Source organism: Streptomyces viridochromogenes DSM 40736, from assembly GCF_000158955.1.
Lineage (GTDB): Bacteria > Actinomycetota > Actinomycetes > Streptomycetales > Streptomycetaceae > Streptomyces > Streptomyces venetus.
Genome location: NZ_GG657757.1, coordinates 5,314,908 through 5,369,900, shown reverse-complemented (window position 1 = coordinate 5,369,900; position 54,993 = coordinate 5,314,908). Strand labels below are relative to the sequence as shown.

Here is a 54,993-nt window from a genome sequence, read left to right as displayed (position 1 = left end):
GCGCTCGCCGAGGCGTCCGAGAGCCGCAACAAGCGACGGCGGCTGCTGCTGGTCGGCGGCGGCGCGCTCGCCACCGTCGCGATCGGCGCCGCGGTCGCGGTGGCCGTGGTCTCGGCGGGCGGCGACAACCAGGCGAACCAGCCGACCTCCCAGGTGCCCTCGGCCGACATCCCGAGCGAGTCCGCCTCGGCCCCCTCGTTCGCCCCGACCAGTGCCCCTCCCCCGCTGGACCCGAAGGACTTCATCGCCAGCGCGAAGAAGGACACGGCCCCGCTCAGCCCGGACACCCTCTTCCCCGGCACCCAGCTCACCATGGGCGACACGGTGTACAAGAAGGGCCCGACCGCTGACACGAGGAACTGCGCCTCGGCGTCGGGAGGCACCCTCCCCAAGATCCTCACCTCGAACGACTGCACCCGTCTGATACGCGTCACCTACTCCAGGGACGGCATCGCGGTGACGGTCGGCGTGGCGGTCTTCGACACCCAGGCGCAGGCCGCCAAGGCCAAGGGCCAGACCACCAAGAAGAGCTTCGTGAAGTCGCTCTCCGGCGGCGGGGTGAAGGGCTTCTGCGAATCCGGGTTCTGCCGCACGACCAGCAACTCCTATGGTCGCTACGCCTACTTCACCAACGCCGGCTTCACCAACGGCAAGGACGTGACGACGAAGGACACCGACGTGTTCGCCACGGGTGACAACCTTCAGCTGTTCACGTTCCGACAGATCCACCGGCGCGGCGAGGCCCAGGCGTCGGCCGCCGCCGACGAGTAGGCGCCGGCAGCACCCGCTAGCAGCACCCCGCCGACGGCAGCGACCGCTTGTTCCGCGCCTCCTTGTTGCGCGCGGCGAGCAGCTCGTCGGCCGGGTAGCCGACCTCCTCCAGCGTCAGCCCGTGCGGCCGTACGACGTGCACGGCCGAGTCCCGTACGCCGGCCGCCAGCACCTTCCCGGGCCAGTCCGGCGGCCGGTGCCCGTCACCCACGAACAGCAGCGCCCCGATCAGGGAGCGCACCATGTTGTGGCAGAAGGCGTCGGCCCGCACGGTCGCCGTGATGATCCCGTCCTCGCCCTTGACGAGGCTGAGCTCCTGCAGCGTACGGATCGTGGTCGCGCCCTCCCGCTTCTTGCAGTAGGCGGCGAAGTCGTGCTCGCCGAGCAGCCGCCGGGCGGCCTCGTTCATGGCGTCGACGTCGAGCGGCCAGTCGTGCCACAGCACGTGGTTGCGCAGCAGCGGGTCGACGCCCCCGGGGTTGTCGGTGACGCGATAGGCGTACCGCCGCCAGACGGCCGAGAACCGCGCGTTGAAGCCGCTGGGCGCCTCCCTGAGGGCCCAGACGCGGACGTCCCGGGGCAGCCGCCCGGCGAGCCGCTTGAGCAGCTTCTGGTGGTGCTCGGCCCAGACCTCCCTCGGCAGGTCGACATGCGCGACCTGCCCCCGCGCGTGCACGCCGGCGTCGGTGCGCCCGGCCACGGTCAGCTCGTACGTCTCCTTCGACCGCGTCACGGTCCGCAGGGCGTCCTCGATCTCCCCCTGCACGGTCCGCCGTCCCCCGGCCTGCTTGGCCCACCCGGAGAACTCGCTCCCGTCGTACGACAGATCGAGCCGGACCCGGACGTGGCCAGGTGCTGCTTCATCACTCACGTACAGATCCTCTCAGAACACAAAAGGCGGGCCCGCTCCAGAAAGGAACGGGCCCGCCAACGCCCTTCAGGGGCGCGGGGAACTGCGCGAACAACCACGACGAAGCCGCAGCCGCCGACGATCAGCCCCCGGCAGACGCTTACGCGTCCTTGGACTCCTCGGCGTCCTCGGCCTTGGTCGTGTCGACCTGAGCCTCGGCGGCCTCGGTGTCCTTGGCGGCACGCTTGGTCGCGGCCTCGGCCTCGCCGGTCGCCTCCTGCGCCACCGTCAGCGCCTCGACCAGCTCGATGACGGCCATGGGCGCGTTGTCGCCACGGCGGTTACCGATCTTGGTGATGCGGGTGTAGCCACCCGGACGGTTCTCGTAGCGCGGGCCGATCTCGGTGAAGAGCGTGTGGACGATGCTCTTGTCCGTGATGACCTGGAGCACCTGACGGCGGTTGTGAAGGTCGCCCTTCTTCGCCTTGGTGACCAGACGCTCGGCGTAGGGACGCAGGCGGCGAGCCTTCGCCTCGGTGGTGGTGATGCGGCCGTGCTCGAAGAGCGACTTCGCGAGGTTCGCGAGCATCAGCTTCTCGTGCGCGGCGCTGCCGCCCAGACGGGCACCCTTGGTGGGCTTCGGCATGGTGTTTCTCCTAGGTGTCTGCCCCGGCCGTATCAGGTACCGAGGTCAGTATCTGAGCAGACGGTTGTCTGTCAGAGATCCGGGCGTCCTTTCAGACGCCCGGAAGGATCCGCGCCCCGTAAGGGGCGCGGGGAACTGCGCGATCAGCCACATCGATCCCGCAGCCAGGAACCGGAAGTCGGTCCCGAGCTATCAGTACTGCTCGGTCTCGACGAACCCGGCGTCCGCGTCGTCGTCCGCCCCGAAGGCGTCCGCGGCGGCGGTCGGGTCGAATCCGGGCGGGCTGTCCTTCAGGGCCAGGCCCATGCCGGCCAGCTTCGCCTTGACCTCGTCGATCGACTTCGCACCGAAGTTGCGGATGTCGAGCAGGTCCGCCTCGGAGCGGGCGACGAGCTCACCCACGGAGTGGATGCCCTCGCGCTTGAGGCAGTTGTACGACCGAACGGTGAGCTCCAGCTCCTCGATCGGCAGCGCCAGATCGGCGGCGAGCGCGGCGTCCGTCGGGGACGGACCCATGTCGATGCCCTCGGCGTCGATGTTCAGCTCGCGGGCGAGACCGAACAGCTCGACCAGGGTCTTACCGGCGGAGGCCATGGCGTCACGCGGACGCATCGCCTGCTTGGTCTCGACGTCGACGATCAGCTTGTCGAAGTCGGTCCGCTGCTCGACACGCGTGGCCTCGACCTTGTACGTGACCTTGAGCACCGGCGAGTAGATCGAGTCGACCGGGATCCGGCCGATCTCCTGGCCGACCTGCTTGTTCTGCACGGCGGAGACGTAGCCACGGCCACGCTCGACCGTCAGCTCCATCTCGAGCTTGCCCTTGCCGTTGAGCGTGGCGAGGACGAGGTCGGGGTTGTGCACCTCGACACCGGCCGGGGGCGCGATGTCGGCGGCGGTGACCAGACCCGGGCCCTGCTTGCGCAGGTACATCACGACCGGCTCGTCGTGCTCCGAGGAGACGACCAGCTGCTTGATGTTGAGGATCAGGTCGGTGACGTCCTCCTTGACGCCCGGCACGGTGGTGAACTCGTGCAGGACACCGTCGATGCGGATGGACGTGACCGCCGCACCCGGGATCGAGGAGAGGAGGGTCCGGCGCAGGGAGTTGCCGAGGGTGTAACCGAAGCCCGGCTCCAGCGGCTCGATCACGAACCGGGAGCGGAACTCGTCGACGACCTCTTCGGTCAACGAGGGACGCTGAGCGATCAGCATGTGTGGATCAGATCCTTCAGTCGGGGGCGCCCGCTATTTGACGCCCGACTTGAACCGTCCCCGACAGAAAGGGACGGGTACTGCAAGGGTACGGGCGATACGACCCGAAGGAGTCGTACCGCCCGACTTTTACATGTGGGGGGCAACCCCCACACCCCCGGCCGGAAGGACCGGAGGCACAGCGAGCCCCGAAAGCGCTGGCGTCAGACGCGGCGGCGCTTCGGCGGACGGCAGCCGTTGTGCGGGGTCGGGGTGACGTCCTGGATGGAGCCGACCTCGAGGCCCGTGGCCTGCAGGGAGCGGATCGCGGTCTCACGACCGGAGCCCGGGCCCTTGACGAACACGTCGACCTTGCGCATGCCGTGCTCCTGGGCGCGGCGGGCAGCCGACTCGGCGGCCATCTGCGCGGCGAACGGCGTGGACTTCCGGGAGCCCTTGAAGCCGACGTGGCCGGCGGAGGCCCAGGAGATCACGTTGCCGGACGGGTCCGTGATCGAGACGATCGTGTTGTTGAACGTGCTCTTGATGTGCGCGTGGCCGTGAGCGACGTTCTTCTTTTCCTTGCGGCGCACCTTCTTGGCAGCGCCCTGACGACCCTTGGGGGGCATCTATAACTCCTACGGGAGGTGGTCGGTCCTGCAGCGAAGACCGCTGACGAGCGTCCGCTGAGGACTACTTCTTGCCCGGCTTCTTCTTACCGGCGATGGCGCGACGCGGGCCCTTGCGGGTGCGGGCGTTGGTGCTGGTGCGCTGACCGCGGACGGGCAGACCGCGGCGGTGACGCAGACCCTGGTAGGTACCGATCTCGACCTTGCGGCGGATGTCGGCCTGGATCTCGCGACGGAGGTCACCCTCGGTCTTGATGTTGTTGTCGACGAACTCGCGGATCGCGACCAGCTGCTCCTCGGAGAGGTCACGAACACGGGTGTTCGGGTCCACGCCGGTGGCGGCCAGCGTCTGCTGGGACAGAGTCCGGCCGATGCCGAACACGTAGGTGAGGGCGATCTCCACGCGCTTGTCGCGCGGGATGTCAACACCGGAAACGCGTGCCATTCAATGGCTCCAGTTACTTGTCGGAGGTCTTCCGCAGAACCGGCCCCCAGCCGCCGTACGAGGTACGAACTGGGTCCCCGGCCTCCGAACCGGGGGTGTCAAGCCGTGCCGGCTTGGGTCCTGCGTATGAACATATTCAGCTCGCGTCGCTCGAATCTCTGCGAGAGGTGCAGAGGGATCGGTCGTGCGTCAGCCCTGGCGCTGCTTGTGGCGCGGGTTGTCGCAGATGACCATGACCCGACCGTGACGGCGGATCACCCTGCACTTGTCGCAGATCTTCTTGACGCTCGGCTTGACCTTCATTAGGTGAGGTTCTCCGGGTCAGTGCCACCACCCCGCCGGAAGCGGGATGCGGGCAAGATCTACTTGTAGCGGTAGACGATCCGGCCACGCGTGAGGTCGTACGGAGACAGCTCCACCACGACCCGGTCGTCAGGGAGGATGCGGATGTAGTGCATACGCATCTTGCCGCTGATGTGTGCCAGGACCTGGTGGCCGTTCTGGAGCTCGACCTTGAACATGGCGTTCGGCAGAGACTCGACGACAGTGCCCTCGATCTCGATGGCACCTTGCTTCTTGGCCACGCTTCGCCCTTCGAATCGACTACCTTGATCGACCCTCTGTGAGCGCATGGAGACATGCGGGTACACAAGAGCCGACGAGTCAGTCTACGTCAGGCCCCTCAGAAACACGAATCGAGGAAGCCTGCCCCGGCAGAGACAGCTTTAAGCGCCCCCGAAGGGGCGCGGGGCTGTGTCGACATGCGGCTCCGCCGCGTGGGCGCGAACAACCCCCACGCCGCCGCAGCCGCCGATGATCAGAACCGTGCACCCAGGCGGGCGCTCAGCCCAGCGGGTCAGGAGCCGCGACGACACCCAGCTCGGCGAGCTTCGCCTTCCCCCCGTCGGGAGCCGTCAGCACGAGCGGCCCCTCCTCCGTCAGCGCGACGGAGTGCTCCCAGTGGGACGACCACGTGCCGTCCGTCGTGATGACGGTCCAGTCGTCCTGGAGGACCTCCGTCTTGGGCGTCCCCAGGGACACCATCGGCTCGATCGCGAGGCAGAACCCCGGCACCAGCTTCGGACCCTTGCCGCGCCGCCGGTCGACGTAGTTCAGCAGGTGCGGGTCCATGTGCATCTCGGTGCCGATGCCGTGGCCGCCGTAGTCCTCGATGATCCCGTACTTGCCGCCGCCCGGCTTGGGCTGGCGGCGGATGTACGTCTCGATGGCCCGGGAGACGTCGACCAGCCGGTTGCCCTGCTTCATGGCCGCGATGCCGGCCCACATCGACTCCTCGGTCACCCGGGAGAGCTCGACCAGCTCCGGGGCGTGGCCGGAGCCCACGAAGGCCGTGAAGGCGGCGTCGCCGTGCCAGCCGTCGATGATCGCGCCGCAGTCGATGGAGATGATGTCCCCGTCCTTGAGGACCACCTCGTCGGACGGGATGCCGTGGACGACGACCTCGTTCACGGACGTGCAGATCGTCGCCGGGAAGCCGCCGTACCCGAGGAAGTTCGGCTTGGCGTCGTGCTCGGCCAGCACCTTGCGGGCGACCTGGTCCAGATCCTTCGTCGTGGCCCCGGGTACGGCGGCCTCGCGGGTCGCCGCGTGAATGGCGGCGACGACCAGTCCCGCCTCACGCATCTTGGCGATCTGCTCGGGGGTCTTGATCTGCACCATGGGGGCTACGGCCTTTCTGGACCTTCAGCGGACACGAACGCCTTCAACGATACGGGGCCCGCGCGACCGGCCCCGCCCACACAGCAGCCGCGGCCCCCGAGCGGGGAACCGCGGCCGTAGCTGAGCACGAACGACTACTTGCCGTCCTCGCCACGCTTGAGCGCCTCCATGGCGCGCGTCGTGACGTCCTCCACCTTGCCGAGCGCCGAGATCGTGACCACCAGGCCCTGCGCCTTGTAGTAGTCGATGATCGGCTCGGTCTGGGTGTGGTAGACCTCCAGCCGCGTCCGGACCGTCTCCTCGGAGTCGTCGTCCCGCTGGTACAGCTCACCGCCGCAGACGTCGCAGACGCCTTCCTTCGCGGGCTGCTTGTACGTCACGTGGAAGACGTGCGCGGAGTCGTTGCGGCAGATGCGCCGGCCGGCGATGCGCTTGACGACCTCGTCCTCCGGGACCTCCAGGTCCAGCACCGCGTCGAGCTGCATGTTCTCGGTCTCGAGCAGCTCGTCGAGCGCCTCGGCCTGGGAGACGTTACGGGGGAAGCCGTCCAGCAGGAAACCGTTCTCGGCGTCCGGCTGCTCCATGCGGTCCTTCGCCATCGCGATGGTGACCTCGTCGGGCACGAGATTGCCCGCGTCCATGTAGGACTTCGCCAGTTTGCCGAGTTCCGTCTGCTGGCTGATGTTGGCCCGGAACAGGTCGCCCGTGGAGATGTGCGGGATCGACAGGTTCTTGGCCAGGAACGCGGCCTGCGTTCCCTTACCGGCACCCGGCGGCCCGACGAGGACGATACGCATCAGCGGAGGAACCCTTCGTAATTGCGCTGCTGGAGCTGGCTCTCGATCTGCTTCACCGTCTCGAGACCCACACCCACGATGATCAGGATGCTGGTCCCGCCGAACGGGAAGTTCTGGTTTGCCCCGAAACCAACCAACGCCATCGTCGGTACGAGAGCGATCAGACCCAAGTACAGCGAACCCGGCCAGGTGATCCGGTTGAGTACGTAGCTCAGGTACTCAGCGGTCGGTCGGCCAGCCCGGATGCCCGGGATGAAGCCACCATACTTCTTCATGTTGTCGGCGACTTCCTCGGGGTTGAAGGAGATCGCCACATAGAAGAACGCGAAGAAAACGATCAGCAGGAAGTACGAAGCGATGTAATACGGGTGGTCGCCCTTGACGAAGTGTTGCTCGATCCAGGTCTTCCAGCCCGAGTTGCCCCCGGCGAACTGTGCGACCAGGGCCGGGATGTAGAGCAGCGACGAGGCGAAGATGACGGGGATCACACCCGCCTGGTTCACCTTCAGCGGGATGTACGTGGACGTACCGCCGTAGGAGCGGCGGCCGATCATCCGCTTGGCGTACTGCACCGGGATGCGGCGCTGGGCCTGCTCGACGAAGACGACCAGGCCGACCATGACGAGGCCGACCAGGATGACGGTGCCGAACTCGATCCAGCCGCCGGCCAGCGAGCCCTGCTCCTTGATCGCCCACAGGGCGGACGGGAAGGTGGCGGCGATCGAGATGAACATCAGGATCGACATGCCGTTGCCGATGCCGCGGTCGGTGATGAGCTCGCCGAGCCACATCACGGCCGCCGTACCGGCGGTCATCGTGATGACCATGGTGATGGTGACGAAGATCGACTGGTCAGGAACGATCTGGCTGGCCACCGGGCAGCCCTGGAACAGGGCGCCGCTGCGGGCGGTGGCGACGAGGCCGGTGCCCTGGAGGATGGCGAGGGCGATCGTCAGGTAACGGGTGTACTGCGTGATCTTCGCCGTACCGGCCTGGCCCTCCTTCTTCAGGGCTTCCAGGCGCGGGATCACCACGGTCAGCAGCTGCAGAATGATGCTCGCCGTGATGTACGGCATGATGCCCAGCGCGAAGATCGTGATCTGCAGCAGGGCGCCGCCGCTGAACATGTTGACCAGACCGAACAGGCCCGTGTTGGCCTGGGCCGCGTCGATGCAGGTCTGGACGTTCCGGTAGTCGACGCCGGGGATCGGGATGTGTGTACCGACCCGGTAGACCACGATGATGCCGAGCGTGAAGAGCAGCTTCTTGCGCAGGTCGGGCGTCTTGAACGCCCGGGCGAACGCGGTGAGCACGGTGCCTCCTGCGACCCCCGCGCTACTGCGTCAAGGGTGACGGTCTTGAGGTTCGACGAATAGGTAACGGTCAACTGCCGCTCAGAGTGCCCGATGTGCAGCACCCTGTGAAAAGAGGGCAGTCCAAGCCACCTTACCGGCGAGACTGCCGCCCTAGGAACGACCAACCGGGGATACCCCAAATGTGGGGTATCCCCGGTCGGGATCGCTCAGGTCATCGAGACGCCTGTGGTGTTCAGACGAGCTCGGTGACGGAACCGCCGGCGGCGGTGATCTTCTCCTTGGCGGAGCCGGAGACGGCGTCGACCGTCACCTGCAGCGCCACGGAGACCTCGCCCTGGCCGAGGACCTTGACGAGCGCGTTCTTGCGAACGGCACCCTTGGCCACCAGACCCTCGACGGTGACCTCGCCACCCTCGGGGTAGAGCGCGGCCAGCTTGTCGAGGTTCACGACCTGGTACTCGGTCTTGAACGGGTTCTTGAAGCCCTTCAGCTTCGGGAGGCGCATGTGGAGGGGCATCTGGCCACCCTCGAAGCGCTCCGGAACCTGGTAACGGGCCTTGGTGCCCTTCGTACCACGACCGGCCGTCTTACCCTTCGACGCCTCACCACGACCGACACGGGTCTTGGCGGTCTTGGCGCCCGGGGCGGGACGGAGGTTGTGGATCTTGAGCGGGTTCTGCTCCGCCATGATCAGTCGACCTCCTCGACCGTCACGAGGTGGCGGACGGTGTGCACCATGCCGCGGAACTCGGGGCGGTCCTCCTTGACGACCTGCGTGTTGATGCCCTTGAGACCAAGGGAGCGCAGGGTGTCACGGTGGTTCTGCTTGCTGCCGATGTAGGACTTGACCTGCGTAATCTTGAGCTGCGCCATGATTACGCACCCGCCCCGGCACGCGCACGGAGAAGAGCCGCGGGGGCGACGTCCTCGAGGGGCAGACCACGGCGAGCCGCGATCTCCTCGGGACGCTGCAGACCCTTCAGGGCCGCCACGGTCGCGTGCACGATGTTGATCGCGTTGTCGGAGCCGAGCGACTTCGACAGCACGTCGTGGATACCGGCGCACTCGAGCACGGCACGCACCGGACCACCGGCGATAACACCGGTACCGGGCGACGCGGGCTTCAGGAGCACGACGCCGGCAGCCTTCTCACCCTGGATGGGGTGCGGGATGGTGCCCTGGATGCGGGGGACCTTGAAGAAGTGCTTCTTGGCCTCCTCAACACCCTTGGCGATGGCGGCCGGCACCTCCTTGGCCTTGCCGTATCCGACACCCACGGTGCCGTCACCGTCGCCCACCACGACCAGCGCGGTGAAGCTGAAGCGACGACCACCCTTCACAACCTTGGCGACGCGGTTGATCGCGACGACGCGCTCAACGTACGCGGTCTTCTCGGCGGCAGCTGCGCCGCCGTCACGGCCCTTCCGGTCCCGCCGCTCGCCGCCACCGGCACCGCCACCGCGGCGCTGGGGTCCAGCCATTGGAATTACCTCTCTCTGTCTCCGCTAGCTACGGAACCAGGACTCAGAACTTGAGTCCGGCCTCGCGGGCGGCGTCCGCCAGAGCGGCGATGCGCCCGGCGTACTGGTTACCACCACGGTCGAACACGACGGCCTCGACACCGGCGGCCTTGGCACGCTCGGCGACCAGGGCGCCGACCTGCTTGGCCTGCGCCGACTTGTCGCCCTCGCCACCGCGGATCGAGCTGTCCAGGGTGGACGCCGACGCAAGGGTGTGACCCTTGATGTCGTCGATCACCTGGGCCACGATGTGGCGGTTCGAGCGGGTGACGACCAGGCGCGGACGCTCCGCCGTTCCGTTGATGTGCTTACGGATCCGGATGTGGCGGCGCTTGATCGCGGCGCGCTTGTAGGCATCGCCCTTAAGGATCTTCTGCCCGTATGCCATGGCTTACTTACCCGCCTTTCCGACCTTGCGTCGGATGACTTCGCCCTCGTACTTGACGCCCTTGGCCTTGTACGGGTCGGGCTTGCGCAGCTTGCGGATGTTGGCCGCAACCTCGCCGACCTTCTGCTTGTCGATGCCCTCGACCGAGAAACGGGTCGGGGACTCCACCTTGAAGGTGATGCCCTCGGGGGCCTCGACCAGGATCGGGTGGCTGTAGCCCAGGGAGAACTCCAGGTTGGAGCCCTTGGCCACGACACGGTAACCGACACCGCTGATTTCGAGCTTCTTGACGTATCCCTGGGTCACACCGGTGATCATGTTCGCCACCAGCGTGCGGGACAGGCCGTGCAGGGCCTTGCTCTGCCGCTCGTCGTTGGGCCGGAGCACCTGAAGGGTGCCGTCCTCGGCCTTGGCGATGTCGATCGGCGCGATGACGGTGTGGGTCAGTTCGCCCTTGGGGCCCTTGACCGCGACCGTACGGCCGTCGATGGTGACGTCCACGCCGGCGGGAACCGGGATGGGGAGCTTGCCGATACGCGACATTGCTGTCTCTCCTCCGTTCCCGAACTACCAGACGTAGGCGAGGACTTCCCCACCCACGCCCTTCTTCTGCGCCTGCTTGTCGGTCAGGAGACCGTGGGACGTGGAGATGATGGCCACGCCCAGGCCGCCCAGAACCTTCGGCAGGTTGGTGGACTTCGCGTACACCCGGAGACCGGGCTTGGAGATCCGCTTGATGCCCGCGATGGAGCGCTCACGGTTGGGGCCGAACTTCAGCTCCAGGACGAGGTTCTTGCCGACCTCGGCGTCCTCGACCTTCCAGCCCGTGATGAAGCCCTCCTGCTGGAGGATCTCCGCGATGTGCGACTTGATCTTCGAGTGCGGCATCGCCACGGAGTCGTGGTACGCCGAGTTCGCGTTCCGCAGACGCGTCAGCATGTCTGCGATCGGATCAGTCATGGTCATGAATTGGCCTTCGGCCTCTCTCGCCGGGGTTTCCTGGTGCGCCATCCCTCTCCCCGATCCGAGACGGGACGGGTGCGGCGCGGTGGACCTACGGCGTAGTAAGTCGTAAGGGCGGCGGCAGACGCCCAACCCCACAAGCCTAAAGCATGTGAGCTGGACGTCCGGCCGCCCCAGATGCTTACCGAGAGCCCTGCTAATCCCTTATTTGGGGGATTACCAGGAGCTCTTGGTCACGCCCGGCAGCTCGCCACGGTGAGCCATCTCACGAAGGCACACGCGGCAGAGGCCGAACTTGCGGTACACGGAGTGCGGGCGGCCGCAGCGCTGGCAGCGCGTGTAGCCACGCACACCGAACTTGGGCTTGCGAGCAGCCTTGGCAATCAGAGCCTTCTTCGCCATCTCGCTCACGCCTCCTTGAACGGGAAGCCGAGGTGACGAAGGAGCGCGCGGCCCTCAGCGTCGTTGGTCGCCGTGGTCACCACGGTGATGTCCATACCCCGGGTACGGTCGATCTTGTCCTGGTCGATCTCGTGGAACATGACCTGCTCCGTGAGACCGAAGGTGTAGTTGCCACGGCCGTCGAACTGCTTGGGGGACAGGCCGCGGAAGTCGCGGATGCGCGGCAGCGCGAGCGACAGGGTGCGGTCCAGGAACTCCCACATGCGGTCGCCACGGAGCGTGACGTGGGCACCGATCGGCTGGCCCTCACGCAGCTTGAACTGCGCGATGGACTTGCGGGCCTTGGTGACGGCCGGCTTCTGACCGGTGATCGTGGTGAGGTCCTTGATGGCACCCTCGATCAGCTTGGAGTCGCGGGCGGCGTCGCCCACACCCATGTTGACCACGATCTTGACGAGACCGGGGATCTGCATGACGTTCTCGTACTTGAACTCGTCACGCAGCTTGCCCGTGATCTCCTCACGGTACTTCTGCTTCAAACGCGGGCTGGTGGTGGTCGTCATCAGATGTCCTCACCCGTCCGCTTGGCAACGCGGATCTTGTTGCCTTCGTCGTCGAAGCGGTAACCGACGCGGGTCACGACCTTGTTGCCGTCCTTCTCCACGACCAGCTGGACGTTGGAGACGTGGATCGGCGCCTCGGTGGTGACGATGCCGCCGGCCTGCGAACCGCGAGCCGTCGGACCGGCCTTGGTGTGCTTCTTGACCCGGTTGACACCCTCGACCAGGACGCGGTCCTCGCGGGGGAAGGCCGCGATGACCTTGCCCTGCTTGCCCTTGTCCTTACCGGTGATGACCTGAACCAGGTCGCCCTTCTTGATCTTCATGCTCACAGCACCTCCGGCGCGAGGGAGATGATCTTCATGAACTTCTTCTCGCGCAGCTCCCGGCCGACCGGGCCGAAGATACGGGTGCCACGAGGGTCGCCGTCGTTCTTCAGAATGACGGCGGCGTTCTCGTCGAAGCGGATGTACGAGCCGTCCGGACGGCGGCGCTCCTTGACGGTGCGAACGATGACCGCCTTGATGACGTCACCCTTCTTCACGTTGCCGCCGGGGATCGCGTCCTTGACGGTGGCGACGATGACGTCACCGATACCCGCGTAGCGGCGACCGGAGCCACCGAGCACACGGATGCAGAGGATCTCCTTCGCACCCGTGTTGTCGGCGACACGCAGTCGCGACTCCTGCTGGATCACGTCTATCTCCTGGTTGTCTGCCGGTTCCCGGGGCGGAGTCACACTTACACACGTGACCCCGCCCCGAGCCTGGCGGAACTATTCCTAGGGGGTCCCCCTAGGAGGGATTACTTGGCCTTCTCGAGGATCTCGACGACGCGCCAGCGCTTCGTCGCGGACAGCGGCCGGGTCTCCATGAGGAGGACACGGTCGCCGACACCCGCGGCGTTCTGCTCGTCGTGCGCCTTGAGCTTGTTGGTACGGCGGATGACCTTGCCGTACAGCGCGTGCTTGACGCGGTCCTCGACGGCGACGACGACGGTCTTGTCCATCTTGTCGCTGACGACGAGACCCTCGCGGGTCTTGCGGAAGCCGCGGGCCTCTGCAGTCTGCTCAGTCACGTTGCTCTCACTCATCAGGCGCTCTCCACCGTCTCGATGCCCAGCTCGCGCTCACGCATCAGGGTGTAGATCCGCGCGATGTCCTTACGGACGGCCTTGAGCCGGCCGTGGTTCTCGAGCTGGCCCGTCGCCGCCTGGAAGCGGAGGTTGAACAGCTCTTCCTTGGCCTCGCGGAGCTTCGCGAGAAGCTCCTCGTTGCCCAGCTCGCGCAGCTCGGACGCCTTGGTACCGGCCGACATCACGCTTCACCTGCCTCGCGCTTGACGATCTTGCACTTCATCGGCAGCTTGTGAGCCGCACGGGTCAGGGCCTCGCGCGCGATCTTCTCGTTGGGGTACGACAGCTCGAACATCACGCGTCCGGGCTTGACGTTGGCGATCCACCACTCCGGAGAACCCTTACCGGAACCCATGCGGGTCTCGGCGGGCTTCTTCGTGAGGGGACGGTCCGGGTAGATGTTGATCCAGACCTTGCCGCCACGCTTGATGTGACGCGTCATGGCGATACGAGCTGCCTCGATCTGCCGGTTCGTCACGTAAGCCGGGGTCAGGGCCTGAATGCCGTACTCGCCGAACGCAACCTGCGTGCCGCCCTTGGACATGCCGTTGCGCTTGGGGTGGTGCTGCTTGCGGTGCTTGACCCTACGGGGGATCAGCATGTCGGTCAGGCCTCCGTTCCGGTGCTCTCAGCCGGAGCGGCGGACGCGGGAGCCTCGGCCTTGGGGGCCTCGGATCCAGCGGCCTGCTGCGGCTTGCGACCGCGCCGCTCGCCACCGCGGCCACCACGGGCCGGGCGGTCGGCACCGCCGCGGGCCGGGCGGTTACCCGCACGGGCAGCGGCGTTCTCGGCGCGGACCTCGGCGATGTTCTTGACGTCGCCCTTGTAGATCCAGACCTTCACACCGATGCGGCCGAAGGTCGTCTTGGCCTCGAAGAAGCCGTAGTCCACGTTCGCGCGGAGCGTGTGCAGGGGCACACGGCCCTCGCGGTAGAACTCCGAGCGGGACATCTCGGCGCCACCGAGGCGGCCACCGCACTGGATCTTGATGCCCTTGGCGCCGGCCTTCATCGTGCCCTGCATGCTCTTGCGCATGGCGCGACGGAAGGAGACGCGGGAGGAGAGCTGCTCGGCGACGGCCTGGGCAACCAGCTGAGCGTCGGTCTCGGGGCTCTTGACCTCGAGGATGTTCAGCTGGACCTGCTTGCCCGTGAGCTTCTCGAGGTCACCGCGGATGCGGTCGGCCTCGGCGCCACGGCGGCCGATGACGATGCCCGGACGAGCGGTGTGGATGTCCACACGCACGCGGTCACGGGTGCGCTCGATCTCGACCTTGGAGATGCCGGCGCGCTCCATGCCGGACGTCATCATCCGACGGATGGCGACGTCTTCCTTGACGTAGTCCTTGTACAGCTTGTCGGCGTACCAACGCGACTTGAAGTCGGTCGTGACACCGAGCCGGAACCCGTGCGGGTTTACCTTCTGGCCCATTACCGGGTTCCTTCCTTGCTGCTGACGACCACGGTGATGTGGCTGGTCCGCTTGCGGATCCGGTAGGCACGGCCCTGGGCGCGCGGACGGAACCGCTTCAGGGTCGGGCCCTCGTCGACGTAGGCCTCGGAGATGTAGAGGCTGTCGACATCGGTGTGGTCGTAGTTGTGCGCGGCGTTGGCGATGGCGCTGTCCAGCACCTTGCCGACCGGCTGGCTCGCGGCCTGCGGGGCGAAACGCAGGACCGCCTGAGCCTCCGTGGCGTTCAGGCCACGGATGAGGTCCACCACGCGGCGGGCCTTCATGGGCGTGACGCGGATGTACCGCGCCTGGGCCCTGGCTTCCATGGTTGTCCTTCCAGTGTCTGTCATGGTCATTCCACCCCGCGCTTAGCGGCGCTTCGACTTCCGGTCGTCCTTGACGTGACCCCGGAAGGTGCGCGTCGGCGAGAACTCGCCGAGCTTGTGGCCGACCATCGACTCGGTGACAAACACCGGAATGTGGGTCTTGCCGTTGTGCACCGCGAGCGTGTGGCCGAGCATGGCCGGCACGATCATGGAGCGACGGGACCAGGTCTTGATGACGTTCTTGGTGCCGGCTTCGTTCTGGGCGTCCACCTTCTTGATCAGGTGGTCGTCGACGAAGGGCCCCTTCTTCAAGCTACGAGGCATCTCAACCCGTCCTTAGCGCTTCTTGTTCGTCTTGCGGCGGCGGACGATGTACTTGTTCGACGCCTTCTTGGGCGAACGAGTACGGCCTTCCTTCTTGCCCCAGGGGGACACCGGGTGACGACCACCCGAGGTACGGCCTTCGCCACCACCGTGCGGGTGGTCCACCGGGTTCATGACCACACCACGCACGGTCGGGCGAACGCCCAGCCAGCGCTTACGGCCCGCCTTACCCCAGTTGATGTTGCTCTGCTCGGCGTTGCCCACCTCGCCGACCGTGGCGCGGCAGCGCTGGTCGACCAGGCGGATCTCACCGGACGGCATGCGGAGGTGGGCCATCGAGCCCTCCTTCGCGAGCAGCTGCACCGAGGCGCCGGCGGAGCGGGCGAACTTCGCGCCGCCGCCCGGACGCAGCTCGATGGCGTGCAGCGTGGTACCGACCGGGATGTTGCGCAGGGCAAGGTTGTTGCCCGGCTTGATGTCGGCCCCGGGACCGTTCTCGACGCGGTCGCCCTGCGACAGGCCGCGCGGCGCGAGGATGTAGCGCTTCTCGCCGTCGGCGTAGTGCAGCAGCGCGATGCGCGCGGTGCGGTTGGGGTCGTACTCGATGTGCGCGACCTTCGCCGGCACGCCGTCCTTGTCGTGACGACGGAAGTCGATCACGCGGAAGGCGCGCTTGTGGCCACCGCCCTGGTGGCGGACGGTCACACGACCGGAGTTGTTACGGCCACCCTTGCTGTGCAGGGGGCGGACCAACGACTTCTCCGGCGTGGACCGCGTGACCTCGACGAAGTCGGCGACGCTGGAGCCGCGACGGCCCGGCGTAGTCGGCTTGTACTTGCGGATTCCCATTTCTCAGTCCTCGTCCGATATCGGACGATCCGGACCGCCCTTAGGCGGTCGGACCGCCGAAGATGTCGATACGGTCGCCCTCGGCAAGGGTCACGATCGCGCGCTTGGTGCCGGCACGCTGACCGAAACCGGTCTTGGTGCGCTTGCGCTTGCCCTGGCGGTTGATCGTGTTGACCCCGGTGACCTTGACCGAGAAGACCGCCTGGACGGCCTGCTTGATCTGGGTCTTGTTGGCGCTCGGGTCCACGACGAACGTGTACTTGCCCTCGTCGAGGAGCGCGTAGCTCTTCTCCGAGACGACCGGCTTGAGCAGCACGTCACGGGGGTCCGTGAAGGACTTGCTCAGCGGGGTCTCGACGGTGTTCTTGCCCTCGGCGGCGTGGCGGCGCGCCTTGGCGACGCGCGCGGCCTTGGCCTTCTTCGCCGCCTTGGAGGCGATTGCGGGGTGACGGATAGCCATCAGGCCTCGCTCCCTTCGGTGTCATTGGCCTTCGGGCCGGACACGAAGGACTCGAAGGCGGCCTGGGTGAAGACCACGTCGTCCGAGACGAGAACGTCGTACGTGTTCAGCTGGCCCGGCTCCAGGATGTGGACCTGGGGCAGGTTACGGGCGGACAGCCACGCGGCCTCGTCGGCGCGGTCGACGACCAGGAGCAGGTTCTTGCGCTCCGAGATCTTGCCGAACAGCGTCTTGGCGGACTTCGTCGACGGGTTCTCACCCTCGACGACGCCGGAGACGACGTGGATGCGGTTGTGGCGGGCCCGGTCGGTGAGGGCGTGGCGCAGGGCCGCGGCCTTCATCTTCTTCGGGGTCCGCTGCGAGTAGTCACGCGGCACGGGACCGTGCACGACGCCACCACCGGCGAACTGCGGCGCGCGGGTCGAACCCTGACGGGCGCGACCGGTGCCCTTCTGGCGGTAAGGCTTCTTGCCACCGCCGCGGACCTCGCCACGGGTCTTGGTCTTGTGCGTGCCCTGACGGGCCGCGGCCAGCTGTGCGACGACGACCTGGTGGATCAGCGGAATGCTGACCTTCTCAACGTCGAAGATCTCCGCGGGGAGCTCGACGGAACCGGCCTTGTCGCCCGCCGGCGAAAGGATGTCAACAGTGCTCATTACCTCAGGCCCCCTTGGCCGCGGTGCGGACCAGGACGAGGCCGCCGTTCGGACCGGGAACCGCGCCCTTGATGAGCAGCAGACCCTTCTCCGCGTCAACGGCGTGGACGGTCAGGTTCTGGGTGGTGACCCGCTCGTTGCCCATGCGACCCGCCATGCGGAGGCCCTTGAACACACGGCCCGGGGTGGCGCAGCCACCGATGGAACCGGGAGAGCGGTGCTTGCGCTGGGTGCCGTGTCCGGCGCCGAGGCCACGGAAGTTGTGGCGCTTCATGACACCGGCGAAGCCCTTGCCCTTGCTCTTGCCGGTCACGTCGACCTTCACGCCGGCCTCGAACACCTCAGCGGTGATCTCCTGGCCCAGCGTGTACTCGGAGGCGTCCGCGGTGCGGATCTCGACGAGGTGACGACGGGGGGTGACGTCGGCCTTGGAGAAGTGGCCCTTGAGGGGCTTGTTCACCTTGCGCGGGTCGATCTCGCCGAAAGCGATCTGGACGGACTCGTAGCCGTCGACGTCGTTCGTACGGACCTGGGTGACGACGTTGGGCCCGGCCTTGACGACGGTGACCGGAACAACACGGTTGTTCGCGTCCCACACCTGCGTCATACCGAGCTTCTCGCCCAGGATGCCCTTGATCTGCTTAGCCATCTCTCAGATCACCGGCCTCAGAGCTTGATCTCGATGTCGACACCGGCCGGGAGGTCGAGTCGCATCAGAGAGTCAACGGTCTTGGGGGTCGGGTCGAGGATGTCGATCAGGCGCTTGTGCGTGCGCATCTCGAAGTGCTCGCGCGAGTCCTTGTACTTGTGCGGCGACTTGATGACGCAGTACACGTTCTTCTCAGTGGGCAGCGGCACCGGGCCCGCGACCGACGCACCAGTGCGGGTCACCGTCTCGACGATCTTCTTCGCCGAGGAGTCGATGACCTCGTGGTCGTAGGCCTTGAGCCGGATGCGGATCTTCTGTCCCGCCATGGCTACTCAGTAGTCCTGTCTCTCTTACGCTCTGGAACCCGGCGGATTCCTTCTGCTGCTTCCTGTTCCTCCGACCCACGCGGTCGGGCGTGTCGCACTCTCGCTGACACGGATGTCCCTTGTCCGAACATCCCTGCGGGATTGCACACGGCCCTGCCGGAACCGCGAGCCGGGGGCGAAAGCCCACCGGGTGCCTGGCCGGTGCCGCGCTGACACTTCCCGGAAGATTCCCGTACGTCCGCCCCAGTGCTGCCGTGTGGCAGTTAGGGCGACGAGTACTGTGGGACTCGCTTCCGGTCCCCCCGGCGGGAGGCGCGCAGCATCAACACTCGACCGAGCAACTCGGACAGTCTGCCATATGGGGCGGGGGCTACGCCAATCGAGCCGGAGAGAATACCCCGGGGGTGACGTAGGTCAAACCGGGACGCCTCTTGGTGTGACGTCCCCGCGCGGTGACCTCGCCTCACGGGCGGGTGCCGATGCCGGGGCGCGGGTCGGTTCCCGGGTCCGCCTCGGGTCGTACGCCGTTCAGTTCCCACTGCCACAGCAGGTCGCACACCCGTTGCACGGCCCCGGTGAGGTGCCGGCGGTATGTGCTGAACGGCAGGCCCAGCCGGTGCGCCGCCGCCTGCTGCGTGGGCGCGCCCTTGACGTAGGTGGTCACGAGTGCGCGGTGCCGCTTCGTACCGCCGCGCTCTCTCGGGAGCGCGGCGATCGCCCGGTCCAGGACCGCTGCCAGGTCCGTGTCCGGGCCGGCGGCGATCCGGCACTGGGAGAGCGGGTTGACGGCGAGCAGGTCTGGTGTGCGCAACGCGCGCAGGGCGTCGCGTACGGCCGCGTCGAAGTCGGCGCGGTGCAGCGTCGAGGGTGCGGCCGGACGCTCGTGGCGTATGGCGAAGTCAGGCCGTGGTTCACCCGAGAGCCTGTCCTGCAGGCTCGCCTCCAGGAGGGGGACGGGCGGGTGGAGCCGCAGGTCGAGGCCGCGCAGGGTGGGAACGGGTCCGGCGGTCGCCGGCTGACGGTCGACGGCCGGAAGGTACCTCTCGGCCGGGGACCAGCCCTGCTCACCGTCGCGGGCGGCCGTGAACACCCAGGTCAGCCGCTCGGTGCGGACGAGTTCGCCGCACAGGCGCCACCACATCGCCCGCCACGAGTCTCCCTCCCGGGCACCGGGCGCCGCGACGAGGAAGCGGACGACGGCGATCAGGTCGCCGGGGAGCGAGGGCGCCGTACCGCGGGCGTGTTCGAGGGCGGCGGCCACCACCGCGTCCCGGTCCGTGTGCGGGTCGGTGGGGTCCGGCGTGCCGGCGGGCAGGTGCGGGACCGCCAGGAAGGCGACGATCCCGTCCTCGTCCCCGCCCGCCGCCCGGTACACCCGGAACGCCTCCGGCTGCCGGTCGAGCCAGTGGGCGACCAGCGCGGCGGAGTCCTCGCCCTCGGCCTGCCGGGCCAGCGCGAGCACCTGCGCCCGGTCGCCCGGCGCGTAGGGCGCCTCGCGGACGCCGCTGCCCGCGGCGCGGTAGCAGCAGCGGCGATCGGGCGGCGCGTGCAGGAACATCAGGTCGCGCACGGCCCTGGGCACCTCGGCGTCGGCGACGGAGCGCATCCGGTCGAGCAGCCGGTGGTGGAGTCGTTCGTGGAGTTCGCGCGCCCCTTCCGGGTCCCGCCAGCGCAGGTCCGCCCGCAGCGCGCCGCAGACCGCGTCGTGCGGGTAGACGCCGTCGTCGGCTCCTTCGACGAAGGGCTGGGCGCGCAGCCAGTCGAACAGTTCGGGCGCGCGTTCACCGAGGACTTCCCGCAGCAGGGCCTCCGTGGTGACGCGCAGGTGGGCGCAGACCTCCAGGGCGCGGCGGTGGTCGGGGTCCGGCAGCCGGCCCAGAAGGTGCGGGAGCAGGGAGCCGAGGACGTCCTGGCCGGGCCGCCACTCGGGGGGAGGCACCGCCGACTGCGCGCTCGAACTTCGCGCGGCCGCGCCGAGCGACTCGGCGGCGAGCGACAGAGCGAGCGGATTGCCCCCGACGACGGGCAGCAGCACGCGCTGCGCGGACCGCGGTAGGCCTCTCAGCTGGAGGTAGCGGGCCGACTCCACCAGGCCGAACTCGCGCAGCGCGACGCTCCTGAGGACGTCCGTCCAGCCCGGGTCCGCCGTCCACCGGGGGTTCGGCGCGTCCCGTCCGGCGACGACCACGGCCGTGCCGAGCGGGATCCGCGGCAGGAAGTCCTCCATAAGCCAGTTCTCCAGCCCCGGGAACCGCTCGAAGGCGTCGACGAGCAGGAGTCCGCCCTCCTCCCGCAGCACCGGCTGGGCGGCCGACGCGAAGGTCTCCTCGGTCGGTTCCACGCTTCTGCCGTCGACGGTGACGACCAACCGGCCCTCGGCCCGTGCCCGGTGGGCGAAGCGGTCGATGAGAACGGATTTGCCGATGCCGCCGGGGCCGTGGAACCACAGGACCGGGTGTGCGTCGGGCGCACCGGTCAATGTCTTCTCGAACAGAGCCAGTTCCGCCGCACGGCCGACGAAGGCGCGCTCCCGCGCCGCGACGATCCGGCGTTCCAGAACGGCGTGTGCGCGCATGGGTGCCCGCATACGTGAATACCCCCTGAGAGCGCCGGGTGGTCTAGCCCGGTGCCCTCCTCAGGGAAACGCTTGGGCGGGCCGGCGTCAACGCCGACCCGTGTAAGCGGATTTCGAATGTCCGATCAGCAGAACTTCCCCGTCCGGAAACTGGTCATCCGGTCGTTCACGGAGGAGCTCACGTTGTAGGAGGACCCGCCGGGCGGGACGCTGACCAGGCAGGAGCCGCCGTAGTTCGAGTCGTTGTAGAGCGTGATCCAGGTGTCGGTGCGGTTCCAGTACGAGGTCGTACGGTCGTTCATGTACGCACCGATGTTGGCCACGGAACCCGGGGCGGAGAAGAACCGTCCCTGGTAGCCCGTGTGCTCCCACACGCAGAAGTGCTTGTCCGGGCACTGCTCGGGCAGCGCCTGCGCCGTGCCCGTCGCCACGACGGACATCCCGGCCGCCGCTGCCAGGGCGAGCACACCCGTGAGCACCCTGCCGCGCCGCTTCCCCGTCGCCGTCATCTTCGTCCCCCCGCTCAGCACGTGCCCACCCGGAATGAGGTCATCTTGTCGTTGAACTGGGTCGGGATGGCCGCCGAGGACCCGCCCGGCGGGATGGTGATCATGCACCCGCGGTAGTTCGAGTCGAAGTACAGCGTGATGTAGTTGCCGGTGCGGTTCCAGTACGACGTCAGCTTGTCGTTGAAGTACGAGCCGACGTTGGGGTTCGACTCCCCGGCATTGGCGATGATGAGCCGGCCGGTGTAGCTGGAGTTCTCCCAGGCGCAGAACTTGTTCGCCGGACAGTCCCCGGGCGCCGCGGCGGCACCAGGGGCTGTGGCGGTCCACACTCCCGCTACGGCGGTCAGGGCGGCCGCTGTCGTCGAGAGGCGTCTGGCTAAGGGCCTGAGCATCTGTCCCGTCCTTCCTTCGGGCCCGGTTCTTCCGCCGGGCTCACAGGACAGATGCTCGTTCAGGCGATTGCTCGGTTACCAGCTCACCCGGTGCTCAGCAGTGCTCATTCCTGACCGCGTAGGAGAGGGACGTGGTCCAGGCCCTCGGGGCCAGGGCGAGGCGGGGGCCGTCGGTGTGTTTGGAGTCGCGGACGTGGATCGTGCGGGGGGGCAGGCGGGAAGGCCTGCGCCCGGATGGTGCCATACCGCAGCTCAAGAATGCGGAGCTGCTTCGGGTCGGGCGTCGGGCGTCCGTTGAACGCGCCGTCGGAACGCCCCACCGCCGTGCCATCAGGGAACTTCAGCAGCTCGACCCTGCCGTCCAGCCCTGGGTGGGCCTCGGTGTTCGTCGGCATCACCTGAAGTGTGACCAGCAACCACGCACATCGAACCGCGGGGGCGACTTGCGAGACTGCACGAACGCCAGCGCGTACTGATGGGGCGCTCGGGGACGGTGAACCTGTACCCCCGCTGATCGTGTTTCGGCAGCGAGCAGCAACCGGGCATCACGGAGCGGCGGGCTGCATTCTGCCGGTGAGTCTCCGCAATGCCTCGTCTGGCGTGGGGGCCAGCAGCCAGACGCTGTCCATGCCGGCGTAGACCGAGCCGTCCTCCGCCAAGGCCAGGTGCTGGTTCCCGCGGTCGCGCATGCCGATGGGGTACAGATCGACGCCCGCCTGCTCGGCCAGATCGTCGATGATCTCCGCATCCCAGAGCGCCAGCAGCGGGTCCAGCGAGAACTCCATCCACGGCATCGAGTCCCACGGCTCGCGGTAGGGCACGCCCACGGCGCCGAACTCAGCCAGGAAGCGCCGTGCCGCGTCGTGGATCTCGAACCCGCCGGTTTGCAGAAGGATGGTCTCCCAGGTCTCCGTGGGGACCGACCGGCCCGGGAACCAGCCGCCCGCTCGCAGCACCCGGTCTGTCTCCTCGGACCAGCGCGGCCCCGCGTCCGGGCCGGTCGTCACCGTGTGCAGTCGCCTCCAGAAGGGGTGCTCGCCCGCTGGTGCGTCAGGCGTCCAGAGGGCAGACCGGGAACTCTGAGCCTCGATCAGGTGGGCCAGCGCCTGGCCAGTGGTCGGGGCAAGCAGTTCCACACGGTCTCTCACGAGGTGAAGGGCTCCGTCCTCGGTGATGCCGAGGAAACTGGCGCCCTCGTCCGCCGTGCCCACGGGGTAGAGGAGTGCTCCCGCTTCCCGACCGGCCCTCGCGAACCGCTCGTACTGCCATTGGGCCCGGAGGGGATCGAACCGGATGGCGGACGCCGTGGTGATCGAATCGGCGGGCCAGCCGTACGTCACCAGCCCTCCGAATTCGGAGAGGAACCGGCGGGCGGCGTCGTGGGCCGCGAAGGACCCACGCTCACGCAGGATCGACTCCCAGGTGTTTGTCGGCACCGAACGGCCTGGGCGCCAGCCTGCGCGGCGCAGCACTTCTTCGGTCTGCGGGGGCCAGCCCCGTGTCTGATCAACGCTCACTCACATCACTGCCAGCTCGAACGCCCGGACACAGCCGACTCCGGCAGCGGCCGTACCGAGCATTCCGCGAGGTGACGGCCACGAGCATTTGGCGGTGCACGTGGGCTCCTTGGGGGAGTTCGGCGAGCTGCTCTACTGGTGAGCGACACCCGCACGGCAGGCTGGCTGGCCGGGGACAAGCAATACGCCTTCGGCGATGGCGCCGACGCCAGTCGGCCGGCCAGGGCATCGTCCAACTGGCTCTCAAGCTCACTGCTGTCCGCAATCTCTACAGCTTGATCTGCCCTGCCAGCCGCCATTCGAGGTACTTGGCCAGAGTCGGTGCCACCCAAATGCGGCTGTCGTCCTCGTGGTTCCAGACGAACACGTCGGGCCGGTCGATCCTGGACAAGAGCCCGAACAAGTCTCCGTTCCCCTCATCCGCGAAGAAGAGCAGCGCGTCGAACGGCATGTAGAGGGAGGCGAGTTCAGCGTCCTCACGAAGGCCCTGGTTCTCAGAGGCGATGCGCTCGGCAGACCAGATGAGCCCGTCTCCGTACTCGCCCTCGATGCCGTCACTCTCGCGGAGGAGAGCTACGAGGTCCGCAGGCAGTGGATGGCCGAGAGTCGTGGCGCAGTGGACCAGCGACGACTCCGGCGCGGCAGGCTTGAAGACAGCTGTGCCGGGCAGGGCCGCGACGGCTTCGGTCCACACAGTCGATTCCACCTTCGTGAGCTTGGCCTGGACAGAGCCGGCCTGCAGCCCTGCCGGCGCAGGCGAGGGGGCTGTGACCTGACCGACGTGACTGATCAACAGTGAACAGTACGGCCCCGGACCGAGCCGGCCGCTCACCGCCCGGGCGATTCGGGCCGTGCGATGGGCAGCGTTGCCTGGTGCGCGAACGTTGACGGCGGCCATCACACCGCCTCGCGGATCAGCTCCGGCCCTCATGGCGTTCGACAAAGCTTCGGCCTCACCGCACTTTCCGTGCTGCCCGCCCACTCTCACGTCTTCGGGCACAGCTCCGGGGTCAACTCCCCGTTGATGCGGGCCGCGTGCCCACCGCCGCTGTGAAGGCGAACCCGCGCTGACCGGGGTCCTGCAGCCGCATCGCCCTCACGATCCGCGGAGGCCCATCCGCCAGCCTGCAGTGGAATGTCAGTCCGATCGCTGCCGTCCCAAGACCCACCTCACCACGCCCGAAGGGGCGTCCCATTCGTCGGGGTCATCGAGACCCAGCAGACTCTGCCCGTTCTCCCAGTCCCACTTCCGGGACATCGATCAGTCCGTGAACCGGAACGTGGACGTGATCGCGTCGAAGATGTCGAAGAAGGAGTCGGCCAGGTCGAGGACCTGGCTGCTGCCGGCGACCAGGGCCACCTTGCCCTCTTGGCCCGGGACCGGGATGTACGTCTGCATCAGGACGGCTCGGATGGTGCGGTTGAGGGCGTCGCCGGGGACCTCGATGTCCTCGATGCCGTGGGTGCGAGCGGCCGGGCCGACGCCGGGGATGTCGACCGTCGTGACCTTGCGCCAGGAGTCGCCCTCACGCTTCGCTTCCTTCACGGCGAGCTGGCTCGCGATGACGGAAGGGTCGTTCGACAGGGGCTCGCCGCGCTCGTTGCGGCCGCCGACCAGGGAGACGGTCACCGAGCCGGTGACCGGCGTATCGCCGCCGAAGTTCTCCGCCATGCAGCCGCAGTACAGCGCGCCCGACTTCCAGGCGTCAGCGGCGGCCTTCTGGAGGAAGTCGACGTAGGTGCCGCGATACTGCTCCAACTCCGGTCGCTGCCGCACACGTTCGTTCACCATCCGGCGGATGGAGTCGTCGCGCGATTCCGGCCGTACGTCGAACTCCCACCAGGTCTCCGGCACCTTGATCCGGAAGCCGCCCCGCTCGACGGTCAGTGTCTCCATGTAGCGGGCCATGAGGCCGGCCTCCCCGTTCACATCATCAGTCGATCGCCTGTCTGCTCATCGTCCCATTGCGCGAGGGCGGTATACGGCAAGATCAGCGCGTGAGACGGATGAGATCAACGGGGCAGCGGGTGGCTCTCGACTTGGTAGCCGTGGAGATCGAGCAGCGCAGGGGGCGGTGGGTCATGGACCGAGTCGATGTCTCGCCCGTGCAGTGGACGGACGATCTCGAGCACCTGGGGGTGCGGTTCTCCGCTGACCGCTGGGCCGTCGAAGTGACCCTGGAGGTGCACCACAGCGGCTGGGCACACCTCCATTTCCACTCGCAGGCCCAAGTGGTGCGGGAAACCCGACGGGTCGGCTCCGTCGAGGCGTTCGTCGCGTTGCTCGACGACGCCGTCACCCGCGCCCCGCGCATCAGTCTGCAACCCGCCCAGCTTCTCGCCACCACCTGCACGACCGGCTGGCTGGACTGGCTCCACGGGGAACTGTGGCTGCTCGGCGACCGTCTCGTCCGCATCCGCCGCAGCGTGGCGGCCACGATGGCGGCCGGGTTCAACGGGCCCGAACTGGCAGGGCGCGACACCTACCGGACCCTCGCCCACGACCCCGAAGCCATCCGCTCCGCCCACCGCACCAACAAGGTGCTCCCCCTCGCCGAGATCGCACACGCCCGGCTCCACGGCGGCCTGACCACCTCCGGCATGACACTGACGATGGCCGACGGGACCCGTCACAAACTCCTGTGGATGTCCACAGAGCCCGCCCGCCGCGTCCTGAAGGACCGGCTTCCCCCGCTCCTGGGCTCTCGCCTCACCTACTGAGGGTCCGCCACGATCGAATCGCCCACGGTCCGTCCGGAACGGGGCAGCGGGCGGAGTGGAGCGGATGGGCCGCGGGGTGGCCGTCCAGGGCTTGGGGCCGTGGCCGGGGCGCTCCAGTTTCGGGACTCCGGGGACGGATCCGAGCCAGGTGGTGGGTGAGAGGGTCCGCCTGGCGCCGGGTGCCGGCACCTCAACTCGCCGGCCGAGACGCCGAGTCCGGTCGCGGAGTGCTCATGGTCCACGCACTCGCCGACCGCTGGGGCGTCACCCCGGGGCTCGGGCCCCGCAAGACCGTCTGGGCCGAACTCGATCTCCGGCCGGAGGGCCGAACAGTGTCGGTCCAGCCCCGTACCCTGCGCCCATGACCCGCACCACCCCACCCCGCCCCTCGACGTCACCGCCCTCCACCCCGAGCTCGCCCCGCTCGCCCGCACCGCCGTACGGCTGCATCCCCGGGCCGGTGCGCCGGCCGCGACTGACAGTTCGATCGGCGGGCCCCTGCTGTGGCCGGCCGGTGAACCATGGCCCGGCTGCCCCGAGCACACCGGCCCTTGGCATCGCGGGCTCGACCCGGTCGGCGTCCGGCTGCGGCGGCGGATCCTCGCGGAGGCCTGGGCTCGGCCACGCGCGGAGGGAGAGGAACTGCTGACCGACGAGGAGCGGGTGCTCGTGGACCGGGCGACCGAGAAGACCCGCATACCGCAGGACGGGCCCGTCCCGCTGGTGCCCGTTGCTCAGCTGTACGCCTCCGACGTTCCGGGCCTGCCCTGCCCCGACGGTGCCGATCTGCTGCAGGTGCTGTGGTGTCCCTTCGATCACGACCCGGACTACCTGCCCCGCACCGAGCTGCGCTGGCGTACCGCGGCCGATGTGGTGACCCCACTCGCCACCGCCCCGCAACCGTCCGTCATCGGCAACGCCGGCTACCTGCCCGAGCCCTGCGTCCTGCATCCCGAGCCGGTCACCGAGTACCCGGCACCGCACGAACTGCCCGAGGAGCTCGCCGAGCGGATCAGCGCGTGGGAGGAGCGGCGCGAGGAGGAAGCCGAGGAGGGAGAGGCCGAGGAGGGAGAGGCCGAGGTCTGCTATCAGTACGATCTCGCGGTCGCCCCGGGCAGCAAGGTCGGCGGTCACGCCCCCTGGAGCTTCTCCGATCCGTTCCCCATGTCCTGCCCTCAGTGCGGTGCGGGGGTCCGCCCCCTGCTCACCCTCGACGGCACGGAGTGGGACGGCGGGAGCGAAAGCTGGCGGCCGATCGAGGAAGCGGGCTACGACGGCTACCACTTCCTCGGCCCGGCTCGCGACACACAGCTGGAGATCGGCCGGAGCTACAGCATGCAGCTCTATGTCTGCCGGGCGTCATCCGGCCACCCGCACGTCCAGAACATGCAGTGACCGCGGACCAGTACTCCTACGCCCCCACGGCGAACGGGTTGCCCTGCCCGGGAAGCTCCCTGCCCGGTGGCACGTACCGCAGCCGGCCCTCCGGGTCGGTCGCCGGGGTGAACCCGGCGGCCTCCAGGAGCGCCGCGTACTTGGCCCTGTAGCGCCGGTTGACGGTGAGTCCCACGGGGACGAAGGCCATCTGTGCGGCCCAGGCGGCGGCGGTGAGAAGCACGGCGGTCGCACCCGTGCCGAGTCCGAAGCCGACCACGATGGCCAGCGGAACGGCGCCGGCGGCTGCCAGCAGGATCCGCTGCCTGTCGGTGTACTTGGCGGTGATGTCGAAGGTGATGCGGGCCTTGAGGAGCTCGACCGCTTCGGGGTCGAGGGGCGGCAGAGTGCCCCCGTCGATCGCGTTCGGGTACGCCGCCCGGTTCCGCTCGGCGCGTGTGCCGGCCTCAGCAGTCGGGTCGGGGACGATCAGCAGCACGTACCCGTTGCCGTCCGGCCCGCCGCCCTGGCGGACGTCGGCGTACTCGTATCCGAACTGCTGGGCGTAGAAGGCGAGTCGGGTGAGTTTCTTCATGGTCGCCATGGAGAGGGAGAGCTGGACGGGCTCGCCGCTCTCCATCTGCCGCAGCATCTTGCGTGCGTGCTTGTCGCTCATGGCCCCCCATTGATTTCCCCCATTGTGGACCAACGGCAAAGGGACCCGCACGACCGAAGTCGTACGGGCCCCTTCGAGCCACTCAGGTCAGCAGACCCTCAAGCCAGTCCGAGGACTCACTTGTTGATCTTGGTGACCTGGCCGGCGCCCACGGTCCGGCCACCCTCACGGATGGCGAACTTCAGGCCCTCCTCCATGGCGACGGGCTGGATGAGCTCCACCTTCATCTCGGTGTTGTCACCCGGCATGACCATCTCGGTGCCCTCGGGGAGGGTCACCACGCCGGTCACGTCCGTCGTACGGAAGTAGAACTGCGGGCGGTAGTTGTTGAAGAACGGCGTGTGGCGGCCACCCTCGTCCTTGGACAGGATGTAGGCCTGCGCCTCGAACTCGGTGTGCGGGGTGACCGAGCCCGGCTTGATGATGACCTGGCCGCGCTCGACGTCCTCGCGCTTGATGCCGCGGAGGAGCAGACCGACGTTCTCACCGGCCTGGCCCTCGTCGAGGAGCTTCCGGAACATCTCGATGCCGGTGACCGTGGTGGTGGTCTTCTCCGGCTTGATGCCGATGATGTCCACGGTCTCGTTGACCTTGAGGACACCACGCTCGATACGGCCGGTGACGACCGTACCGCGACCGGTGATCGTGAAGACGTCCTCGATCGGCATCAGGAACGGCTTGTCGACGTCACGCTCGGGCTCCGGGATCGCCGTGTCGACGGCGTTCATGAGCTCGAGAACCGAGTTGCCCCACTCCTTGTCGCCCTCGAGGGCCTTCAGAGCGGAGACCTTGACGACGGGAACGTCGTCGCCCGGGAACTCGTACTCGGAGAGGAGCTCACGGACCTCGAGCTCGACGAGCTCCAGGATCTCCTCGTCGTCCACCATGTCGGCCTTGTTCAGGGCGACGACGATGTACGGAACGCCGACCTGGCGGGCCAGGAGCACGTGCTCCTTGGTCTGCGGCATCGGGCCGTCGGTGGCGGCGACCACGAGGATGGCGCCGTCCATCTGCGCCGCACCCGTGATCATGTTCTTGATGTAGTCCGCGTGACCGGGGCAGTCGACGTGGGCGTAGTGACGCGTCTCCGTCTGGTACTCGACGTGCGCGATGGAGATGGTGATACCGCGCTGGCGCTCTTCGGGAGCCTTGTCGATCTGGTCGAAGGCCGAGGCCTCGTTCAGGTCCGGGTACGCGTCGTGCAGCACCTTGGTAATGGCGGCCGTGAGGGTCGTCTTACCGTGGTCGATGTGACCGATGGTGCCGATGTTGACGTGCGGCTTAGTCCGCTCGAACTTCGCCTTCGCCACTGGGGTCCTCCTGTGGAGTGGTTCTGGTACGCCTTACTCATCGGCGCCAGGTGATCTTTGCTGGAAAGCCCGGGCCCCGGGGCACTCTCACCACGATTGCGGCGGAATGCCCCTCAAGGCTCCGGAGTCAAGCCTACGGCGTGTAGACGCGGTGCGTTACTCGCCCTTGGCCTTCGCGATGATCTCCTCGGCGACGTTCCGCGGAACCTCGGCGTAGGAGTCGAACTGCATGGAGTAGCTCGCACGGCCGGACGTCTTGCTGCGCAGGTCGCCGACGTAACCGAACATCTCCGAGAGGGGCACGAGGCCCTTCACGACGCGGGCTCCGGCCCGCTCCTCCATGGCCTGAATCTGACCACGGCGGGAGTTGATGTCGCCGATGACCTCACCCATGTAGTCCTCGGGCGTGGTGACCTCGACGGCCATCATCGGCTCGAGCAGCACGGGGCTGGCCTTGCGCGCGGCCTCCTTGAAGGCCTGCGAACCGGCGATCTTGAACGCGAGCTCGGAGGAGTCCACCTCGTGGTAGGCACCGTCGAGCAGCGTCACGCGCACACCGGTCATCTCGTAACCGGCGAGGATGCCGAACTGCATGGCCTCCTGCGCACCGGCGTCCACCGAAGGGATGTACTCCTTCGGCACACGGCCACCGGTCACCTTGTTGATGAACTCGTAGGAGGCGTCGCCACCCTCGATCGGCTCGACCGCGATGATGACGCGGGCGAACTGGCCCGTACCACCGGTCTGCTTCTTGTGGGTGAACTCGACCTTCTCGACCGCCTTGCGGATGGTCTCGCGGTACGCGACCTGCGGCTTGCCGACGTTGGCCTCGACCTTGAACTCGCGCTTCATGCGGTCCACGAGCACCTCGAGGTGAAGCTCGCCCATACCGCCGATGACGGTCTGGCCGGTCTCCTCGTTGGTGTGCACCTGGAAGGAGGGGTCCTCCTCGGCCAGGCGCTGGATCGCGACGCCGAGCTTCTCCTGGTCGCCCTTCGACTTGGGCTCGATGGCGACCTCGATGACCGGCGCCGGGAAGTCCATGGACTCCAGGATCACCGGGTTCTTCTCGTCCGAAAGCGTCTCACCGGTGGTGGTCTGCTTCAGGCCCATGACGGCGACGATGTCGCCGGCGCCCACCGACTCGATCTCCTCACGCTTGTTCGCGTGCATGCGGTAGATCTTGCCGATGCGCTCCTTGCGGCCCTTGACCGAGTTGAGCACGGCGGTGCCGGACTGCAGACGGCCGGAGTACACGCGGACGAAGGTGAGCTTACCGAGGTGCGGGTCGCTCATGATCTTGAACGCGAGCGCGGCGAGGGGCTCCTCGTCCGACGGCTTGCGCACGATGACCTTCTCCGCGTCCTTGACGTCGTGACCCTCGATGGCCTCGACGTCGAGCGGAGTGGGCAGGTAGCGCACGACGGCGTCGAGCAGGGGCTGAACGCCCTTGTTCTTGAACGCGGTGCCGCAGAACACGGGGGTGACGGTGGTGCCGCCGCCCTTGCCGGAGGCGATGGTGATGCGACGGATCGCGGCGTAGAGCTGCTCCACGGTGGGCTCGGTGCCCTCCAGGTACAGCTCCATCAGCTCTTCGTCGTTCTCGGCGACGGCCTCGAGCAGCTTGCCGCGGTACTCCTCGGCAGCCTCGACGTGGGTGTCCGGGATGTCGACGGTGTCGTACATCTCGCCCTTGGTCGCCTCGGCCGACCAGACCAGGGCCTTCATCGTCACGAGGTCGATGACGCCCTTGAAGTCGGCCTCCGCGCCGATCGGCAGCTGCATGACCAGCGGCTGCGCGCCCAGGCGGTCGGAGATCATGTCGACGCAGCGGTGGAACTCGGCACCGGTGCGGTCGAGCTTGTTGACGAAGCAGATCCGCGGAACGCCGTAGCGGTCCGCCTGACGCCACACCGTCTCGGACTGCGGCTCAACGCCGGCGACACCGTCGAACACCGTCACGGCACCGTCGAGCACGCGCAGGGAGCGCTCCACCTCGACGGTGAAGTCGACGTGACCCGGGGTGTCGATGATGTTGATGGTGTAGTCGTTGTCCTCGAGCGGCCAGTGACAGGTGGTCGCAGCAGAACGAAAATAAATGATGCCACGCTCCTGCTCCTGCTCCAAAAAGTCCATGGTGGCAGCGCCGTCGTGGACCTCACCGATCTTGTACGACACGCCGGTGTAGAACAGGATCCGCTCGGTGGTGGTCGTCTTGCCCGCGTCGATGTGGGCCATGATCCCGATGTTGCGGACCTTGGCCAGGTCAAGTGAAGTGGTAGCCATAAGGCTTCAGTCTTCTCTCGGTCTCGATGTGGGTAGCGACTACCAGCGGTAGTGCGCGAAGGCCTTGTTGGACTCGGCCATCTTGTGGGTGTCCTCGCGCTTCTTCACAGCGGCACCGAGGCCGTTGGAGGCGTCGAGAAGCTCGTTGAGCAGACGCTCGGTCATGGTCTTCTCGCGACGGGCGCGGGAGTAACCGACCAGCCAGCGCAGCGCGAGCGTGTTGGCGCGACCGGGCTTGACCTCGATCGGAACCTGGTACGTCGCACCACCGACACGGCGGGACTTGACCTCGAGGGTCGGCTTGATGTTCTCCAGCGCGCGCTTCAGCGTGATGATCGGGTCGTTGCCCGTCTTCTCACGCAGACCCTCCATGGCACCGTAGACGATGCGCTCGGCGGTGGAGCGCTTGCCGTTCAGCAGCACCTTGTTGATCAGGGAGGTCACCAGAGGAGAACCGTAGACCGGGTCGATGATGACCGGGCGCTTCGGGGCGGGGCCCTTACGAGGCATTCTTACTTCTCCTTCTTGGCGCCGTAGCGGCTGCGGGCCTGCTTGCGGTTCTTGACACCCTGGGTGTCGAGCGAGCCGCGGATGATCTTGTAGCGAACACCCGGCAGGTCCTTCACACGGCCGCCGCGCACGAGCACGATGGAGTGCTCCTGCAGGTTGTGTCCCTCACCCGGAATGTAAGCGGTGACCTCGATCCCGCTGGTCAGACGCACACGCGCGACCTTACGCAGGGCCGAGTTCGGCTTCTTCGGGGTGGTCGTGAACACACGCGTGCAGACGCCACGACGCTGAGGGGAACCCTCGAGTGCGGGCGTCTTGTTCTTCTCGACCTTGTCCTGCCGGCCCTTGCGGACCAGCTGCTGGATCGTAGGCACTACTTCTCCGGTTTCTGTGTGCCGATAGGTGAAGCTAACCTGGAACGTCGCCGACCCACGCGGTCGGGTGTGTCGAATCCCGCGGACTCCCGCCGCCAGGCAGAATTAAGCGCAGATTGCGGTGGCCGATATCAGCTCGCCTTGCGGTTGATGGCACGCACGGGAGCCAGGGCACACCCCAGGCACAAGGTCTGAGCGTACCTATCGCATTCGCTGCGGTCAAAACAAATGGGTACCGCCCACATGGCCATGCGGGACATGTCAAGCCCCCGGGCCGTTCTCGATCTTCAATTCGACGGCGACTGCCCGTTTTGCGCACCTTCAGGATGCTACGACGGACACCACCGAGAGCAACACCAGTACGAGTGCCCAGGCAGCCGTGGACAACCACCCGAGCACGAGCCCGGTCAGCGCGAGCCCGTCCCCCAGCTCCCCTCGGCTGCGGATCTCGCCGCGCGCCACGTGCCCGAGCACGACGGCCGGAAGCCCGGTCACCCCCATCGTCGGCACGCACAGCAGCCCGCACACCGCCGCCGCGATCGCCTTACCGTTCGTCTGCGGCCGCGGCCCGGGCAGGAACGTCCGCGGCACGGTCGGCGCGGGGACGTACGGGGCCGACTGCGGTACGGGCCCCTGCGGCAGATCGGCGACGAGCAGGCCCAGCTCCCCCACGGTCCGCGCCGCGTACGCCCGCGCCACCCGCCTCTCGAACTCGTCCTGCTCCATCCTGCCCTCGCCGTACCCGGCTCTGAGGACGTCCACGGCCCGCTCCCGGTCGGCATGCGAGGCGAGCATCGACGGGGCGCTGTGGCCTTGCCAGGGTTGCCAGGACGGATAGGGCGGCTGCGACACGGAGCACCTCCCCGAGAGCCGGAGTCCTTCCATCATGCGCCGAAGCCGGGTTTCCGGCACGGGTACGTCCGCGGCCAGGGGCCGCACATCAGCCAGGCGGCCGATTCTCGCCCATTTCCTCCATGGTCGTTTCCAGTACGTTGACGCCTGTAGGGGCAGGCATCAGCACAGGTGAACGCGGGGGTCGGGCGGATGACCGGGGGGCAGGCACGACCGTGGGACGACGACGGCGTCCCGTTCCTCGCCCGGCTGGAGCGGGAGGACCGCACCGCCCTGCTCACCATCGGCCGCCCCCTGCGCTACCCGGCACGCGGCGTCATCCTGCACCAGGACGAGCCGTCGGCCCACGTCCTGCTGTTGCTGCGGGGCTGGACCAAGGTCACGGCGATCGCGGCCAACGGCTACGAGGCCCTGCTCGCCCTGCGCGGCCCCGGCGACATCATCGGTGAGGGCGCGGCGCTCAGCGGCCGCCACCGCTCGGCGACCGTGACGGCCCTGGACCCGGTCGACGCGGTCGTGATCGACCAGGGCCGCTTCACCATGTTCGTGGCGGACAACCCCCGCGTGGCGCTGCACCTGCTGAGCCTGTCCACCGACCGGCAGCGCTCCACCGACCGCCGCCGGCTGGAGTGGGCGGCCCTCACCGTGCGGGAGCGGCTGGCCGTCCTGCTGCTCGAACTGGTCCGCACGCACGGCAGCCGCACCGACGAGGGCATCGAACTCACCATCGGCCTCAGCCAGCACGAGTTCGCCGGTTCGGTCGGCTCCTCGCGAGAGGCGGTGGCCCGGCTCCTCAAGGAGCTGCGGGAGCGGCAGGTCGTCGCCACCCGGCGCCGCCGCATCGTCGTCCTGCGTCCCGACGTACTGCGCCGCATCGCCGGCGACGCCTCCGCCTGACGGCAGGAGGGGGCTCAGGAACGACGGGCTCCGGTCAGCGGCCCTGCACATCCCCGCCCTCCCGTCTGTGCACACGGTCACAGTTCGTCCGTGCCATCGGCCCTCCGCCGGCCGCCCGCGGCCCGCCATCGTGCTGGGCGACGGACACCGACGTGCGAGAGGCAGCCATGACCGACCCCGTGTACCGCACGATCCTCCTCTTCGACATCGAGCAGTACGGCTCACGCGACGACGTGGAACAGGCGTTCCTGCGCCGGGTCCTCTACGACGTCGTCGACTCCACCCTGCTCACCGCCGCCGTCGACGAGACGGCCCGGCTGCGCGCCGACCGCGGCGACTCCGTCATGGAGCTCATCGACACCGCGGTCCCCGTGCCGGCCCTGGTGAAGACCCTCCTGACCGAGACCCCCGCCCTCCTCCACAACAAGAACCGCCTCCTCGCGACCAGCGCCCGCATGCGCCTGCGCATCGTCCTGTCCTCCGGTTACGTCGCCGTCGACGACCTCGACGGCTGGGTCGGCTCGGACCTCAACCACGCGGTCCGCCTCCTGAACTCCGACCCCCTGCGCGACGCCCTGAAGCAGCGGGACTCCGACTGCGTGCTGTGCGTGTCGGAGGGCGTGTACCAGGGGGTGGTCCGGCACGGCCCGCTGGGAGTGCGGCCGGAGGAGTTCCACCGGGTGACGGTGGGGACGAAGGAGGGGCCTACGGTGGCTTGGGTGCACGGGGGGCCGGGCAGTACGCCGGGCTCCCCCGAGGCCCGCCCCGACGCTTCGGGCCCGGACCTGCCCGCTCCCCAGCGCAACGACGTCCGCATCAGCGGCGACCAGTACGGCCAGGTGGGCGGCACCCACTACGGAGACCAGCGCTTCGACTTCACCCGTCCTGGCGGGGACGAGCGCCGGTGAGCCAGGACCAAGCGGCGGCCGGCCAGGCGAAACCGGCCGAGGAGTCCGCCGAGGACGGCGAGAAGAAGCAGCAGGACGAGGCGGCCGAGGAACAGCCGAGGCAGGAGGCGTGGGCCGCACGCCGGGACCTGATCGCGCACGGCCCGGACTTCGTCTCCACCCTGGTCGCCCGCGACCAGTTCGGTCAGACGGGCGGCACGCACTACGGCGACCAGCACTTCCACTTCGGAGGCCGGGCCGCGACCCCCCGCACACTGTCCGGGCCGATCCCGCCGTCGGAGATCAAGGAGCTGGAGGGCGTCTTCCGCGGCTGCCGTAGTTTCGACGAGGCCTTCGAGAGGCTGCGGGACGACCGGCTCGTCATCCTGTCCGGCGGACGCGAGACGGGCCGCCGTTCCGCCGCGCTGATGCTCCTGCACCGGCTGGGCACCGGCCGGATGCGCTCCCTCGATCCCCCCGTGTCGTTCCCGGCGCTGTCCGACCAGGTGGACACCTCCGCGGGATACGTCCTGTGCGATCTGCCCGTCGGCAGGAATCGTCCCCTGCGCGAATCCCAGCTCCTGGCCCTCCGCGAGCATGTGGAGGGCACCAAGGCCTTTCTGGTGATCACCGTCGAGCCCTCGGCGGCCCTGGGCGACCTCCCGTACGTCCGGTGGGAGCCGCCGTCGGCCGAGGAGATGCTGTACGCCCATGTCACCCCGGCGACCGGGCAGTCCGCCTGGCCGGGCCTGCTGGGCCTGACAGCGGTGCGGGAGTTCCTTACCCGGCACCACCGGCCGGAGGAGATCAGGCAGTTCGCGCTGCGGCTCGTCGCGCACCATCGCGGCGAGATCGACGAGGCGCGGCTCGCCGCCTGGGGCGAAACGGCCGTGGCGACCCAGGTCGCCCGCTGGCTCACCGAGGAGAAGCCCGAGCTGCGTGACAAGGCGTTCCTCGTCTCCCTGGCCGTGTTCGACAAGGGGCCGTACGCCGTGACCGCCGAGCTGGCGGACGGACTCTTCGAACGGCTTCACAGGATCCAGCATCCCGAACTCGCGCCTGCCGTCCCCGTCTTCGGCAGCTCCCGCGAGGACCGGCTCCGGCTCGCGCACGCCGACGGGTACGTGACCGCGGAAGTCACCGAGTGGGGTCCTCTCGAGGGCAGGTTCTGCGCCCGCTTCCGGGACGAACGGACGGCCCCGATGCTGCTGGAGGAGGTGTGGAACCTCCACCCGTCGGCCCGCCCGGCCTTCGCGGAGTGGGTCCGCAAACTGGCCGACGACCGTCGCCCGCTGGTGCGGACCCGGGCCGCGTCGGCTGCCGCGCTGCTCGCCAAGGCGGATCTGTCGTCCGCCATGGCCCATCTCGTCGAGCCACTGGGCGGACGGCCGTAAGCCACATGCCTGGCTGACCGCACGCCTCACATGCCCAGCTGTTGGGGGTGCCGGCCGTCTCCCGGATCCTGCACGACTGGTGCATCGGAGACGTCCAGAGCCGCCGCTGGACGGCCATCCGCGCCTACGGCCTGCTGGGCCCGGTGCATCACAAGGAGACCCTGGCCGCCCTGGTGGAGGCCATGCACCGGCCCGCGCCCGCCGAAGCCGAGACGGTGGCCGGGAACGAGGAGGTGCCGGAGGAGTCCCGGCAGCTCGCCGACGCCCTGGAACTCCTGCTCCTCGCCGTAGGGGACCCCGTACTGGCCGCCCTGACCGAACTCCTCCCCACCGACCGCGCGGTCCGTCCGCACGCCCTGCTCGCCTTCCTCCAGGCCTGCAAGCAGACGAAGGGCGACGAGAGCGACCGCCCGCCCGTCCTCGACTGGTACGCGCGGGCCGGGACAGCCGAGGACCCGTCGGCCGCCCGGCACCTGGCGGTGTTCTGGGACGCGCTGCTGACCGATCGGACCCACAACCCCCAGGCCCTCGGCGTCCTGCGCGGCTGGGTGCGCTGGGCGGACGTCGACCCGGAGACCGAGTCGGCACTGGCCTCGCTGCTCGGCGACCTGATCACCACACCCACCAACCGACGGCGCGTCAGCCATCTCCTGGAGAACGTCCGCGACTCCAGAGGAGCCCGCACACCGGCCGCCGTCCGGCTGAGTAAACGCCTCTCCCTCGACTGACCCGCCTCCGGAGGCCCCCGTGGAACACACCGAGCACGACCAACAGGACTGGTTCCAGCAGCCCCTCGCCCCGCAATCCGACCCCGACCCCGTCCGCACGGTCTGGCAGCTCCCCCGCTTCCACCTCGGCGGCCGGCGTTTCACCGGGCGCATCGACCACGCCCTGGTCTGCGTCACGCGGAAGGGGGCGTACGAGACCTTCCTGCCACCCGACCGGCCCACGAGCGTGCGGCGCTACGTCGTCGTCTACGAGGTGGACACGGACCCGCACGCCTTCCAGCTGAACGTGCCCCTGCCCAGCGACATCGACAGCTTCGAGTTCGAGGCCACGGCCGACATCGGCTGGCGGGTCACGCATCCGGCCCTGTTCGTCCGCAGCCAGGAGCGGGACGTGCCCGGCCTGCTCACGCGCGAGCTTCTGCCTCTGATGCGGGACGCCTCCCGCAGGCATCCCATCGACGCCGGCGCCGATGCGGAGCGCGCCGTGGAGCGGGCGGTACGGGACGCGACCTCACTCGGCCGTGCCCAGGGTCTGCGGGTCACCGGCTCCATACGGCTGCGCCACGACGCCATCGAGCGGTCCCATCAGGCCCGGCTGCGCACCGCCCGGCACGACGTGGAGGCCGCGGAGCCGGAACACCAGGCGACCCTGCTCCGCGAGAGGTTCGAGGCGGAACGCAGGTCCGAACAGATCAGGTTCTACGAACTCACCCTGGCGCAGGGCGGCCCGGCCGCACTCGCCCTGCACCTGGCGGCACACCCCGACGAGACCCAACTCGTCCTGGAACACCTCCAGGCGGGCCAGAAACGGCTGTTGGACACCCAGGTGAACCTGATCGACAAAGCGCTCGCGGACAAGCATCTCGAGGCCTACCAGCTGGACGAGCCGCGCAAGCTCGTCGCCGAGCGGATGAAGGCCATCCTGCGGACCACCGACCCGACCACACCGCCCGAGGACGACCAGGGGTCCGGCACATGACCCCGCCGGAGGAGGATCCGGAGGTACGGGCGGGCACCCAGCTGCTCGCCGACCTCCGGAGCGAGATCGCCCGCGCCGACGCCAAGGCCACCGTCCTGGTGGGTGCCCTCGGCATCTCGGCCGGTGTGCTGGCCGCGCTCCTGACCGACCGCGACTGGAGCCCGGCCCACCTTCCGGGGCCCGCCGCCCTGTTGTGGTGGTCGGGGGCGGCGTCCCTGGTCATCGCCCTGTTCGCCCTGCTGCTGGCGGTGCTGCCACGCTACCGCCGAAGCCGCTGGACGCCCGGCCGCCCGCTCACGTACTTCGGCGACGTACGCCAAGCCGTCCGCGTCGGCCGACTCACCACCGCCCTCGCGGAGACGGGCCGCGACCCCGCTCTCGCCCTCCGGATCGCCCTCGCGGAGACCAGCGGCATCGCCACCCGCAAGCACTTCTGGATCCGGACCGGAGTGCTGTCGTTCGGCTGCGCCGCGGCCCTGCTCCCCGGATCGATGCTCCTCACGTGACCCCACCGCTCCGAGCCCGCACCCCGGAAGGAAGGCCCATGCCCGAGTCCCCACCGGACCACGACGACCTCCCCCGACGCCCCGGACGGGTCCACATCGCCGCCCGCCGGCGCGGCGCCGACATCACCGCCCTCGGCTCGCTCGCGCTGCACCTTCCGCACGTGGCCGCCAGCCTGGCCGTGGTCTTCGTCCTCTCCTGCGCCCTCGGCCGGCTGGGCCCTCTGCCCTGGCCGCTCCTCTTCGGCTGCTGGGTCCTGAGCGGGGCCCTGGTCTTCCACCGGCCGTGCGAACGGCTCCTGGCCCGCCGGCTGTTCGGCCTGCGCTACCCCACACCGGAGGAGGACGGACGGCTGCGGCGCACCTGGCGTGAGGTGACCGCACGGGCCGGAGTGGACGGGAGCGCCTACCAACTGTGGATAGAGGACAGCGACGGGATCAACGCCATGGCGGCGGCCGGGCACATCGTCGGCGTGACCAGTCACTCCCTGCGGACGCTGACGTCCGCGCAGCTCGGCGGCGTGCTCGCCCACGAGCTGGGTCACCACACCCGGGGTCACGCATGGGCCTCGCTGCTGTCCCTCTGGTACGCGCTGCCGGCCCGGCTCGCCTGGCGGCTGCTGCGCCTGCTGGCCACCCTGCTGCGCCGGCTCCCCACGGGTGCGGCCGCCGTGGTGATCGGCGTGGCCGGAGCCGTCCTGGCCGCGCTGGCGACCGCCACCTACGGGCTGATCTTCCTGCCGTTGGCGACGCCCTACCTGGTGGCCGCGGTCTCACGGCGGTCCGAGCTGCGGGCCGACGAGCACGCCGCGGGACTCGGCTTCGCACCCCAGCTGATGGCCGTACTGCACCAGGAGCACGAACGGGAGGTCACAGCCACCGTCCCGGGCCGCTCTTTCGCCAAGGAGGGGATGATCGCGCGACTGCTCGACTCGCACCCCGACGTCCACACCCGGCTCCACCACTTGCAGACCCATCTGGAGAGGCGGCGCTGACACGCCGAAGGGCGGCCACCCCGAAGGATGACCGCCCTCCACCTCAAGCGACTCGCTTACTGGTTGTACGGACCGTAGTCGTAGTCCTCCAGCGGAACGGCCTGGCCGGAGCCCGTGCCGAACGGCGAGTAGTCGATGTCGTCGTAGCCGACGGCCGAGTACATCGCGGCCTTGGCCTCCTCGGTCGGCTCGACCCGGATGTTGCGGTAGCGGGACAGACCCGTACCGGCCGGGATGAGCTTACCGATGATGACGTTCTCCTTGAGGCCGATGAGGCTGTCGGACTTGGCGTTGATCGCCGCGTCCGTCAGGACTCGGGTCGTCTCCTGGAAGGAGGCGGCCGACAGCCAGGATTCCGTCGCCAGCGAGGCCTTGGTGATACCCATCAGCTGCGGACGACCGGAGGCCGGGTGACCGCCCTCCTGGACCACACGACGGTTCTCGGTCTCGAACTTCGAGCGCTCGACCAGCTCGCCGGGCAGCAGCTCGGCGTCGCCGGACTCGATGATCGTCACGCGGCGCAGCATCTGCCGGATGATGATCTCGATGTGCTTGTCGTGGATCGACACACCCTGCGAGTTGTAGACCTTCTGGACCTCGCCGACCAGATGGACCTGGACGGCACGCTGACCCAGGATGCGCAGCACGTCGTGCGGGTTGGTGGCACCCACGGTGAGCTTCTGGCCCACCTCGACGTGCTCGCCCTCGCTGACCAGGAGCCGGGCGCGCTTCGAGATCGGGAACGCCGTCTCGTCGCTGCCGTCGTCCGGGGTGACGACGATCTTCTTGGTCTTCTCGGTCTCCTCGATCCGGACGCGGCCGGAGGCCTCGGAGATCGGGGCGACACCCTTCGGGGTACGGGCCTCGAAGAGCTCGACGACACGCGGCAGACCCTGGGTGATGTCGTCACCGGCCACACCACCGGTGTGGAAGGTACGCATCGTCAGCTGGGTGCCGGGCTCACCGATGGACTGGGCGGCGATGATGCCGACCGCCTCACCGATGTCGACCAGCTTGCCGGTGGCCAGCGAACGGCCGTAGCACATGGCACAGGTGCCGACGTGCGACTCGCAGGTCAGGATCGAGCGGGTCTTGACCTCCTCGACACCGTGGTGCACGAGCTGGTCGATGAGCACGTCGCCCAGGTCCACGTTGGCCGGCGCGATCACCTTGCCGTCGATGACGACGTCCTGGGCGAGCATGCGGGCGTAGACGCTGGTCTCGACGTCCTCGGCCTTGCGCAGGACACCGGACTCGTCCTTCGAGGCGATCCGCAGCTTCAGACCGCGCTCGGTGCCGCAGTCCTCCTCGCGAATGATGACGTCCTGGGAGACGTCGACCAGACGACGGGTGAGGTAACCCGAGTCGGCGGTACGCAGGGCCGTGTCCGCCAGACCCTTACGGGCACCGTGCGTGGAGATGAAGTACTCCAGCACGGACAGGCCCTCACGGAACGACGCCTTGATCGGACGCGGGATCGTCTCGTTCTTCGCGTTCGACACCAGACCACGCATACCGGCGATCTGACGCATCTGCATCATGTTGCCTCGTGCACCCGAGTTCACCATCATGAAGATCGGGTTGGTCTTCGGGAAGTTGTCGTTCATCGCCTCGGCGACCTCGTTGGTCGCCTTGGTCCAGATCGCGATGAGCTCCTGCGTGCGCTCGTCCTTGGTGATCAGACCGCGCTCGTACTGCTTCTGGACCTTCTCGTCCTGCGCCTCGTAGCCCTTGACGATCTCCTTCTTCGCCTCGGGAACGACGACGTCGGAGATGGCCACGGTGACGCCGGAACGGGTCGCCCAGTAGAAGCCGGCCGCCTTCAGGTTGTCGAGCGTCGCCGCCACGATGACCTTCGGGTAGCGCTCGGCGAGGTCGTTGACGATCTCGGAGAGCTGCTTCTTGCCGACCTCGTAGTCGACGAACGGGTAGTCCTCGGGCAGCAGCTCGTTGAAGAGCGCACGGCCCAGGGTGGTGTTCAGCCGGAAGCTGTCACCCTGCTGCCACTCGGGCTCACCCTCCTCACGCGCCGGCGGCATCCAGCCACGCGGCGGGATGGTGCCGACCGGGAAGCGGACGTCGATCTTCGACTGGAGCGACAGCTCGCCCGCGTCGAAGGCCATGATCGCCTCGGCGACCGAGGCGAAGGAACGGCCCTCGCCCTTGAGGTCGCGCATCTCGCCGTCGGTGGTGAGGAAGAACAGACCGAGGACCATGTCCTGGGTCGGCATCGTCACCGGACGGCCGTCGGCCGGCTTGAGGATGTTGTTCGAGGACAGCATCAGGATGCGGGCCTCGGCCTGCGCCTCCGCGGAGAGCGGCAGGTGGACGGCCATCTGGTCACCGTCGAAGTCCGCGTTGAACGCGGTGCAGACGAGCGGGTGGATCTGGATGGCCTTGCCCTCGACCAGCTGCGGCTCGAAGGCCTGGATGCCGAGGCGGTGCAGCGTGGGCGCACGGTTCAGCAGAACCGGGTGCTCCGCGATGACCTCTTCCAGCACGTCGTACACGACCGTGCGGCCGCGCTCGACCATGCGCTTGGCGCTCTTGATGTTCTGCGCGTGGTTCAGGTCGACCAGACGCTTCATCACGAACGGCTTGAAGAGCTCCAGCGCCATCGCCTTCGGCAGACCGCACTGGTGCAGCTTCAGCTGCGGACCGACGACGATCACGGAACGCGCGGAGTAGTCCACACGCTTACCGAGCAGGTTCTGACGGAAGCGACCCTGCTTACCCTTCAGCATGTCGCTGAGGGACTTCAGCGGGCGGTTACCGGGACCGGTGACCGGGCGACCACGACGGCCGTTGTCGAACAGCGCGTCGACGGCCTCCTGGAGCATGCGCTTCTCGTTGTTCACGATGATCTCGGGCGCACCGAGGTCGAGAAGGCGCTTCAGTCGGTTGTTCCGGTTGATCACACGGCGGTACAGGTCGTTCAGGTCGGAGGTCGCGAAGCGGCCACCGTCCAGCTGCACCATCGGGCGGAGGTCCGGCGGGATGACCGGGACGCAGTCGAGCACCATGCCCTTGGGGCTGTTGCTGGTCTGCAGGAACGCGGAGACGACCTTCAGGCGCTTGAGCGCACGGGTCTTCTTCTGGCCCTTGCCGGTACGGATGATCTCGCGGAGCTTCTCGGCCTCCTCGTCGAGGTCGAAGGACTCCAGGCGCTTCTGCAGCGCCGCGGCACCCATCGAGCCGTCGAAGTACGTGCCGAAGCGGTCACGCAGCTCGCGGTAGAGCAGCTCGTCGCCCTCGAGGTCCTGGACCTTGAGGTTCTTGAAGCGGTTCCACACCTCGTCGAGGCGGTCGATCTCGCGCTGCGCGCGGTCGCGCAGCTGCTTCATCTCACGCTCGGCACCCTCGCGTACCTTGCGGCGCACGTCGGCCTTGGCGCCCTCGGCCTCCAGCTCGGCCAGGTCGGTCTCGAGCTTCTTGGCGCGGGCCTCCAGGTCGGCGTCGCGGCGCTGCTCGATCTGCTGACGCTCGACGGAGACGTGGGCCTCCAGCGAGGGCAGGTCGCGCGTACGGCGCTCCTCGTCGACGTACGTGATCATGTACGCCGCGAAGTAGATGACCTTCTCCAGGTCCTTCGGGGCCAGGTCGAGCAGGTAGCCCAGACGCGACGGAACGCCCTTGAAGTACCAGATGTGGGTGACGGGCGCGGCCAGTTCGATGTGGCCCATCCGCTCACGGCGCACCTTGGCGCGAGTCACCTCGACGCCGCAGCGCTCACAGATGATGCCCTTGAAGCGGACGCGCTTGTACTTGCCGCAGTAGCACTCCCAGTCCCGGGTCGGACCGAAGATCTTCTCGCAGAAGAGTCCGTCCTTTTCGGGCTTGAGGGTGCGGTAGTTGATGGTCTCGGGCTTCTTGACCTCGCCGTGGCTCCACTGACGGATGTCGTCAGCGGTAGCCAGACCGATCCGGAGCTCGTCGAAGAAGTTGACGTCGAGCACTATGCGTCAATCCCTCTCAGGGTTGTAAGTCTTTGGTCTGATACGGGGGTCCTGGGGCCGGCGGCCTTCATGGCGAAGGCCGCCGGACTCCCGTCAGACCTCTTCGACGCTGCTCGGCTCGCGCCGGGACAGGTCGATGCCAAGCTCCTCCGCGGCGCGGAAGACGTCCTCGTCGGTGTCGCGCATCTCGATGGACATGCCGTCCGAGGACAGCACCTCCACGTTGAGGCACAGGGACTGCATCTCCTTGATGAGCACCTTGAAGGACTCGGGGATGCCGGGCTCGGGGATGTTCTCGCCCTTGACGATGGCCTCGTAGACCTTCACACGGCCGGTGACGTCGTCGGACTTGATGGTCAGCAGCTCCTGGAGGGCGTACGCGGCGCCATAAGCCTCCAGCGCCCACACCTCCATCTCACCGAAGCGCTGGCCACCGAACTGGGCCTTACCACCCAGCGGCTGCTGGGTGATCATCGAGTACGGACCGGTCGAACGGGCGTGCAGCTTGTCGTCGACCAGGTGGTGCAGCTTGAGGATGTACATGTACCCGATGGAGATCGGGTCCGGGAACGGCTCACCGGAGCGGCCGTCGAACAGCCTCGCCTTACCGGTCGGCTGCACCATGCGCTCGCCGTCGCGGTTCGGGATGGTGTGCTGCAGCAGACCCGCGAGCTCGTCCTCACGCGCACCGTCGAAGACGGGGGTGGCGACGTTGGTGCCCGGGGCGACCTGGTCGGCCTCGATGGCCTGCAGGCGCTGCGCCCACTCCTCGCTCAGCCCGGAGACGTCCCAGCCGCGGCTGGCGAGCCAGCCGAGGTGGATCTCCAGAACCTGACCCGGGTTCATTCGGGACGGCACACCGAGCGGGTTGAGGATGATGTCGACCGGGGTGCCGTCCTCCAGGAACGGCATGTCCTCGATCGGCAGGATCTTCGAGATGACGCCCTTGTTGCCGTGACGGCCGGCGAGCTTGTCACCGTCGGTGATCTTGCGCTTCTGCGCGACGTAGACGCGGACCAGCTGGTTCACGCCCGGGGGAAGCTCGTCGCCCTCCTCGCGGTCGAAGACGCGCACGCCGATGACCTTGCCGGTCTCGCCGTGCGGCACCTTCAGCGAGGTGTCACGGACCTCACGGGCCTTCTCACCGAAGATCGCGCGGAGCAGGCGCTCCTCGGGGGTCAGCTCGGTCTCACCCTTGGGCGTGACCTTGCCGACGAGGATGTCACCGGCGATGACCTCGGCACCGATACGGATGATGCCGCGCTCGTCGAGGTCGGCCAGGACCTCCTCGGAGACGTTCGGGATGTCCCGGGTGATCTCCTCGGGGCCGAGCTTGGTGTCACGGGCGTCGACCTCGTGCTCCTCGATGTGGATCGAGGAGAGGACGTCGTCCTGCACGAGGCGCTGCGACAGGATGATCGCGTCCTCGTAGTTGTGACCCTCCCACGGCATGAACGCCACGAGCAGGTTCTTGCCGAGCGCCATCTCGCCCTGCTGGGTGGCCGGACCGTCGGCCAGGACCTGGCCCTCGATGATCCGGTCGCCCTCGCTGACGATGACCTTCTGGTTGACCGAGGTGCCCTGGTTGGAGCGGGCGAACTTGGCCAGGCGGTACGTGATGTACGTGCCGTCGTCGTTGGCGGTGGTGATGTAGTCCGCGGAGACCTCCTGGACCACACCGGGCTTCTCGGCCTTGACCACGTCGCCGGCGTCGACCGCGGAGCGGTACTCCATGCCGGTGCCGACGAGCGGGGCCTCGGACTTGATCAGCGGAACGGCCTGACGCATCATGTTCGCGCCCATGAGGGCACGGTTGGCGTCGTCGTGCTCCAGGAAGGGGATCATGGCGGTCGCGACCGACACCATCTGGCGCGGCGAGACGTCCATGTAGTCCACGTCCTCGCCGGTGACGTAGTCGACCTCGCCGCCCTTACGGCGGACGAGCACCCGGGCCTCGGCGAAGCGGAGGTCGTCCGTCAGCTGCGCGTTGGCCTGCGCGATGACGAAGCGGTCCTCCTCGTCGGCGGTCAGGTAGTCGACCTCGTCGGTGACCTGGCCCTCGAACACCTTGCGGTACGGGGTCTCGACGAAACCGAACGCGTTGACCCGGCCGTAGGAGGCGAGCGAGCCGATCAGACCGATGTTCGGGCCTTCGGGCGTCTCGATCGGGCACATGCGGCCGTAGTGCGAGGGGTGCACGTCACGGACCTCGAAGCCGGCCCGCTCACGGGAGAGACCACCCGGGCCGAGCGCGGAAAGACGCCGCTTGTGCGTCAGACCCGACAGCGGGTTGTTCTGGTCCATGAACTGGGACAGCTGGCTGGTGCCGAAGAACTCCTTGATGGAGGCGACGACCGGCCGGATGTTGATCAGGGTCTGCGGCGTGATCGCCTCGACGTCCTGGGTCGTCATGCGCTCACGGACGACGCGCTCCATACGAGCCAGACCCGTACGGACCTGGTTCTGGATGAGCTCGCCGACGCTGCGCAGACGACGGTTGCCGAAGTGGTCGATGTCGTCGGTCTCGACGACGATGCTCGTGCCGCTGTCCCCGACCGTCTCGGTCTCGCCGGCGTGCAGCTTCACCAGGTACTTGATCGTCGAGATGACGTCCTCGACGGTCAGGATGCCCGCGTCCAGCGGAGCGTCCGCACCCAGCTTCTTGTTGACCTTGTAGCGGCCGACCTTGGCCAGGTCGTAGCGCTTGGGGTTGAAGTACAGGTTCTCAAGGAGCGTCTGCGCGGCCTCACGCGTGGGGGGCTCGCCCGGACGCAGCTTGCGGTAGATGTCGAGCAGCGCGTCGTCCTGGCCCTGGGTGTGGTCCTTCTCCAGGGTGGCGCGCATCGACTCGTACTCGCCGAACTCCTCGAGGATCTGCTCGGTGGTCCAGCCGAGCGCCTTGAGCAGGACGGTGACGGACTGCTTGCGCTTGCGGTCGATGCGGACACCGACCATGTCGCGCTTGTCGATCTCCATCTCCAGCCAGGCACCCCGGGACGGGATGATCTTGGCGGAGAAGATGTCCTTGTCGGACGTCTTGTCGATGGAGGAGTCGAAGTAGACACCGGGGGAACGGACCAGCTGCGACACCACGACACGCTCGGTGCCGTTGATGACGAAGGTGCCCTTGTTCGTCATGAGCGGGAAGTCGCCCATGAAGACGGTCTGGGACTTGATCTCGCCGGTCTCGTTGTTGGTGAACTCGGCGGTGACGAAGAGCGGGGCCGCGTACGTGAAGTCGCGCTCCTTGCACTCGTCGATCGAGTTCTTCGGCGGCTCGAAGCGGTGGTCACGGAAGGTCAGCGACATCGACCCGCTGAAGTCCTCGATCGGGGAGATCTCCTCGAAGATCTCCTCGAGCCCGGACTTGGTGGGGACGTCCTGACCGTTGTCCAGAGCCTCCTCGACCCGACTCTGCCAGGCGGTGTTACCGAGCAGCCAGTCGAAGCTCTCGGTCTGCAGCGCGAGCAGGTTCGGAACCTCGAGAGGCTCCTTGATCTTTGCAAAAGAGATGCGCAGCGGGGCAGTGCTGGCAGCGTTGTTCGTATTCGCGGTCGAGGCGTTGCGCGAGGCGGCCAAGAGGGGGTCCTTCCGAGGGCTCGGACTCACTACGCGCGTACCGGCCCCTCTCCCGTACACGGAGACAAGCTGTGTCCATCCGGCCGAAAGGCCTGGTCGGGCGGGTCTTGTCGTCGATGCTCGGGCGAGGGCAGACCCCTGGTGACGGGCAGGGGACAGCTAACAGGCAGCGCAAAGGGTCAGTGTAGCCACTTGGCACACTGATGTCCAGTGCGGGTTCTGGAACCCGTGTTCACCCTCGTTGTTCCACTCCTGCGACAAGGCCCTGCCTTCAACGCACGTTGATACTGCCCTCTTCGTCGCCGATCCATGCCTCGGATTCGGATCCTTGTGACGACGCGTCCTGAGAATTGCGCGCTGCGTGCGGTTCGTCAAGGCCCCCCTGCCCGAACCGGGGCCCGCCCAGAGACACGACGAAGATCACCATACCCCCCGCCACTGAGGGTGCAAGGTAACCGTGGCCGCACCCCCGGAACGCCGAAGAGCGACCACCCGGATGGATGATCGCTCTTCCGCGCTTACGCGTTACACGTCCAGGGGGACGTGTCGTGGATCCTGGCGGATCCGGGAGGTCTTACTTGACCTCGACGGAGGCACCGGCGCCCTCGAGGGACTCCTTCGCCTTGTCGGCGGCCTCCTTGTTGACCTTCTCCAGAACCGGCTTCGGCGCACCGTCGACCAGGTCCTTGGCCTCCTTCAGGCCCAGGGAGGTCAGCTCACGCACGACCTTGATGACCTGGATCTTCTTGTCGCCGGCACCGGTGAGGACGACGTCGAACTCGTCCTTCTCCTCAGCGGCCTCGGCAGCGGCGCCACCAGCGGCACCACCGGCGACGACGACCGGCGCGGCAGCGGCGGCGGTGACGTCGAACTTCTCCTCGAACGCCTTCACGAACTCGGAGAGCTCGATGAGGGTCATCTCCTCGAACTGCGCGAGCAGGTCTTCCTGGCTGAGCTTCGCCATGATGGCGGTCCTTCCACTAAATCGGCAGGTGCCGGATGTACATGTGAGGCGGGCGTACTACTGGCCCGCGACGGCCTCCGCGTTCAGGCAGCGGGGGCCGGGATGCGAGCCGAGTTACTCGGCACCGCCCTGCTCGTCCTGCTTGGCACGGAGCGCGTCCACGGTGCGGACGAGCTTCGACGGCAGCGCCTGGAAGACAGAGGCAGCCTGGGACTGCTTGCCCTTCATGGCACCGGCCAGCTTGGAGAGCAGAACCTCGCGGGACTCGAGGTCCGCAAGCTTCTTGATCTCATCGGCGGACAACGCCTTGCCGTCAAGGACGCCGCCCTTGATGACGAGGTTGGGGTTGTCCTTGGCGAAGTCACGAAGACCCTTCGCCGCCTCGACCGGGTCACCGGTCACGAAGGCGACGGCCGACGAACCCGTGAAGAGGTCGTCGATGGTGTTGATCCCGGCCTCGTTGGCCGCAATCTTGGTCAGCGTGTTCTTCGCCACACGGTAGTGCGCGTTCTCACCGAGTGAACGACGCAGCTGCTGGAGCTGCGAGACGGTGAGACCGGTGTACGCGGTGACGACGGCGCCGTTCGAGTTGCGGAACTTGTCCCGCATCTCCTCGACGGCATCGACCTTGTCAGGCCTCGCCATGAGCCTCGGCCTCCTTCCGGGTGATTCGGACCGCGCGGACCCGAAGGAGGACTGGGGAAAACGAAACGCCCCGGCGCAGGCGCACGGGGCGTAGCTCGACCGGTTGTCCCCACGCACGAGGCGTCGGTCTCCGGGAGCTCTTCCAGTGTCACCTGCGCGGGTCGTCCGCCGTTCAGCGGATCCTTCGGCCACCGCGCCCTCATCCGAGCACGCGGTAACGACCAGCGGTCTTTGGCTTCTGCAAGAGAGTACGGGAACGGATCGCCGTCAAGCAAATCCGCCCGTACGACGGGCGGCGCAGGGCGGGTCAGCCCTGGTCCAGCTCCTTGAACATGTCGGCGAGGTCCGCGACGTCCTTGGCCGGCGGGGCCGTGACGGTCACCGGCTTGTTGTAGTCGAGGAAGGATCCTTGACGCGGCCCTCCCCCGGCGCCGTGCCGCTCAGGCGGTAGCGGAGGGACGTGATGTCCTCGGCGGGCTCAGGGTGTAGCGGCCTTCGGCGTACGTACCGGAAAAGGGGACGGGCCCCGCACCTGTGAGAGGTGCGGGGCCCGTGACCGGTTGGGTGAGCCGTCAGGCTCAGACCGCGGCCGGGTCCTCCTCGACGAGGAGGTTGCGGGTGCGGTTGGAGTCGAGCGGAATGCCGGGGCCCATCGTGGTGCTGATGGCGGCCTTCTTGATGTAGCGACCCTTGGCGGCGGACGGCTTCAGACGGAGGATCTCCTCCAGCGCCGCGCCGTAGTTCTCCACCAGCTTGGTGTCGTCGAACGACGTCTTGCCGATGATGAAGTGCAGGTTCGAGTGCTTGTCGACGCGGAACTCGATCTTGCCGCCCTTGATGTCGTTGACAGCCTTGGTGACATCGGGGGTGACGGTGCCGGTCTTCGGGTTCGGCATCAGACCACGCGGACCGAGCACGCGGCCGAGGCGGCCGACCTTGCCCATGAGGTCCGGGGTGGCGACGACGGCGTCGAAGTCCAGACGGCCCTTCGACACCTCGTCGATCAGCTCGTCGGCGCCGACGATGTCGGCGCCCGCGGCACGCGCGGCCTCGGCACGGTCACCGGTCGCGAAGACCAGGACCCGGGCGGTCTTACCGGTGCCGTGCGGGAGGTTCACGGTGCCACGGACCATCTGGTCGGCCTTGCGCGGGTCGACACCCAGGCGGAAGGCGACCTCGACGGTGCCGTCGAACTTGGTCGTGGAGGTCTCCTTGGCGAGACGGACGGCCTCGAGCGGGGCGTAGAGCTTCTCCCGGTCGATCTTGGCGTCCGCAGCGCGAAGGGCCTTGCTGCGCTTGCTCACTACTGCTCCTGTGGATTCTTAGGAGTCGTGGTCCGGGCCGAGCGGGCCCTGCCACTTCTGCTGATGGGTTTGGGGCTCAGCCCTCGACCGTGACGCCCATGGAACGGGCGGTGCCGGCGATGATCTTCTCGGCGGCGTCCAGGTCGTTGGCGTTGAGGTCGGGCATCTTGGTGGTGGCGATCTCGCGGACCTGGTCACGCGTGATCTTCGCGACCTTGGTCTTGTGCGGCTCGCCGGAGCCCTTCTCGATGCCCGCGGCCTTCAGGATCATCTTGGCGGCCGGCGGGGTCTTGGTGATGAAGGTGAAGGAACGGTCCTCGTAGACCGTGATCTCCACCGGGATGACCCAGCCACGCTGCGACTCGGTCGCGGCGTTGTAGGCCTTGCAAAACTCCATGATGTTGACGCCGTGCTGACCCAGCGCGGGGCCGACCGGCGGGGCCGGGTTGGCGGCACCCGCCTGGATCTGGAGCTTGATGAGCCCCGTGACCTTCTTCTTCTTGGGAGGCATAGCTCTCCGGGTCCTTTCGATTCGGGTCCTGCCCACATTCGGGGACCACCCGGACGCAGGCATACCGCACAACGATAACGGGTATAGATGCGCGGCCAAAAACCGCGCAGGTCAGACGGACGCTGGAGCGATCGCCTGACCTGCGCGGAAGCGGTGAGTCCAGAAGTGGCTAGTTCTTCTGGATCTGGTCGAAGGAGAGCTCGACCGGCGTCTCGCGGCCGAAGATCTCGACGAGACCCTTGACCTTCTTCGAGTCGGGGTTGATCTCGTTGATCGTCGCCTGCAGCGTGGCGAACGGGCCGTCGGTGACGGTGACCGAGTCGCCGACCTCGAAGTCCAGCACCTGGACCTCGACCTTGCGCTGCGGGGCGGGCTTGCCCTCGGCCTCGGCGGCCTCGCGGGCGGCCTTCTCCTCGGCCTCGGGGGCGAGCATCTTGACGATCTCGTCCAGCGTCAGCGGGTACGGGTCGTAGGCGTTGCCCACGAAGCCGGTGACACCCGGGGTGTTGCGGACGACGCCCCAGGACTCGTTCGTCAGGTCCATACGGACCAGGACGTAGCCCGGGAGCTTGTTCTGCTTGATGTTCTTCCGCTCGCCGTTCTTGATCTGGACGATCTCTTCCTCGGGCACCTCGGCCTGGTAGATGAAGTCCTCGACGTTCAGCGAGACGGCGCGCTGCTCCAGGTTGGCCTTCACGCGCTTCTCGTAGCCCGCGTAGGTGTGGATGACGTACCACTCACCGGGCAGGCCCCGCAGCTCCTCGCGGAGCTTCTCGATCGGGTCGCGGTCGTCCTCGGGCTCTTCCTCGGCCTCTTCGCCGGCCTCGGTCTCCGCCTCGGCGGCGTCGTCCGCGGCGGCGTCGGCAGCCTCGGCCTCGGTGGAGGCGTCGGTGTCCTCGCTGTCCGCGCCCTCGACGGTGTCGAGCTCGTCCTCGACGGACTCGACAGGCTCGATGGCGTCGTTCACGTTCGGGTCAGACACGGTGGCTGCTTCTTCCTGGATACATAGGGGTGGAACATGCGAAAGGAGCGCCGGGTACCTCGGCGCTCTTCGCTGGCTGCTCAGCCGAACACGTACTTGGCGGCGTGGCTGAGACCATAGTCGATCACGGTGACCAGGCCGATCATGATAACGACGAAGATGATCACCACTGTCGTGTACGTCGTCAGCTGGTTGCGGGTCGGCCAGACGACCTTGCGCAGCTCCGCGATGATCTGGCGGTAGAAGAGGGCAAGGCGCTTCAGCGGGCCCTTCTTGCCGCGCTTGCCACCCTTGCGGGCCTTCTTCGACTCCGGTGCCTCGTCCTGGGCATCAGGCATGTCGATGGAGCCCACGGCGTCCGTCACTCGTCCTCACCTGATTCCGGGTCGTGGCCGTGCCGCGCCCGGTCTGAGCCGCACGGCGGTGCATTGCTGTACGTACATGCGCACACATCCTGGCGAAGGAGTGTGTAGCAGGGCCGGAGGGACTTGAACCCCCAACCGCTGGTTTTGGAGACCAGTGCTCTACCAATTGAGCTACGACCCTTTGTGTGTCCCCCAACGTACCGCATCCGTCCGGATGCTTGGTGTGCACCCAGTGAGCGCGGGCTGCTGAAGGCCAACGAGGTGAGAGTGTACGTGGTCCACGGCCGGTCGTCGAACAGAAAGAGGCCGCAGCAGGCCTCGTTGACGGAAGATCGCCTGGGAATCCTCCGGGAAACGGGCCGTGGGCGGCCGGGATTCGATGGAAGATCGACCTGGCGGTGTGGGCGATCCGCACTGTTGTTCAAGGGTTTGCCCGAGGTTGTTCAGTCTGTGAAACCCCCGTGCCACGCGCGTTTCCAGTCTGAAACGATGGGGCCCATGAGCCCTGCAACCCCTCCCACCGAGCGCCGGGTCTCCGCCCGAGTCGGCGCGATCTCCGAGTCCGCCACCCTCGCCGTGGACGCCAAGGCCAAGGCCCTCAAGGCCGCCGGGCGGCCGGTGATCGGCTTCGGCGCCGGCGAGCCCGACTTCCCGACCCCGGACTACGTCGTCGAGGCCGCGATCGAGGCCTGCAAGAACCCGAAGTTCCACCGCTACACGCCGGCCGGCGGTCTGCCCGAGCTGAAGGCCGCGATCGCCGCGAAGACCCTGCGTGACTCCGGCTACGAGCCGGACGTCTCGGAGATCCTGGTCACCAACGGCGGCAAGCAGGCCATCTACGAGGCCTTCGCCGCGATCCTCGACCCGGGCGACGAGGTCATCGTGCCCGCGCCGTACTGGACGACGTACCCGGAGTCGATCCGGCTGGCCGGCGGTGTCCCGGTGGAGGTCGTCGCCGACGAGACGACCGGCTACCGGGTGACCGTCGAGCAGCTGGAGGCGGCCCGTACGGAGAAGACGAAGGTCGTCCTCTTCGTCTCGCCGTCGAACCCGACCGGTGCGGTCTACGGCGAGACCGAGACCGAGGCGATCGGCCGCTGGGCCGTCGAGCACGGTCTGTGGGTGATGACCGACGAGATCTACGAGCACCTGGTCTACGGCGGCGCCTCCGCCGTGTCGCTGCCGGCGGTGCTGCCCGAGCTGCGCGACAAGTGCGTCGTGGTGAACGGTGTCGCGAAGACGTACGCGATGACCGGCTGGCGGGTGGGGTGGATCATCGGCCCGAAGGACGTGGTCAAGGCCGCGACGAACCTCCAGTCGCACGCCACCTCCAACGTGTCCAACGTCGCCCAGGCGGCCGCGCTGGCCGCCGTCTCCGGCGGCCTGGACGCCGTCGCGACGATGCGCGATGCGTTCGACCGGCGCCGCAAGACCATCGTGCGGATGCTGAACGAGATCGACGGCGTGGTGTGCCCGGAGCCGGAGGGCGCGTTCTACGCGTACCCGTCGGTGAAGGCGCTGGTCGGCAAGGAGATCCGCGGGCGTCGGCCCAAGGACACGGTCGAGCTGGCCGCGCTGATCCTGGAGGAGTCCGAGGTCGCGGTGGTGCCGGGTGAGGCGTTCGGCACGCCCGGGTATCTGCGGCTGTCGTACGCGCTGGGTGACGAGGACCTCGTCGAGGGCGTGAGCCGGATCCAGAAGCTGCTGGCGGAGGCCAGGGACTGAGGCTTCCGTTCCGGGCCGGGGCACATACCGATTTCGGTATGTGCCCCATTTGTTTGTGCGAGCAAGACCACTAATGGGGAAACGGCTACCGGGACGGCTGAGACGTACGGCAGGATCCTGGGATGGAGCGTGTACGTGATGTCTCTGAGCTGCCGAAAGCCCATCTGCACCTGCACTTCACCGGGTCGATGCGGCCCTCGACCGTGCTGGAACTGGCCGACAAGTACGGGGTGCGGTTGCCCGACGCGCTGACCGAGGCCCTGGTCGGCGGGGAGCCGCCGAGACTGCGGGCGACGGACGAGCGGGGCTGGTTCCGCTTCCAGCGGCTGTACGACGCGGCCCGCTCGTGCCTGCGGGAGCCGGAGGACATCCAGCGGCTGGTGCGGGAGGCGGCGGAGGAGGACGTCCGGGACGGCTCGGGGTGGCTGGAGATCCAGGTCGACCCGACCTCGTACGCGCCGCGGCTGGGCGGTCTGATCCCGGCGCTGGAGATCATCCTGGACGCGGTGGAGACGACGTCGCGTGAGACGGGGCTCGGTATGCGGGTGCTGGTCGCGGCGAACCGGATGAAGCATCCGCTGGACGCGCGGACGCTGGCCCGGCTGGCGGTGCGGTTCGGCGACCGGGGGGTCGTCGGCTTCGGTCTGTCGAACGACGAGCGGCGGGGCATGGCGCGGGACTTCGACCGGGCGTTCGCGATCGCGCGGGAGGGCGGGCTGCTGTCGGCGCCGCACGGGGGTGAGCTGACCGGGCCGTCGTCGGTGCGGGACTGCCTGGACGACCTCGGGGCGAACCGGGTGGGGCACGGGGTGCGGGCGGCGGAGGATCCGCGGCTGCTGCGGCGGCTGGCCGAGCGGGGTGTGACGTGCGAGGTGTGCCCGGCGTCGAACGTGGCGCTGGGGGTGTACGAGAAGCCGGAGGACGTGCCGCTGCGGACGCTGTTCGAGGCGGGTGTCCCGATGGCGCTGGGCGCGGACGACCCGCTGCTGTTCGGCTCCCGGCTCGCCGCTCAGTACGAGATCGCGCGGCGGCATCACGGGTTCACGGACGAGGAGCTGGCGGAACTGGCCCGGCAGTCGGTCCGGGGGTCGGCGGCTCCGGAGGATGTGAAGACGAAGCTGCTGTCGGGGGTCGACGACTGGTTGC

Annotated in this window: 64 protein-coding genes, 1 tRNA gene and 1 pseudogene (1 of these 66 cut by a window edge); 12 read left to right on the top strand and 54 right to left on the bottom strand. The window is 68.0% G+C overall.

Features of this window, described 5'->3' with window-relative positions:
* On the top strand, positions 1-771 hold the 3' portion of the coding sequence (locus tag SSQG_RS23745; protein WP_039933499.1) for a membrane protein. 102 nt of this gene lie to the left of the window's left edge; the window shows 771 of its 873 coding nt (coding positions 103-873); its start codon lies off the left edge, out of view; its stop codon occupies positions 769-771.
* A gap of 16 nt (positions 772-787) precedes the next feature.
* Here SSQG_RS23745 and truA read toward each other — a convergent pair whose 3' ends face one another.
* From truA to SSQG_RS23560, 39 genes and pseudogenes are all read right to left on the bottom strand, one after another.
* The gene (truA, locus tag SSQG_RS23740) at positions 788-1,642 is read right to left on the bottom strand and encodes a tRNA pseudouridine(38-40) synthase TruA (RefSeq protein WP_003992377.1); all 855 of its coding nucleotides are present in this window, start codon (positions 1,640-1,642) and stop codon (positions 788-790) included.
* A 139-nt stretch (positions 1,643-1,781) separates the two neighbouring features.
* Positions 1,782-2,267: a 50S ribosomal protein L17 gene (rplQ, locus tag SSQG_RS23735; protein ID WP_003992376.1), complete on the bottom strand. Its 486-nt coding sequence runs from the start codon at positions 2,265-2,267 to the stop codon at positions 1,782-1,784.
* Between the two features lie 192 nt (positions 2,268-2,459).
* Positions 2,460-3,482 carry a DNA-directed RNA polymerase subunit alpha gene (locus SSQG_RS23730; protein WP_003966937.1) on the bottom strand — a complete coding sequence of 341 codons (1,023 nt, stop codon included), beginning with the start codon at positions 3,480-3,482 and terminating at the stop codon, positions 2,460-2,462.
* A gap of 203 nt (positions 3,483-3,685) precedes the next feature.
* Positions 3,686-4,090, bottom strand: coding sequence for a 30S ribosomal protein S11 (rpsK, locus tag SSQG_RS23725; protein ID WP_003956432.1), 405 nt, complete (start codon positions 4,088-4,090; stop codon positions 3,686-3,688).
* 64 nt (positions 4,091-4,154) lie between these two features.
* On the bottom strand, positions 4,155-4,535 hold the full coding sequence (gene rpsM / locus SSQG_RS23720; RefSeq protein ID WP_003992375.1) for a 30S ribosomal protein S13: 381 nt from the start codon (positions 4,533-4,535) through the stop codon (positions 4,155-4,157).
* A 189-nt stretch (positions 4,536-4,724) separates the two neighbouring features.
* Positions 4,725-4,838 (bottom strand): 50S ribosomal protein L36, encoded by a 114-nt coding sequence (gene rpmJ / locus SSQG_RS23715; protein ID WP_003974245.1) that lies wholly within the window; start codon positions 4,836-4,838, stop codon positions 4,725-4,727.
* A 59-nt stretch (positions 4,839-4,897) separates the two neighbouring features.
* Positions 4,898-5,119, bottom strand: a complete 222-nt coding sequence (gene infA / locus SSQG_RS23710; RefSeq protein ID WP_003948620.1) for a translation initiation factor IF-1 — start codon at positions 5,117-5,119, stop codon at positions 4,898-4,900.
* A gap of 259 nt (positions 5,120-5,378) precedes the next feature.
* Positions 5,379-6,215 carry a type I methionyl aminopeptidase gene (gene map / locus SSQG_RS23705; protein WP_003992374.1) on the bottom strand — a complete coding sequence of 279 codons (837 nt, stop codon included), beginning with the start codon at positions 6,213-6,215 and terminating at the stop codon, positions 5,379-5,381.
* 134 nt (positions 6,216-6,349) lie between these two features.
* Complete coding sequence (locus SSQG_RS23700; RefSeq protein ID WP_003992373.1) at positions 6,350-7,012, bottom strand: adenylate kinase; 663 nt, start codon at positions 7,010-7,012, stop codon at positions 6,350-6,352.
* Complete coding sequence (gene secY / locus SSQG_RS23695; RefSeq protein WP_003992372.1) at positions 7,012-8,325, bottom strand: preprotein translocase subunit SecY; 1,314 nt, start codon at positions 8,323-8,325, stop codon at positions 7,012-7,014. Before secY ends, SSQG_RS23700 begins: the two co-directional genes overlap by 1 nt.
* A 235-nt stretch (positions 8,326-8,560) precedes the next feature.
* Complete coding sequence (gene rplO / locus SSQG_RS23690; protein WP_003992371.1) at positions 8,561-9,016, bottom strand: 50S ribosomal protein L15; 456 nt, start codon at positions 9,014-9,016, stop codon at positions 8,561-8,563.
* Positions 9,017-9,018: 2 nt separating this feature from the next.
* Positions 9,019-9,201 carry a 50S ribosomal protein L30 gene (gene rpmD / locus SSQG_RS23685; protein WP_003974250.1) on the bottom strand — a complete coding sequence of 61 codons (183 nt, stop codon included), beginning with the start codon at positions 9,199-9,201 and terminating at the stop codon, positions 9,019-9,021.
* Between the two features lie 2 nt (positions 9,202-9,203).
* On the bottom strand, positions 9,204-9,809 hold the full coding sequence (gene rpsE, locus SSQG_RS23680; RefSeq protein WP_003992370.1) for a 30S ribosomal protein S5: 606 nt from the start codon (positions 9,807-9,809) through the stop codon (positions 9,204-9,206).
* 43 nt (positions 9,810-9,852) lie between these two features.
* Positions 9,853-10,236, bottom strand: coding sequence for a 50S ribosomal protein L18 (rplR, locus tag SSQG_RS23675; RefSeq protein WP_003992369.1), 384 nt, complete (start codon positions 10,234-10,236; stop codon positions 9,853-9,855).
* Positions 10,237-10,239: 3 nt separating this feature from the next.
* On the bottom strand, positions 10,240-10,779 hold the full coding sequence (rplF, locus tag SSQG_RS23670) for a 50S ribosomal protein L6 (protein WP_003992368.1): 540 nt from the start codon (positions 10,777-10,779) through the stop codon (positions 10,240-10,242).
* Between the two features lie 24 nt (positions 10,780-10,803).
* Complete coding sequence (gene rpsH, locus SSQG_RS23665) at positions 10,804-11,202, bottom strand: 30S ribosomal protein S8 (protein WP_003992367.1); 399 nt, start codon at positions 11,200-11,202, stop codon at positions 10,804-10,806.
* Between the two features lie 213 nt (positions 11,203-11,415).
* Positions 11,416-11,601 carry a type Z 30S ribosomal protein S14 gene (locus SSQG_RS23660; protein WP_003948630.1) on the bottom strand — a complete coding sequence of 62 codons (186 nt, stop codon included), beginning with the start codon at positions 11,599-11,601 and terminating at the stop codon, positions 11,416-11,418.
* Between the two features lie 5 nt (positions 11,602-11,606).
* Positions 11,607-12,164 carry a 50S ribosomal protein L5 gene (rplE, locus tag SSQG_RS23655; RefSeq protein WP_003992366.1) on the bottom strand — a complete coding sequence of 186 codons (558 nt, stop codon included), beginning with the start codon at positions 12,162-12,164 and terminating at the stop codon, positions 11,607-11,609.
* Complete coding sequence (gene rplX, locus SSQG_RS23650; protein ID WP_003992365.1) at positions 12,164-12,487, bottom strand: 50S ribosomal protein L24; 324 nt, start codon at positions 12,485-12,487, stop codon at positions 12,164-12,166. The genes rplE and rplX overlap by 1 nt, the downstream gene beginning before the upstream one ends.
* Before the next feature lie 2 nt (positions 12,488-12,489).
* Complete coding sequence (rplN, locus tag SSQG_RS23645) at positions 12,490-12,858, bottom strand: 50S ribosomal protein L14 (RefSeq protein WP_003992364.1); 369 nt, start codon at positions 12,856-12,858, stop codon at positions 12,490-12,492.
* A gap of 107 nt (positions 12,859-12,965) precedes the next feature.
* Positions 12,966-13,253 (bottom strand): 30S ribosomal protein S17, encoded by a 288-nt coding sequence (rpsQ, locus tag SSQG_RS23640; RefSeq protein ID WP_003992363.1) that lies wholly within the window; start codon positions 13,251-13,253, stop codon positions 12,966-12,968.
* Positions 13,253-13,477 carry a 50S ribosomal protein L29 gene (gene rpmC, locus SSQG_RS23635; protein ID WP_003974259.1) on the bottom strand — a complete coding sequence of 75 codons (225 nt, stop codon included), beginning with the start codon at positions 13,475-13,477 and terminating at the stop codon, positions 13,253-13,255. Before rpmC ends, rpsQ begins: the two co-directional genes overlap by 1 nt.
* The gene (gene rplP / locus SSQG_RS23630; RefSeq protein ID WP_003992362.1) at positions 13,477-13,896 is read right to left on the bottom strand and encodes a 50S ribosomal protein L16; all 420 of its coding nucleotides are present in this window, start codon (positions 13,894-13,896) and stop codon (positions 13,477-13,479) included. The genes rpmC and rplP overlap by 1 nt, the downstream gene beginning before the upstream one ends.
* 5 nt (positions 13,897-13,901) lie before the next feature.
* Positions 13,902-14,726: a 30S ribosomal protein S3 gene (gene rpsC / locus SSQG_RS23625; RefSeq protein WP_003992361.1), complete on the bottom strand. Its 825-nt coding sequence runs from the start codon at positions 14,724-14,726 to the stop codon at positions 13,902-13,904.
* The gene (gene rplV, locus SSQG_RS23620) at positions 14,726-15,073 is read right to left on the bottom strand and encodes a 50S ribosomal protein L22 (RefSeq protein ID WP_003992360.1); all 348 of its coding nucleotides are present in this window, start codon (positions 15,071-15,073) and stop codon (positions 14,726-14,728) included. Before rplV ends, rpsC begins: the two co-directional genes overlap by 1 nt.
* A gap of 42 nt (positions 15,074-15,115) precedes the next feature.
* Positions 15,116-15,397, bottom strand: a complete 282-nt coding sequence (gene rpsS, locus SSQG_RS23615; protein ID WP_003992359.1) for a 30S ribosomal protein S19 — start codon at positions 15,395-15,397, stop codon at positions 15,116-15,118.
* A gap of 12 nt (positions 15,398-15,409) precedes the next feature.
* Positions 15,410-16,246, bottom strand: coding sequence for a 50S ribosomal protein L2 (rplB, locus tag SSQG_RS23610; RefSeq protein ID WP_003992358.1), 837 nt, complete (start codon positions 16,244-16,246; stop codon positions 15,410-15,412).
* Between the two features lie 40 nt (positions 16,247-16,286).
* A complete protein-coding gene (gene rplW, locus SSQG_RS23605; RefSeq protein ID WP_003992357.1) occupies positions 16,287-16,706 on the bottom strand; it encodes a 50S ribosomal protein L23 in 420 nt (139 codons plus the stop codon).
* Positions 16,706-17,362, bottom strand: a complete 657-nt coding sequence (gene rplD / locus SSQG_RS23600) for a 50S ribosomal protein L4 (RefSeq protein WP_003992356.1) — start codon at positions 17,360-17,362, stop codon at positions 16,706-16,708. Before rplD ends, rplW begins: the two co-directional genes overlap by 1 nt.
* A gap of 4 nt (positions 17,363-17,366) precedes the next feature.
* Complete coding sequence (rplC, locus tag SSQG_RS23595; protein WP_003992355.1) at positions 17,367-18,011, bottom strand: 50S ribosomal protein L3; 645 nt, start codon at positions 18,009-18,011, stop codon at positions 17,367-17,369.
* A gap of 17 nt (positions 18,012-18,028) precedes the next feature.
* On the bottom strand, positions 18,029-18,337 hold the full coding sequence (gene rpsJ / locus SSQG_RS23590) for a 30S ribosomal protein S10 (protein ID WP_003948644.1): 309 nt from the start codon (positions 18,335-18,337) through the stop codon (positions 18,029-18,031).
* A gap of 463 nt (positions 18,338-18,800) precedes the next feature.
* Positions 18,801-20,912: an ATP-binding protein gene (locus tag SSQG_RS23585; protein WP_003992353.1), complete on the bottom strand. Its 2,112-nt coding sequence runs from the start codon at positions 20,910-20,912 to the stop codon at positions 18,801-18,803.
* Positions 20,913-21,037: 125 nt separating this feature from the next.
* The gene (locus SSQG_RS23580; protein WP_063749194.1) at positions 21,038-21,421 is read right to left on the bottom strand and encodes a peptidase inhibitor family I36 protein; all 384 of its coding nucleotides are present in this window, start codon (positions 21,419-21,421) and stop codon (positions 21,038-21,040) included.
* A 14-nt stretch (positions 21,422-21,435) separates the two neighbouring features.
* The gene (locus SSQG_RS23575) at positions 21,436-21,813 is read right to left on the bottom strand and encodes a peptidase inhibitor family I36 protein (protein WP_106434206.1); all 378 of its coding nucleotides are present in this window, start codon (positions 21,811-21,813) and stop codon (positions 21,436-21,438) included.
* Positions 21,814-21,907: 94 nt separating this feature from the next.
* Entirely contained in the window at positions 21,908-22,057 is a 150-nt protein-coding gene (locus tag SSQG_RS39570) for a DUF397 domain-containing protein (RefSeq protein ID WP_078506904.1), read from the bottom strand.
* Positions 22,026-22,223, bottom strand: a pseudogene (locus SSQG_RS42985) (Scr1 family TA system antitoxin-like transcriptional regulator); the annotation flags it as partial. The gene SSQG_RS39570 and the pseudogene SSQG_RS42985, both read right to left, overlap by 32 nt.
* Before the next feature lie 135 nt (positions 22,224-22,358).
* Positions 22,359-23,330, bottom strand: coding sequence for an SUKH-3 domain-containing protein (locus SSQG_RS23570; protein ID WP_003992349.1), 972 nt, complete (start codon positions 23,328-23,330; stop codon positions 22,359-22,361).
* 268 nt (positions 23,331-23,598) lie between these two features.
* Positions 23,599-24,123, bottom strand: coding sequence for an SMI1/KNR4 family protein (locus SSQG_RS23565; RefSeq protein WP_244299238.1), 525 nt, complete (start codon positions 24,121-24,123; stop codon positions 23,599-23,601).
* 468 nt (positions 24,124-24,591) lie between these two features.
* Positions 24,592-25,239 (bottom strand): hypothetical protein, encoded by a 648-nt coding sequence (locus SSQG_RS23560; RefSeq protein ID WP_039935382.1) that lies wholly within the window; start codon positions 25,237-25,239, stop codon positions 24,592-24,594.
* A 173-nt stretch (positions 25,240-25,412) separates the two neighbouring features.
* On the opposite strand from SSQG_RS23560, the gene SSQG_RS23555 reads away from it, so the two are divergent.
* Both SSQG_RS23555 and SSQG_RS23545 read left to right on the top strand, forming a co-directional pair.
* A complete protein-coding gene (locus SSQG_RS23555; RefSeq protein ID WP_158681095.1) occupies positions 25,413-26,051 on the top strand; it encodes a hypothetical protein in 639 nt (212 codons plus the stop codon).
* A 669-nt stretch (positions 26,052-26,720) separates the two neighbouring features.
* The gene (locus tag SSQG_RS23545; protein WP_244299237.1) at positions 26,721-27,446 is read left to right on the top strand and encodes a hypothetical protein; all 726 of its coding nucleotides are present in this window, start codon (positions 26,721-26,723) and stop codon (positions 27,444-27,446) included.
* Between the two features lie 16 nt (positions 27,447-27,462).
* Here the strand turns inward: SSQG_RS23545 and SSQG_RS23540 are convergent, their stop codons facing one another.
* From SSQG_RS23540 to SSQG_RS23515, 6 genes are all read right to left on the bottom strand, one after another.
* On the bottom strand, positions 27,463-28,101 hold the full coding sequence (locus tag SSQG_RS23540) for a hypothetical protein (RefSeq protein ID WP_052310336.1): 639 nt from the start codon (positions 28,099-28,101) through the stop codon (positions 27,463-27,465).
* A 116-nt stretch (positions 28,102-28,217) separates the two neighbouring features.
* The gene (gene tuf, locus SSQG_RS23535) at positions 28,218-29,411 is read right to left on the bottom strand and encodes an elongation factor Tu (RefSeq protein ID WP_003992342.1); all 1,194 of its coding nucleotides are present in this window, start codon (positions 29,409-29,411) and stop codon (positions 28,218-28,220) included.
* Positions 29,412-29,567: 156 nt separating this feature from the next.
* Positions 29,568-31,697, bottom strand: a complete 2,130-nt coding sequence (gene fusA / locus SSQG_RS23530; protein WP_003992341.1) for an elongation factor G — start codon at positions 31,695-31,697, stop codon at positions 29,568-29,570.
* A gap of 39 nt (positions 31,698-31,736) precedes the next feature.
* Positions 31,737-32,207, bottom strand: a complete 471-nt coding sequence (gene rpsG, locus SSQG_RS23525; RefSeq protein ID WP_003992340.1) for a 30S ribosomal protein S7 — start codon at positions 32,205-32,207, stop codon at positions 31,737-31,739.
* 2 nt (positions 32,208-32,209) lie between these two features.
* Entirely contained in the window at positions 32,210-32,581 is a 372-nt protein-coding gene (gene rpsL / locus SSQG_RS23520) for a 30S ribosomal protein S12 (protein WP_003948652.1), read from the bottom strand.
* Positions 32,582-32,902: 321 nt separating this feature from the next.
* Positions 32,903-33,433: a DUF1707 and DUF4190 domain-containing protein gene (locus SSQG_RS23515; RefSeq protein WP_039935374.1), complete on the bottom strand. Its 531-nt coding sequence runs from the start codon at positions 33,431-33,433 to the stop codon at positions 32,903-32,905.
* A 192-nt stretch (positions 33,434-33,625) separates the two neighbouring features.
* Here SSQG_RS23515 and SSQG_RS23510 point away from each other — a divergent pair, with 192 nt between their 5' ends.
* The 7 genes from SSQG_RS23510 to SSQG_RS23485 all read left to right on the top strand — a co-directional run bounded on the left by SSQG_RS23510 (position 33,626) and on the right by SSQG_RS23485 (position 39,816).
* Positions 33,626-34,330, top strand: a complete 705-nt coding sequence (locus SSQG_RS23510; protein WP_039933490.1) for a Crp/Fnr family transcriptional regulator — start codon at positions 33,626-33,628, stop codon at positions 34,328-34,330.
* Between the two features lie 167 nt (positions 34,331-34,497).
* Entirely contained in the window at positions 34,498-35,238 is a 741-nt protein-coding gene (locus SSQG_RS23505) for a hypothetical protein (protein WP_039933489.1), read from the top strand.
* Positions 35,235-36,611 carry a hypothetical protein gene (locus SSQG_RS23500; protein ID WP_003992336.1) on the top strand — a complete coding sequence of 459 codons (1,377 nt, stop codon included), beginning with the start codon at positions 35,235-35,237 and terminating at the stop codon, positions 36,609-36,611. Before SSQG_RS23505 ends, SSQG_RS23500 begins: the two co-directional genes overlap by 4 nt.
* Before the next feature lie 47 nt (positions 36,612-36,658).
* Complete coding sequence (locus SSQG_RS42975) at positions 36,659-37,339, top strand: hypothetical protein (protein ID WP_003992335.1); 681 nt, start codon at positions 36,659-36,661, stop codon at positions 37,337-37,339.
* Between the two features lie 19 nt (positions 37,340-37,358).
* Positions 37,359-38,318 (top strand): hypothetical protein, encoded by a 960-nt coding sequence (locus SSQG_RS23495; protein ID WP_003992334.1) that lies wholly within the window; start codon positions 37,359-37,361, stop codon positions 38,316-38,318.
* Complete coding sequence (locus SSQG_RS23490) at positions 38,315-38,824, top strand: Pycsar system effector family protein (RefSeq protein ID WP_003992333.1); 510 nt, start codon at positions 38,315-38,317, stop codon at positions 38,822-38,824. Before SSQG_RS23495 ends, SSQG_RS23490 begins: the two co-directional genes overlap by 4 nt.
* Positions 38,825-38,862: 38 nt before the next feature.
* Positions 38,863-39,816: a M48 family metalloprotease gene (locus SSQG_RS23485; protein ID WP_039933487.1), complete on the top strand. Its 954-nt coding sequence runs from the start codon at positions 38,863-38,865 to the stop codon at positions 39,814-39,816.
* Between the two features lie 56 nt (positions 39,817-39,872).
* On the opposite strand, the gene SSQG_RS23480 is transcribed toward SSQG_RS23485, so the two are convergent.
* The 9 genes from SSQG_RS23480 to SSQG_RS23440 form a co-directional block, all read right to left on the bottom strand.
* Positions 39,873-43,772, bottom strand: a complete 3,900-nt coding sequence (locus tag SSQG_RS23480) for a DNA-directed RNA polymerase subunit beta' (RefSeq protein ID WP_003992331.1) — start codon at positions 43,770-43,772, stop codon at positions 39,873-39,875.
* Between the two features lie 93 nt (positions 43,773-43,865).
* The gene (rpoB, locus tag SSQG_RS23475) at positions 43,866-47,351 is read right to left on the bottom strand and encodes a DNA-directed RNA polymerase subunit beta (RefSeq protein ID WP_039933485.1); all 3,486 of its coding nucleotides are present in this window, start codon (positions 47,349-47,351) and stop codon (positions 43,866-43,868) included.
* 574 nt (positions 47,352-47,925) lie between these two features.
* Entirely contained in the window at positions 47,926-48,315 is a 390-nt protein-coding gene (gene rplL, locus SSQG_RS23470; RefSeq protein WP_003992329.1) for a 50S ribosomal protein L7/L12, read from the bottom strand.
* A gap of 114 nt (positions 48,316-48,429) precedes the next feature.
* On the bottom strand, positions 48,430-48,960 hold the full coding sequence (rplJ, locus tag SSQG_RS23465) for a 50S ribosomal protein L10 (RefSeq protein ID WP_003992328.1): 531 nt from the start codon (positions 48,958-48,960) through the stop codon (positions 48,430-48,432).
* Between the two features lie 578 nt (positions 48,961-49,538).
* Positions 49,539-50,264: a 50S ribosomal protein L1 gene (rplA, locus tag SSQG_RS23460; RefSeq protein ID WP_003992326.1), complete on the bottom strand. Its 726-nt coding sequence runs from the start codon at positions 50,262-50,264 to the stop codon at positions 49,539-49,541.
* A gap of 76 nt (positions 50,265-50,340) precedes the next feature.
* Complete coding sequence (rplK, locus tag SSQG_RS23455) at positions 50,341-50,775, bottom strand: 50S ribosomal protein L11 (RefSeq protein WP_003992325.1); 435 nt, start codon at positions 50,773-50,775, stop codon at positions 50,341-50,343.
* Positions 50,776-50,944: 169 nt separating this feature from the next.
* Positions 50,945-51,757 (bottom strand): transcription termination/antitermination protein NusG, encoded by an 813-nt coding sequence (gene nusG, locus SSQG_RS23450; protein WP_039933484.1) that lies wholly within the window; start codon positions 51,755-51,757, stop codon positions 50,945-50,947.
* Between the two features lie 80 nt (positions 51,758-51,837).
* Positions 51,838-52,122: a preprotein translocase subunit SecE gene (secE, locus tag SSQG_RS23445; protein ID WP_003992323.1), complete on the bottom strand. Its 285-nt coding sequence runs from the start codon at positions 52,120-52,122 to the stop codon at positions 51,838-51,840.
* Between the two features lie 108 nt (positions 52,123-52,230).
* Positions 52,231-52,303: transfer RNA gene (locus SSQG_RS23440), tRNA-Trp, on the bottom strand.
* Positions 52,304-52,620: 317 nt separating this feature from the next.
* Between SSQG_RS23440 and SSQG_RS23435 the strand changes: the two genes are divergently transcribed.
* The gene (locus tag SSQG_RS23435) at positions 52,621-53,847 is read left to right on the top strand and encodes a pyridoxal phosphate-dependent aminotransferase (protein WP_003992322.1); all 1,227 of its coding nucleotides are present in this window, start codon (positions 52,621-52,623) and stop codon (positions 53,845-53,847) included.
* A gap of 122 nt (positions 53,848-53,969) precedes the next feature.
* A partial coding sequence (locus SSQG_RS23430; protein ID WP_003992321.1) for an adenosine deaminase occupies positions 53,970-54,993 on the top strand: 1,024 nt, incomplete at its 3' end.

Bases quoted from the DNA above. Each gene is read 5' to 3' on its own strand.
- rplQ (WP_003992376.1), bottom strand. From the start codon at position 2,267: ATGCCGAAGCCCACCAAGGGTGCCCGTCTGGGCGGCAGCGCCGCGCAC.
- SSQG_RS23730 (WP_003966937.1), bottom strand. From the start codon at position 3,482: ATGCTGATCGCTCAGCGTCCCTCGTTGACCGAAGAGGTCGTCGACGAG.
- rpsK (WP_003956432.1), bottom strand. From the start codon at position 4,090: ATGCCCCCCAAGGGTCGTCAGGGCGCTGCCAAGAAGGTGCGCCGCAAG.
- rpsM (WP_003992375.1), bottom strand. From the start codon at position 4,535: ATGGCACGCGTTTCCGGTGTTGACATCCCGCGCGACAAGCGCGTGGAG.
- rpmJ (WP_003974245.1), bottom strand. From the start codon at position 4,838: ATGAAGGTCAAGCCGAGCGTCAAGAAGATCTGCGACAAGTGCAGGGTG.
- map (WP_003992374.1), bottom strand. From the start codon at position 6,215: ATGGTGCAGATCAAGACCCCCGAGCAGATCGCCAAGATGCGTGAGGCG.
- SSQG_RS23700 (WP_003992373.1), bottom strand. From the start codon at position 7,012: ATGCGTATCGTCCTCGTCGGGCCGCCGGGTGCCGGTAAGGGAACGCAG.
- rplO (WP_003992371.1), bottom strand. From the start codon at position 9,016: ATGGCGGAGCAGAACCCGCTCAAGATCCACAACCTCCGTCCCGCCCCG.
- rpmD (WP_003974250.1), bottom strand. From the start codon at position 9,201: ATGGCGCAGCTCAAGATTACGCAGGTCAAGTCCTACATCGGCAGCAAG.
- rpsE (WP_003992370.1), bottom strand. From the start codon at position 9,809: ATGGCTGGACCCCAGCGCCGCGGTGGCGGTGCCGGTGGCGGCGAGCGG.
- rplR (WP_003992369.1), bottom strand. From the start codon at position 10,236: ATGGCATACGGGCAGAAGATCCTTAAGGGCGATGCCTACAAGCGCGCC.
- rplF (WP_003992368.1), bottom strand. From the start codon at position 10,779: ATGTCGCGTATCGGCAAGCTCCCCATCCCGGTTCCCGCCGGCGTGGAC.
- rpsH (WP_003992367.1), bottom strand. From the start codon at position 11,202: ATGACCATGACTGATCCGATCGCAGACATGCTGACGCGTCTGCGGAAC.
- SSQG_RS23660 (WP_003948630.1), bottom strand. From the start codon at position 11,601: ATGGCGAAGAAGGCTCTGATTGCCAAGGCTGCTCGCAAGCCCAAGTTC.
- rplE (WP_003992366.1), bottom strand. From the start codon at position 12,164: ATGACGACCACCACCAGCCCGCGTTTGAAGCAGAAGTACCGTGAGGAG.
- rplX (WP_003992365.1), bottom strand. From the start codon at position 12,487: ATGAAGATCAAGAAGGGCGACCTGGTTCAGGTCATCACCGGTAAGGAC.
- rpsQ (WP_003992363.1), bottom strand. From the start codon at position 13,253: ATGAGTGAGAGCAACGTGACTGAGCAGACTGCAGAGGCCCGCGGCTTC.
- rpmC (WP_003974259.1), bottom strand. From the start codon at position 13,477: ATGTCGGCCGGTACCAAGGCGTCCGAGCTGCGCGAGCTGGGCAACGAG.
- rplP (WP_003992362.1), bottom strand. From the start codon at position 13,896: ATGCTGATCCCCCGTAGGGTCAAGCACCGCAAGCAGCACCACCCCAAG.
- rpsC (WP_003992361.1), bottom strand. From the start codon at position 14,726: ATGGGCCAGAAGGTAAACCCGCACGGGTTCCGGCTCGGTGTCACGACC.
- rplV (WP_003992360.1), bottom strand. From the start codon at position 15,073: ATGGAAGCCAGGGCCCAGGCGCGGTACATCCGCGTCACGCCCATGAAG.
- rpsS (WP_003992359.1), bottom strand. From the start codon at position 15,397: ATGCCTCGTAGCTTGAAGAAGGGGCCCTTCGTCGACGACCACCTGATC.
- rplB (WP_003992358.1), bottom strand. From the start codon at position 16,246: ATGGGAATCCGCAAGTACAAGCCGACTACGCCGGGCCGTCGCGGCTCC.
- rplW (WP_003992357.1), bottom strand. From the start codon at position 16,706: ATGGCTATCCGTCACCCCGCAATCGCCTCCAAGGCGGCGAAGAAGGCC.
- rplD (WP_003992356.1), bottom strand. From the start codon at position 17,362: ATGAGCACTGTTGACATCCTTTCGCCGGCGGGCGACAAGGCCGGTTCC.
- rplC (WP_003992355.1), bottom strand. From the start codon at position 18,011: ATGGCTAAGCAGATCAAGGGCATCCTGGGCGAGAAGCTCGGTATGACG.
- rpsJ (WP_003948644.1), bottom strand. From the start codon at position 18,337: ATGGCGGGACAGAAGATCCGCATCCGGCTCAAGGCCTACGACCACGAG.
- SSQG_RS23585 (WP_003992353.1), bottom strand. From the start codon at position 20,912: ATGCGCGCACACGCCGTTCTGGAACGCCGGATCGTCGCGGCGCGGGAG.
- SSQG_RS23580 (WP_063749194.1), bottom strand. From the start codon at position 21,421: ATGACGGCGACGGGGAAGCGGCGCGGCAGGGTGCTCACGGGTGTGCTC.
- SSQG_RS23575 (WP_106434206.1), bottom strand. From the start codon at position 21,813: ATGCTCAGGCCCTTAGCCAGACGCCTCTCGACGACAGCGGCCGCCCTG.
- SSQG_RS39570 (WP_078506904.1), bottom strand. From the start codon at position 22,057: ATGGCACCATCCGGGCGCAGGCCTTCCCGCCTGCCCCCCCGCACGATC.
- SSQG_RS23560 (WP_039935382.1), bottom strand. From the start codon at position 25,239: ATGGCCCGCTACATGGAGACACTGACCGTCGAGCGGGGCGGCTTCCGG.
- SSQG_RS23555 (WP_158681095.1), top strand. From the start codon at position 25,413: ATGGACCGAGTCGATGTCTCGCCCGTGCAGTGGACGGACGATCTCGAG.
- SSQG_RS23540 (WP_052310336.1), bottom strand. From the start codon at position 28,101: ATGAGCGACAAGCACGCACGCAAGATGCTGCGGCAGATGGAGAGCGGC.
- fusA (WP_003992341.1), bottom strand. From the start codon at position 31,697: ATGGCTACCACTTCACTTGACCTGGCCAAGGTCCGCAACATCGGGATC.
- rpsG (WP_003992340.1), bottom strand. From the start codon at position 32,207: ATGCCTCGTAAGGGCCCCGCCCCGAAGCGCCCGGTCATCATCGACCCG.
- SSQG_RS23510 (WP_039933490.1), top strand. From the start codon at position 33,626: ATGACCGGGGGGCAGGCACGACCGTGGGACGACGACGGCGTCCCGTTC.
- SSQG_RS23505 (WP_039933489.1), top strand. From the start codon at position 34,498: ATGACCGACCCCGTGTACCGCACGATCCTCCTCTTCGACATCGAGCAG.
- SSQG_RS23490 (WP_003992333.1), top strand. From the start codon at position 38,315: ATGACCCCGCCGGAGGAGGATCCGGAGGTACGGGCGGGCACCCAGCTG.
- SSQG_RS23485 (WP_039933487.1), top strand. From the start codon at position 38,863: ATGCCCGAGTCCCCACCGGACCACGACGACCTCCCCCGACGCCCCGGA.
- rplL (WP_003992329.1), bottom strand. From the start codon at position 48,315: ATGGCGAAGCTCAGCCAGGAAGACCTGCTCGCGCAGTTCGAGGAGATG.
- rplJ (WP_003992328.1), bottom strand. From the start codon at position 48,960: ATGGCGAGGCCTGACAAGGTCGATGCCGTCGAGGAGATGCGGGACAAG.
- rplK (WP_003992325.1), bottom strand. From the start codon at position 50,775: ATGCCTCCCAAGAAGAAGAAGGTCACGGGGCTCATCAAGCTCCAGATC.
- SSQG_RS23435 (WP_003992322.1), top strand. From the start codon at position 52,621: ATGAGCCCTGCAACCCCTCCCACCGAGCGCCGGGTCTCCGCCCGAGTC.